At 73.4% G+C, this 57,533-nt stretch carries 50 protein-coding genes (2 of these 50 cut by a window edge); 24 read left to right on the top strand and 26 right to left on the bottom strand.

The annotated features are described in order from the left end of the window. Positions 1-711, top strand: the 3' portion of a protein-coding gene (locus OG286_RS35075) for an NAD-dependent epimerase/dehydratase family protein (RefSeq protein ID WP_396323667.1). 237 nt of this gene lie to the left of the window's left edge; only the last 711 of its 948 coding nucleotides appear in the window; its start codon lies beyond the left edge, outside the window; its stop codon occupies positions 709-711. Between the two features lie 253 nt (positions 712-964). Continuing rightward, a complete protein-coding gene (locus OG286_RS35070) occupies positions 965-1,996 on the top strand; it encodes an alpha/beta hydrolase (protein ID WP_396323668.1) in 1,032 nt (343 codons plus the stop codon). Positions 1,997-2,301: 305 nt separating this feature from the next. On the opposite strand, the gene OG286_RS35065 is transcribed toward OG286_RS35070, so the two are convergent. Further along, positions 2,302-3,087, bottom strand: a complete 786-nt coding sequence (locus OG286_RS35065) for a GNAT family N-acetyltransferase (RefSeq protein WP_405358784.1) — start codon at positions 3,085-3,087, stop codon at positions 2,302-2,304. A 741-nt stretch (positions 3,088-3,828) separates the two neighbouring features. Between OG286_RS35065 and OG286_RS35060 the strand changes: the two genes are divergently transcribed. Then, the gene (locus OG286_RS35060; RefSeq protein ID WP_396323670.1) at positions 3,829-4,581 is read left to right on the top strand and encodes a DUF3152 domain-containing protein; all 753 of its coding nucleotides are present in this window, start codon (positions 3,829-3,831) and stop codon (positions 4,579-4,581) included. A gap of 114 nt (positions 4,582-4,695) precedes the next feature. Here the strand turns inward: OG286_RS35060 and OG286_RS35055 are convergent, their stop codons facing one another. After that, positions 4,696-5,595, bottom strand: a complete 900-nt coding sequence (locus OG286_RS35055; RefSeq protein ID WP_396323718.1) for a Gfo/Idh/MocA family protein — start codon at positions 5,593-5,595, stop codon at positions 4,696-4,698. A gap of 150 nt (positions 5,596-5,745) precedes the next feature. Here OG286_RS35055 and OG286_RS35050 point away from each other — a divergent pair, with 150 nt between their 5' ends. Both OG286_RS35050 and OG286_RS35045 read left to right on the top strand, forming a co-directional pair. Then, complete coding sequence (locus tag OG286_RS35050) at positions 5,746-8,130, top strand: DUF2254 family protein (protein WP_405358785.1); 2,385 nt, start codon at positions 5,746-5,748, stop codon at positions 8,128-8,130. After that, positions 8,082-8,411, top strand: a complete 330-nt coding sequence (locus OG286_RS35045) for a hypothetical protein (RefSeq protein ID WP_396323672.1) — start codon at positions 8,082-8,084, stop codon at positions 8,409-8,411. Before OG286_RS35050 ends, OG286_RS35045 begins: the two co-directional genes overlap by 49 nt. Positions 8,412-8,508: 97 nt before the next feature. Here the strand turns inward: OG286_RS35045 and OG286_RS35040 are convergent, their stop codons facing one another. From OG286_RS35040 to OG286_RS35030, 3 genes are all read right to left on the bottom strand, one after another. Next, entirely contained in the window at positions 8,509-9,435 is a 927-nt protein-coding gene (locus tag OG286_RS35040) for an aldose 1-epimerase family protein (RefSeq protein ID WP_396323673.1), read from the bottom strand. A gap of 47 nt (positions 9,436-9,482) precedes the next feature. After that, complete coding sequence (locus OG286_RS35035; RefSeq protein WP_396323674.1) at positions 9,483-10,832, bottom strand: chloride channel protein; 1,350 nt, start codon at positions 10,830-10,832, stop codon at positions 9,483-9,485. A gap of 148 nt (positions 10,833-10,980) precedes the next feature. Further along, entirely contained in the window at positions 10,981-11,952 is a 972-nt protein-coding gene (locus OG286_RS35030) for a DUF389 domain-containing protein (RefSeq protein ID WP_396323675.1), read from the bottom strand. A 212-nt stretch (positions 11,953-12,164) separates the two neighbouring features. On the opposite strand from OG286_RS35030, the gene OG286_RS35025 reads away from it, so the two are divergent. Then, a complete protein-coding gene (locus OG286_RS35025) occupies positions 12,165-13,985 on the top strand; it encodes a glycoside hydrolase family 15 protein (protein WP_396323676.1) in 1,821 nt (606 codons plus the stop codon). A gap of 102 nt (positions 13,986-14,087) precedes the next feature. On the opposite strand, the gene OG286_RS35020 is transcribed toward OG286_RS35025, so the two are convergent. The 5 genes from OG286_RS35020 to OG286_RS35000 form a co-directional block, all read right to left on the bottom strand. Then, on the bottom strand, positions 14,088-15,854 hold the full coding sequence (locus OG286_RS35020) for a cation:proton antiporter (protein WP_396323677.1): 1,767 nt from the start codon (positions 15,852-15,854) through the stop codon (positions 14,088-14,090). 86 nt (positions 15,855-15,940) lie between these two features. Then, a complete protein-coding gene (locus OG286_RS35015; RefSeq protein ID WP_396323678.1) occupies positions 15,941-16,960 on the bottom strand; it encodes a cytochrome d ubiquinol oxidase subunit II in 1,020 nt (339 codons plus the stop codon). Next, positions 16,957-18,420 (bottom strand): cytochrome ubiquinol oxidase subunit I, encoded by a 1,464-nt coding sequence (locus OG286_RS35010; protein ID WP_405358787.1) that lies wholly within the window; start codon positions 18,418-18,420, stop codon positions 16,957-16,959. Before OG286_RS35010 ends, OG286_RS35015 begins: the two co-directional genes overlap by 4 nt. A gap of 184 nt (positions 18,421-18,604) precedes the next feature. Then, positions 18,605-19,429: an SDR family oxidoreductase gene (locus OG286_RS35005; RefSeq protein ID WP_396323719.1), complete on the bottom strand. Its 825-nt coding sequence runs from the start codon at positions 19,427-19,429 to the stop codon at positions 18,605-18,607. A 152-nt stretch (positions 19,430-19,581) separates the two neighbouring features. Then, the gene (locus OG286_RS35000; RefSeq protein WP_396323680.1) at positions 19,582-20,541 is read right to left on the bottom strand and encodes a 2-hydroxyacid dehydrogenase; all 960 of its coding nucleotides are present in this window, start codon (positions 20,539-20,541) and stop codon (positions 19,582-19,584) included. A gap of 229 nt (positions 20,542-20,770) precedes the next feature. On the opposite strand from OG286_RS35000, the gene OG286_RS34995 reads away from it, so the two are divergent. Then, positions 20,771-21,259: a gluconokinase gene (locus tag OG286_RS34995; RefSeq protein ID WP_396323720.1), complete on the top strand. Its 489-nt coding sequence runs from the start codon at positions 20,771-20,773 to the stop codon at positions 21,257-21,259. 74 nt (positions 21,260-21,333) lie between these two features. Here the strand turns inward: OG286_RS34995 and OG286_RS34990 are convergent, their stop codons facing one another. Next, positions 21,334-21,774 (bottom strand): hypothetical protein, encoded by a 441-nt coding sequence (locus tag OG286_RS34990; protein WP_396323681.1) that lies wholly within the window; start codon positions 21,772-21,774, stop codon positions 21,334-21,336. 465 nt (positions 21,775-22,239) lie between these two features. Between OG286_RS34990 and OG286_RS34985 the strand changes: the two genes are divergently transcribed. Further along, positions 22,240-22,617, top strand: a complete 378-nt coding sequence (locus OG286_RS34985) for a DUF6325 family protein (RefSeq protein WP_396323721.1) — start codon at positions 22,240-22,242, stop codon at positions 22,615-22,617. Positions 22,618-22,651: 34 nt separating this feature from the next. Then, positions 22,652-22,936: an SHOCT domain-containing protein gene (locus OG286_RS34980; protein WP_396323682.1), complete on the top strand. Its 285-nt coding sequence runs from the start codon at positions 22,652-22,654 to the stop codon at positions 22,934-22,936. 134 nt (positions 22,937-23,070) lie between these two features. Here OG286_RS34980 and OG286_RS34975 read toward each other — a convergent pair whose 3' ends face one another. The 9 genes from OG286_RS34975 to OG286_RS34935 form a co-directional block, all read right to left on the bottom strand. Beyond that, positions 23,071-24,651, bottom strand: coding sequence for a GMC oxidoreductase (locus OG286_RS34975; RefSeq protein ID WP_396323683.1), 1,581 nt, complete (start codon positions 24,649-24,651; stop codon positions 23,071-23,073). A gap of 90 nt (positions 24,652-24,741) precedes the next feature. Then, positions 24,742-25,632 carry a cyclase family protein gene (locus tag OG286_RS34970; RefSeq protein ID WP_396323722.1) on the bottom strand — a complete coding sequence of 297 codons (891 nt, stop codon included), beginning with the start codon at positions 25,630-25,632 and terminating at the stop codon, positions 24,742-24,744. A 112-nt stretch (positions 25,633-25,744) separates the two neighbouring features. Further along, positions 25,745-27,556 (bottom strand): glycoside hydrolase family 15 protein, encoded by a 1,812-nt coding sequence (locus tag OG286_RS34965; protein WP_396323684.1) that lies wholly within the window; start codon positions 27,554-27,556, stop codon positions 25,745-25,747. 407 nt (positions 27,557-27,963) lie between these two features. Next, the gene (locus OG286_RS34960) at positions 27,964-28,875 is read right to left on the bottom strand and encodes a LysR family transcriptional regulator (RefSeq protein WP_396323685.1); all 912 of its coding nucleotides are present in this window, start codon (positions 28,873-28,875) and stop codon (positions 27,964-27,966) included. Positions 28,876-28,978: 103 nt separating this feature from the next. Then, positions 28,979-30,919, bottom strand: a complete 1,941-nt coding sequence (locus OG286_RS34955) for a phosphatase PAP2 family protein (protein ID WP_396323686.1) — start codon at positions 30,917-30,919, stop codon at positions 28,979-28,981. Between the two features lie 619 nt (positions 30,920-31,538). Beyond that, positions 31,539-32,732 (bottom strand): glycine C-acetyltransferase, encoded by a 1,194-nt coding sequence (locus OG286_RS34950; protein WP_396323687.1) that lies wholly within the window; start codon positions 32,730-32,732, stop codon positions 31,539-31,541. A gap of 36 nt (positions 32,733-32,768) precedes the next feature. Beyond that, positions 32,769-33,797 (bottom strand): L-threonine 3-dehydrogenase, encoded by a 1,029-nt coding sequence (gene tdh, locus OG286_RS34945; RefSeq protein ID WP_396323688.1) that lies wholly within the window; start codon positions 33,795-33,797, stop codon positions 32,769-32,771. 298 nt (positions 33,798-34,095) lie between these two features. After that, complete coding sequence (locus tag OG286_RS34940) at positions 34,096-34,752, bottom strand: hypothetical protein (RefSeq protein ID WP_396323689.1); 657 nt, start codon at positions 34,750-34,752, stop codon at positions 34,096-34,098. Then, positions 34,749-35,624, bottom strand: a complete 876-nt coding sequence (locus OG286_RS34935; RefSeq protein WP_396323690.1) for an ATP-binding cassette domain-containing protein — start codon at positions 35,622-35,624, stop codon at positions 34,749-34,751. Before OG286_RS34935 ends, OG286_RS34940 begins: the two co-directional genes overlap by 4 nt. Before the next feature lie 295 nt (positions 35,625-35,919). Between OG286_RS34935 and OG286_RS34930 the strand changes: the two genes are divergently transcribed. Continuing rightward, positions 35,920-37,296, top strand: coding sequence for a serine hydrolase domain-containing protein (locus tag OG286_RS34930; protein ID WP_405358788.1), 1,377 nt, complete (start codon positions 35,920-35,922; stop codon positions 37,294-37,296). Between the two features lie 100 nt (positions 37,297-37,396). On the opposite strand, the gene OG286_RS34925 is transcribed toward OG286_RS34930, so the two are convergent. Beyond that, on the bottom strand, positions 37,397-38,458 hold the full coding sequence (locus tag OG286_RS34925) for an ATP-dependent DNA ligase (protein ID WP_396323692.1): 1,062 nt from the start codon (positions 38,456-38,458) through the stop codon (positions 37,397-37,399). Between the two features lie 66 nt (positions 38,459-38,524). Between OG286_RS34925 and ligD the strand changes: the two genes are divergently transcribed. From ligD to OG286_RS34910, 3 genes are all read left to right on the top strand, one after another. Further along, entirely contained in the window at positions 38,525-39,532 is a 1,008-nt protein-coding gene (gene ligD / locus OG286_RS34920) for a non-homologous end-joining DNA ligase (protein ID WP_405358789.1), read from the top strand. 70 nt (positions 39,533-39,602) lie between these two features. Continuing rightward, positions 39,603-40,253, top strand: coding sequence for a GNAT family N-acetyltransferase (locus OG286_RS34915; RefSeq protein ID WP_396323694.1), 651 nt, complete (start codon positions 39,603-39,605; stop codon positions 40,251-40,253). After that, on the top strand, positions 40,250-41,125 hold the full coding sequence (locus OG286_RS34910; protein ID WP_405358790.1) for an aminoglycoside phosphotransferase family protein: 876 nt from the start codon (positions 40,250-40,252) through the stop codon (positions 41,123-41,125). Before OG286_RS34915 ends, OG286_RS34910 begins: the two co-directional genes overlap by 4 nt. 31 nt (positions 41,126-41,156) lie before the next feature. Here OG286_RS34910 and OG286_RS34905 read toward each other — a convergent pair whose 3' ends face one another. Continuing rightward, positions 41,157-42,371 carry an 8-amino-7-oxononanoate synthase gene (locus OG286_RS34905; RefSeq protein ID WP_396323696.1) on the bottom strand — a complete coding sequence of 405 codons (1,215 nt, stop codon included), beginning with the start codon at positions 42,369-42,371 and terminating at the stop codon, positions 41,157-41,159. 226 nt (positions 42,372-42,597) lie between these two features. On the opposite strand from OG286_RS34905, the gene OG286_RS34900 reads away from it, so the two are divergent. From OG286_RS34900 to OG286_RS34880, 5 genes are all read left to right on the top strand, one after another. Then, on the top strand, positions 42,598-43,047 hold the full coding sequence (locus OG286_RS34900) for a WXG100 family type VII secretion target (RefSeq protein ID WP_396323697.1): 450 nt from the start codon (positions 42,598-42,600) through the stop codon (positions 43,045-43,047). A gap of 98 nt (positions 43,048-43,145) precedes the next feature. Next, on the top strand, positions 43,146-43,523 hold the full coding sequence (locus tag OG286_RS34895) for a hypothetical protein (protein ID WP_405358791.1): 378 nt from the start codon (positions 43,146-43,148) through the stop codon (positions 43,521-43,523). Between the two features lie 52 nt (positions 43,524-43,575). Beyond that, positions 43,576-43,896 carry a hypothetical protein gene (locus tag OG286_RS34890; RefSeq protein WP_405358792.1) on the top strand — a complete coding sequence of 107 codons (321 nt, stop codon included), beginning with the start codon at positions 43,576-43,578 and terminating at the stop codon, positions 43,894-43,896. Positions 43,897-44,146: 250 nt separating this feature from the next. Next, complete coding sequence (locus tag OG286_RS34885; RefSeq protein WP_396323700.1) at positions 44,147-44,563, top strand: hypothetical protein; 417 nt, start codon at positions 44,147-44,149, stop codon at positions 44,561-44,563. A gap of 256 nt (positions 44,564-44,819) precedes the next feature. Further along, positions 44,820-47,312, top strand: a complete 2,493-nt coding sequence (locus OG286_RS34880; RefSeq protein ID WP_396323723.1) for a DEAD/DEAH box helicase — start codon at positions 44,820-44,822, stop codon at positions 47,310-47,312. A 225-nt stretch (positions 47,313-47,537) separates the two neighbouring features. Here the strand turns inward: OG286_RS34880 and OG286_RS34875 are convergent, their stop codons facing one another. Beyond that, a complete protein-coding gene (locus tag OG286_RS34875; protein ID WP_396323701.1) occupies positions 47,538-48,371 on the bottom strand; it encodes a hypothetical protein in 834 nt (277 codons plus the stop codon). Between the two features lie 213 nt (positions 48,372-48,584). On the opposite strand from OG286_RS34875, the gene bioB reads away from it, so the two are divergent. The 4 genes from bioB (at position 48,585) to OG286_RS34855 (ending at position 52,571) form a co-directional block, all read left to right on the top strand. Then, positions 48,585-49,829 carry a biotin synthase BioB gene (bioB, locus tag OG286_RS34870; protein WP_396323702.1) on the top strand — a complete coding sequence of 415 codons (1,245 nt, stop codon included), beginning with the start codon at positions 48,585-48,587 and terminating at the stop codon, positions 49,827-49,829. A 23-nt stretch (positions 49,830-49,852) separates the two neighbouring features. Beyond that, complete coding sequence (locus tag OG286_RS34865; RefSeq protein WP_396323703.1) at positions 49,853-51,169, top strand: adenosylmethionine--8-amino-7-oxononanoate transaminase; 1,317 nt, start codon at positions 49,853-49,855, stop codon at positions 51,167-51,169. After that, positions 51,166-51,930, top strand: coding sequence for a dethiobiotin synthase (bioD, locus tag OG286_RS34860; RefSeq protein WP_396323704.1), 765 nt, complete (start codon positions 51,166-51,168; stop codon positions 51,928-51,930). The genes OG286_RS34865 and bioD overlap by 4 nt, the downstream gene beginning before the upstream one ends. A 194-nt stretch (positions 51,931-52,124) precedes the next feature. Continuing rightward, positions 52,125-52,571 carry a hypothetical protein gene (locus OG286_RS34855; protein WP_396323705.1) on the top strand — a complete coding sequence of 149 codons (447 nt, stop codon included), beginning with the start codon at positions 52,125-52,127 and terminating at the stop codon, positions 52,569-52,571. A gap of 109 nt (positions 52,572-52,680) precedes the next feature. Here OG286_RS34855 and OG286_RS34850 read toward each other — a convergent pair whose 3' ends face one another. Next, the gene (locus tag OG286_RS34850; protein ID WP_396323724.1) at positions 52,681-53,127 is read right to left on the bottom strand and encodes a GNAT family N-acetyltransferase; all 447 of its coding nucleotides are present in this window, start codon (positions 53,125-53,127) and stop codon (positions 52,681-52,683) included. A 213-nt stretch (positions 53,128-53,340) separates the two neighbouring features. Then, positions 53,341-53,940, bottom strand: coding sequence for a class I SAM-dependent methyltransferase (locus OG286_RS34845; protein ID WP_405358793.1), 600 nt, complete (start codon positions 53,938-53,940; stop codon positions 53,341-53,343). Between the two features lie 473 nt (positions 53,941-54,413). On the opposite strand from OG286_RS34845, the gene OG286_RS34840 reads away from it, so the two are divergent. Beyond that, positions 54,414-55,595: an ROK family protein gene (locus OG286_RS34840; protein ID WP_405358794.1), complete on the top strand. Its 1,182-nt coding sequence runs from the start codon at positions 54,414-54,416 to the stop codon at positions 55,593-55,595. A gap of 214 nt (positions 55,596-55,809) precedes the next feature. Here the strand turns inward: OG286_RS34840 and OG286_RS34835 are convergent, their stop codons facing one another. Further along, complete coding sequence (locus OG286_RS34835; RefSeq protein WP_396323708.1) at positions 55,810-56,595, bottom strand: GntR family transcriptional regulator; 786 nt, start codon at positions 56,593-56,595, stop codon at positions 55,810-55,812. Positions 56,596-56,903: 308 nt separating this feature from the next. On the opposite strand from OG286_RS34835, the gene OG286_RS34830 reads away from it, so the two are divergent. Continuing rightward, positions 56,904-57,533, top strand: partial view of an exodeoxyribonuclease III gene (locus OG286_RS34830; protein WP_396323709.1) — the 5' portion only. The gene runs 174 nt beyond the window's last position; 630 of the gene's 804 nt are visible here — the first part of the coding sequence; the start codon lies at positions 56,904-56,906; its stop codon lies off the right edge, out of view.

The raw sequence follows: 57,533 nt of genomic DNA, 5'->3' as shown, positions 1-57,533 counted from the left end.
CCGCCGCTGGCCTCGGCGCTCTGCGCGGCGGCCGAGGAGACCGGGGCCGTCCTGGTGGGCCTGGGCAACCTGTACGGCTACGGCCCGGTGGACGGCCCGCTCACCGAGGGCCTGCCGCTCGCGGCGACCGGCCCGAAGGGGCGGGTCCGGGCCGCGGTCTGGGAGCAGGCGCGGGCCCTGCACGAGGCGGGCCGCATCAGGGCGGTCGAGGTGCGTGCCTCGGACTTCTTCGGCCCCGGTGTGACCGACGGCGGCCACCTGGCCTCGCGGGTCGTGCCGCGCGTGCTGAACGGCAGGCCCGTCACCGTACTGGGCGACCCGGATGCTCCGCACAGCTGGAGCTACCTCCCCGACGTGGCCCGGGCGCTGGCCGAGGTCGCTGGTGAGGAGCGGGCCTGGGGCCGGGCCTGGCACGTGCCCACGGCCCCCGCGCTGTCGAGCCGGGAGATGGTCGGCGGGCTCGCCGCGGAGGCGGGGGCCGGCCCGGTGGCGGTGCGGAGGATGCCGGCGGCGGCCCTGGCCCTGGCCTCGCTCTTCTCGCCGCTGATCCGCGAACTGCGCGAGGTCCGCTATCAGTTCGACCGTCCGTTCGTGATGGACTCCTCCGCCTACGAGTCCGCCTTCGCCGTGCGCGCCACCCCGGTCGCGGAGCAGTTCGGGGCGACGGTGGCGTGGTGGCGCGAGCGGATCTCCGCGGTGAAGGGCGCCTGAGCCCGCCGACGCCCGGCCGTCCTCACGGACCCCTCACCGACCCCTCACGGGCTCGCCCGACTCCCGACCGCCCGTGCAACCGACGAGCCAGTGATCACGTCCTAAGATCACACAATGGCGCACCGCCCCGGCCGGGGCGGTGCGCCATCCGGGGGCGTGCAGGTCCGGCCGCCCCCGGTCGCGTGCCGGTCCCGCCCGGGGCCGCCGTCCGGCTCCGCGGACCGGACGCCACACTGGTCGGAGAGTTCTCACCGTGCAACCGCCGTCTCCTCGCTTCCGTGCCCTTCTGACGGGTACCACCGCGCTCGTCCTGGCCACATCGCTGGCCGCCTGCTCCGGCGGCGACGGCGGCAGAGGCGACGCGGCGAAGGACGCCGGCACCACCACCGGCCCGGCCGCCGCCGGCACCGCGTCCGCAGCACCCGCCGCCCCTGCGGCCGGCAGCAAGGTGGCCATGCCCACCGGTCCGACCACGACGTTCGGCAAGGCCAGGGACACCACCGCCGGGCCGATCACCGTGACCACCCTGACCGGTGCGAAGTCCGGCGTGTCGGGAAAGGTCTGGGTCTGGCTGCCGCCCGAGTACAACGACCCCAAGTACGCCAGGACCGGCTTCCCCGTCATCGTCCTCTTCTCCGGCGGCCAGAGCGCCGGCTACAACACCTACACGGACAACCAGTTGCCCATCCAGGCGGCCGACGTGGAGATGACGAAGGCCGGCACGGCCCACCCGTTCATCATGATCATGCCGGTGCAGAACCTGGACCCCGACGAGCACAAGGCGCTGGAGTGCAGCGACATCCCGGGCCAGCCGAAGATGGGCACCTGGCTGGCCGAGGACATACCCGCCTTCATCCGGGCCAACTTCCGCACCCTGAAGAGCCGGGACGGCTGGGGCGTGATGGGCGCCTCCACCGGCGCCTTCTGCAGCGCCAAGCTCGCCCTGCAGCACCCGGAGACGTTCGGGGTCGCGGTGCCGGTCGACGGCTACTGGGCCCCGGACTCGCCGCTCTGGAAGGGGCACGAGGCGGAGCGCCAGGCCAACAGCCCGAACGCCATGGTCTCGCAGGGCAAGGCGGACGTGCGGATGCTCGCCACCGCGGCCGGCGGTACCGCGCCCGAGGTCAAGCTGGTCAAGGACTGGGTCGCCAAGGCCGTCCCGCCGCTGAAGATCGACTACTACGAGCAGCCCGGCGGCCAGCACCTCACCTCGGACTTCAAGAAGATGATCCCGAACACCCTGGAGTGGCTCACCAAGAACATGGCCGGGCCGACCGCCGACTGACGGTTCGTCCACAATGTGCCCCCGCCGGAGAGTTGGCATGACTGAAACCCCGTCCGACCGGGCATACCGTGGATAGCCCGTCAACGGGCCCGGTTGGAACTCCCCACGAGCGCAACCGGGCCCCGACTGGCGGCCGGGCCTGGACGTGACTTCCCCCACGGAGTCGCTGCCAGGCCCGCATGCTGTTCAGCCAGCGACACGCAGCGTACATGCCACCTCCACGTAACGCTACCGTGCGGCCGTCGGACACTTCGTCTCCCGGCCCCCGGGGCCGAAACGGGTCCACAGGCGCCGTGGGGACGGGGTCACACGGCGCACTCCCCACCGGGGACCTTCAGGCCCAGGAACATGACCTGCCGGCGCGGCCGGAACCCCAGCGACTCGTAGAGCCGGATCGCCGTGGTGTTGTCGGCTGCGGTGTGCAGGAACGGCATGTCGCCGCGCTCGCGGATCCCGGCCGCGACCGCCCGCACGAGCCGGGGCGCCAGGCCCTGCCCGCGGTGGGACTCGGCCGTGCAGACCGCGCTGATCTCGGTCCAGCCCGGCGGGCGCAGGCGCTCCCCGGCCATCGCGACCAGCGCGCCGCCGCGCCGGATGCCCAGGTAACGGCCGAGTTCGACGGTGCGGGGCAGGAACGGGCCGGGCCGCGCCTGCTCCACCAGCGCCAGCATCTCCGGCACGTCGGCGGGGCCCAGCCGGACGGCCTCCTCGTCGGGCGCGGCGCGGACACCGTCGTCCACCAGCTGGACACCGGGGCCCTGCACGAGGATCTCCCAGTCGGCCGGCACCGCGGTCGGCGAGCCGGTGGCGACGAGGACGAAGCCGGGGCCGCACAGCGCCGCCACGTTCCGCCAGGCCTGTCGGTCCGGCCGGTCCGGAAGGGCCAGGAACGGCGACACGTCGGCCGGGTAGCACAGGACGTCGCCCCGCCGCCGGGCAAGGTGGGCGTGCGGGCCCAGCAGGGCGGCGCGGGCCGGGTTGTCCAGGATGTGGACCGGGCCGACCGGGGAGCCGGCCGGGTCGTCCAGGACGCGGCGGTACACGGCGCCGTCCGTGGCGCCGTCGGGGGTGAGCGCGGGGTACTGGGACATGCGAAGCCGTTCCTCGATCTCGATGCGTCTCGCTCCTTCGGCGGCGGCGTGGCCGGTCCCGGCCGGAGCCGGCTGCGACGGAGCGCAACCGCCGGGCGTACCGAGCGTGCGGGCCGCTTTGGGGCGGGCTCGCACGTCGGTGGAGTCACGTGACGGCGTGGGCGACGGACCGTTACGGGCGACAGAGTCCGGCCGGAAAGCCGACCCCGTTCCAGCGGCGCCGCACGAGCGCGGCGCCCCGGCCCCGGCCCCCGGCGACAGCACGGTGGGCGGCGGTCGGCGGTCGGAACGCCGCGCGCGGCGGGACCGGGAACCCGAGAGCCACCCGCTCGTCCTGCCGTTGGCCTGCGCGCATCGCCCGTCCGTTTCGCATCCGGCAACCGTGAACGTCCACGGTACCGCGCACCACGGCCGGTTCCGGAAGCGATCGCGCGGCCGCTCCGGAAGCGATCCCGCGACGCCGCCCGCGGACGCAGCTCCCCGGAGCCCGGTGCCACCCGGTCCCGCGGTCGCCTGAACCGGTGGTCCACCTCGACCCGTTATTACCTACATAACCGATTACCTACATAATCGTGCACCAGTACGATCCTCGTACAGGAGTTATCGCACCACCATGTCCATCCAGGCCCCAGCCCGCCCCCGCGCGGCCGCCACCGTCCCCCCGAGGCCCCACGTGCCCCAGCCCGCCCACCGGAAGCCCGCTCACCGGTCGTACGGCCGCCCCGCCACGGGGACCAACCAATGAGGGTCTTCGCCGGATCCCGGCGCGACGAAGCCTCCCCGCAGGATCCCGCGGGCGACCGGACCGGCCGGCGGAGAGCCTGGAAAGGCGCGCTCGCCATCGTGGTGGTCGCCGCCGTGACCGCCGGCCTGCTGTGGTGGCAACCGTGGAGCCCGGCCCCCGCCCGCCGGCAGAAGCCGATGGAGTTCACAACGGCCACCGGTGGCTCCCCCCGCTTCGGCACCGGCGAACAGCTCCTCCGCTACAAGGTGCGTGCCGAGAACGGAATCAAGGAGAGCCCCGAACAGTTCGCCGCCGAGGTCGACACCGTCCTCGGCAACGTCCAGCGCGGCTGGGCCGCGGACGGCACCCGGTCCTTCCAGCGCATGCCCGCCGACCCGGTGGACTTCACCGTCTACCTGGCCACCCCGGAGACCACCGACCGGATCTGCGGCCAGTACGGGCTGGACACCGGCGGCTGGGTGAACTGCGGCGTGGGCCACCAGGTGGTCATCAACCTCAAGCGCTGGACCGAGCTGACCGAGTACTACACCGGCCGACCCGACCTCTACCACGCACTCGCCGTCAACCACGAGGTCGGCCACGTACTCGGTCTCGGCCACGTCGACTGCCCCGGTCCGGGCCAGCCGGCACCGGTGATGATGCAGCAGATCAAGGGACTGCACGACTGCGTGCCGAACGGCTGGCCCTACTCCGAGACCGGCACCCTCCTCACCGGTCCCCCCGTCCAGGCCCCCACCCCCGCCCCCTAGAGACACCTCAGCCGAAGCACCTCAACCGCAGCAGCACGGCCGCCGGGCCCGTCGCACCTCCCTGCGCCGGGGTCCCGCGCACGCGAGGCACGGGGCACCCGGCAGGCCCGTGCCTCAGGCCGCCTCGATGCGCTCCACGATCAGTTCGCACAGTTCGTGGGTGCGCAGCGCGTCACGGGCGTCGAGGGTCTTTCCGGTGCGGACGGCGTCCAGGAACGTGAGCACGACCTGCTCGATGCCGCGCTGGCGGGCCACCGGCACCCAGTCACCGCGGCGGCGGATCGTCGGCTGGCCCCGGTGATCGATCACCTCGGCCAGATTGTGGACCTCGCGCTTGGAGTCCCCGCCCGAGACCTGGAGGATCTCCTCGGTGGAGCCGCTCACCCGGTTCATGATGCCCAGTGCCGTGAACCCCTCACCGGCGAGGGTGAGGACGAGGTGCTCCACCAGGCCGTCACGCACCCGGGAGCGGACGTCCACGTGCTCCACCTCACCGGGCACCAGGAATCGCAGGACATCCACGACATGGATGAAGTCGTCGAAAACCATCGGCCTCGCCGCCTCCGGCAGGCCCTCCCGGTTCTTCTGCAGCACGATCAGGTCGCGCGGCCGCTCCAGCGCCTGGACGTAACCGGGCGCATGACGGCGGTTGAAGCCCACCATCAGCGAGCGGCCCGCGCGGTCCGCGAGGTCGACCAGCCGGCGGGAACCGTCCAGCGTGTAGTCGAGCGGCTTGTCCACGTAGACGTCGACGCCGGCGGTGAGCAGCTGCTCCACGATCGGGACGTGCTGGTCCGTAGCCGCGTGGACGAACGCGGCCCGGATTCCGCCCGCGATCAGCTCGCCGAGGTCGGTGAACCGCTTGCCGGGATCGATGCGGTGGGCGTCGCCGATCCGGTCGAGCTTGGCCCGGTCCCGGGTCATCAGACGCAGGTCGAGACCCGGCAGCGCCGCCAGCACCGGCAGATACGCCTTCTGGGCGATGTCGCCGAGACCGATCACCCCGACCGGCAACGGGGCATCGAGGACGGGGATCGGACTCATCGGCTCTCCTGTGGGGACGGGGGGGGACGGGTGATCATCGACGGCCCCCACCCTATTCGCCACGCGCCGCACGCGGCACGACACCGCCTGCGCGGCCGCGCACGCCTCCCCGGCCCGCCCGTGCTCGTCCCCTCCCTGATCCTGATCGCGATCCTCGTCCTGGTCGTCCGGCCGCTCATCGCCTTCGCCGCCGCCCGGGGCTCCGACCTGACCACGGGCGAGTGGGGCTTCATCGGCTGGATGGCGCCCCGCGGCATCGTCGCCGCCTCGACCGCGTCCGCCTTCGCCGCCACCCTGGTGGAGAAGGGGCTGCCCGGCGCCGCGAAGATCCTCCCGATCACCTTCCTCGTGACCGTGGGGACGGTCGTCCTGTACGCGCTGACCGCCGCCCCCGTGGCGCGACGGCTCAAGGTCGTCCGGCCGAGCCGGACCCGCCCGCTCCTCGTCGGCGGCGAACCCTGGGTGATCGGCCTGGGGAAGGCCCTGCAGTCGGCCGGTCTCGACGTGCTGATGTGGGCGGGGCTCGACGAGGAACGCGACCGGATCACCATGGCCGGCATCGAACTCGCACACGGGGAGATGTTGGCGACCGCGACCAACCCCCGGGCCCGGCTGGAGGGCGTCACCGCGGTGTTCCTGCTCACCGACGACGACGACTTCAACGCGCTCGCCTCCGTCGTCGTCAAGGACAACGTCGAAGGCCCCGTCTACCGCGTGGGCCCGCCGCGGGACAGCCACGGCGTGGTCGCCCCCTACACCGGGGGCGACATCCTCTTCGGCCACGCCCTCGTCCGGCACCGCCTGGCGGCCCGCTACGAGCAGGGCGCCCGCTTCCACCTGCAGCCGGGATCCCCTGCCCGTCCCCCCGGACCACGACCTCCTCTTCGTCATCAGCACCGACGGCCTCCTCGCCCCGGTCACCGAGGCCCAGGCGATCACGCCGCGGCCGGACGAGACCGCCGTCCTGCTGGGCCCCGCATGATGTCCTGGGCCGCCCGATTCCGGCTGCGGCAGTACGCCAAGGCCAGCCTGTGGATCGTCCCGCTGGCCGGGCTCGTCCTCGGCGTCGCCCTGGCCGAGGCGGCGACCGCCGTGGACGGGGCGTCCTGGCTGCCGAAGACCTGGGACTACTCCGCGTCGACCGCGAGCAGTGTCCTCAGCTCCGTGGTCGGCTCGATGATCGCGCTGCTCGGGTTCGTCGTCACCATCGGCGTCCTCGTCATCCAGCAGGCCACCGGCACACTCTCCCCCCGCTACATGCGGCTCTGGTACCGCGACCGGCTGCAGAAGGCCGTCCTGGCCACCTTCACCGGCACCTTCGCGTTCGCCTACACCCTGCTGCGGAGCATCGAGACCGACTCCGTACCCAACCTCGGCGTGACCCTCGCCGGCATCGCCGTCTCGGCCAGCCTCCTCCTCCTGCTGATCTACCTCAACCGCTTCACGCACAACCTGCGCCCCGTGGCCATCGCCGACATCGTGGGACGCCTGGGCGAGCGAGTCCTCGACCGCGCCGCGGCGGGCATCCGGAGCTCCACCGCGCGCGACCCGGCGCCGCGGCCGGGCTCCCCGGCCGGCCGCATCCGGTCGGAACGCGGCGGCGTCATCCAGGCGATCAACGCGCCCGGCCTGGTCGCGCTCGCCGCCCGGCACGACTGCGTCCTCGTCCTGGCCGCCTCCGTCGGCGACTTCGTACCGCCCGGCGCCACCGTGGTCGAGATCCACGGCGGCGCACCCGCGCCGGATCCCCACCGGGTGACCGGCCTGCTCGCCCTCGGCGCCGAGCGGACCGTCGAGCAGGACCCGGCGTTCGCCCTGCGCATCCTGGTCGACATCGCCATCCGGGCCCTCTCCCCCGCCGTCAACGACCCCACCACCGCCGTCCAGGTGCTGAACCACATCGAGATGTTCCTCTACGCCGTCGGCCGCGTCGGGCTCCGCAGCAGCTACGTGCTCGCCGACGACCACGGCCGGCCGCGCCTCGTCCTGCCCGGCCGGCCGGCCGTGGGAGGACTACCTGGAACTCGCCGTCACCGAGATCCGCGACTACGGCGCGACCTCCGTCCGGGTGTGCCGACGGCTCAGGGCCCTCCTCGAAGGCCTCCTCGCGGCACTGCCGCAGGAGTGCCGGCCCGCCCTCCGCCTCGAACTCTCCCTTCTCGACCTCGCGGTCGACCAGGCGTTCGGCGAAGGGCCCCGCCGGGCCGACGCCCGGACCCCCGACCCCCAGGGCATCGGCGGAGGACGGCACCCCGGGGGCGCACCGCCCGACACCCCGGCACCCGGCGGGCCCGGCCGATAGGGACGCCTCCGGCCCGGCCGGGCCCGCCGATCCCGCCGGCCCCCGCGGCTCCCACCGGCCGGTCCTCGCCGGTAGCGACAGCCTCCGGATCTCGCGGCGGCGGCACGCCGGTGTCACGATGGACGCAGGAATTCCGCCGCGATCGGAGGCGGTCATGGGCCGCTACTACCACTTCCACCGTGAACACGCCGGCTACTCCGTGACCGTCGACGTGCACCTGGGCGGACCCCGGGAACTCGCGCTCCTGGTGGACGGCAAGGAGGTTGCGGCGGTGCGCATCCACGGCCACCACTCCGAGGTGCGGTCGCTGGCCACGACCCTGCCGACCGACCCGCCACGCCACATCGAGGCCCGGGTGACACTGCCCGGCCCGGTCCGGGGAGAGCCGACCAGCGTCCTGATCGAGGACGGCACCCGGCTCCCTATGCCGGAGAGGGAGATACCGCGCAGGGCGCGGCTGACGGAGGTTTCCTGGTACGCCTGAGCGGCGCTTCCCCCGCACTGCCCTGCAGGACCCACCGCGCACCGCGGGCGTGGACGGTACCGGCGCCCCGGCCGACCGGGGCCGGCCGGGGCGCCCGTCAGGCCGTTCCGTCCCAGGCGGTCAGGCCCCAGCGGAACGTGTGCAGGTCGCCGGCGCCGAGCTCCACCAGATCGGCCCGGCCACGGAACGCGTCCGGTGGGCAGGACATCGGCTCTACCGCGAGGCCCCGGCGCCGGGCCGCCTCGGAGAGCGTGGCGCCGGTGTACACCTGGAGGAAGTCGGCCCCTTCGCCCAGCCACAGATCACAGCCGTGCGAGCCGGAGGGATGCGCGAGCCGCACCACGGCCCGACCGGAGGAGCCCCGTTCCAGTTCGGTGAACGGGGTGTCCAGCCGCTGCGGGCCGATGGTGCGCGGCGTGCGGAAGTCCAACGGCGTGCCCGCCACGGGCCGGGCCGCAGCGGGAGTGCCCGGATCGGCGGACGGAAGCCATGCCCGGGCCGGGAGGGTCAGCAGCGCATCGTCCACCAGGTCCGTACCCACCGTCAGATAGGGGTGCTGGCCCACTCCGTAGGGCGCGGCCACCGCCCCCAGATTGCGCGCGGTCACGGTGACCGCCAGCCCTCGGGCCCCGAGCACGTACTCCGCGCGGACGCCGAGGTGGAACGGATAGCCGGGCTGCGGAAAGACGGTGGCCTCGAGCAGGACGCGGTCGTCGGCCTGTTCCAGTGGCTGCCACGAGGCCCAGCGCAGCAGCCCGTGAATGGCGTTGCCCGCCTCCGGCTCGGTCAACGGGAGCTGCAGGTCCTCGCCGTTCCATCGGTACCGTCCGCCGCCGATGCGGTTCGGCCAGGGCACCAGGAGCTGTCCGCGGCCGCCGGTGATCCGCTCGTCGGCGGCGAAGCCGTCCAGGACGGTGCGCCCGGCCACCGTGTAGCGGCCCAGGGCCGCGCCGAGCTCCACCACGATCGCGCTGTGCTCGCCGCTGCGCAGGAGGAACTGCCGCCCGGTCGGGCTGTGGGACATGGCCGGCCTCCAGGTCGGGGTGGAGCGGGCGGATTGCGGACCACGATTCAGGGGGACACCGCGGCCGGCGGCGGCGCGGGGGCCGGCGCAGGGGCGGGAGCGAGCTTGAACGTGAGGACGTAGGAGACCACGACCGCGACGATCACCAGCGGCATGACGGTGAGGCCTTCCGATCCGAGGAGCAGGGTGGCCAGCAGCACCGCGGTCATCGGCAGTTTCAGCATCGCCACGCACAGCGCCCCGACGCCCATCGCGAACCCGGATGTCGTGTCCAGTCCGGGGAGGTGCGCGAGGGCGAGCCCGCCCGCCGCTCCCACGAACATCGACGGAAAGACCGGGCCGCCGCGGAACCCACTGAGCGACAGGCTGTAGGCGAGCGCCTTGCAGACCACCAGGACGACCAGGGTCCCCGCCGTGTACCCGGCTTGACCGGCCAGCAGCGGCCCGAGCGCGCTCTGCCCCGAGTACAGGACGTCCGAAGCCGGCCTGCCCGTCCACTCGGCGTACACCAGCGCGAGGACTCCCACGAGCGCGCCGGCCACGGTGGTGAGCACCACCCGCCTCCGGTCGACCCGGCCTTGAAGGAACAGGCCCGAACGGTGGATCCCCGCCCCGAGGACGGCCGAGGCCACCCCGATCACGAGTGCCCAGCCGAACCCGGCGAGGTCGGGGCGGTGGGCCTGCGGCACCTGCGAAAGGGCCAACGAGTAGGTGCCCAGACCGGTCCAGGAGCCGAGGCCGGTGAAGATCAGTGCGCCGACGCCGGCCGCGAGGAGGCCCGGCACCAGAACGACACCCATCATGGCGCCGCCGAGGCCGGCCGCCTCCATCAGCAGGAATGCACCGAGCAGCGGCGATCCGAGCAGTGTGCTGACGGCCGCGAAACTCCCCGCGGCCCCCAGCACCGCGGCCGAACTGGGCTGGACGTCCCGTTTGACCGCCCGGACGGCGAACACCGCCAGGCCCCCGCCGAGCGCGATGAGCGGAGCCTCGGGACCGAGCACCACGCCCGCCCCGAGCGACGCCACCGCCGCGAGCGCGATACCGGGCAGTTCCGCCGCCGTCGGCGATCCCTTGGCGACCAGCCCCTCGGCCGGCTTGTGCCCGCCCTCCCCCGGCAGGCGGCTGATGGCGAGCGCCACCAGCAGTCCGGCCAGGGCGAGCAGCGGGATCGGCCACCACGAAGGCGTTCCGTCGAAGCCCAGCGCTTCGGGGAGATCGCTGTAGGTCAGCGACTGCAGTTCGGACACGAGCGCGAGGAATCCGAACGCCATCGCGGAGATCGGGACGCCGAGAACCGCGGTCATCACCAGCAGCACCGCGTACTTGCGGCTCCGGATCAGTACGAGGGGGTCCGGTGGCGGGGCGGCGGGCGGTCCGACGGCTGTGGTCGGCATGCTCATCGTCTCCTCGGCACCGGACGGCAGCTCTATCGCGTCGGTCGACAGGCCCAGGAGCCGTCCTACCACGGCTCGGGGGCACGCTCGGCACTTCCCGGTCCGTGACCGCCCGGCGATTCCCCGAACGTCATCCGGACGGCTCAGTTCACGCCCGGGGATGCCCCTGCGGCCGGGCGGCGCGTGCGCGCCGGACGGCGACCCGGCGCCAGATCCCGCGCTGCCCGCGCAGCGTCCAGGTGCCCACCACGATCAACACGACGATGTTGACCAGCAGTTGAACGAGCGAGCCCCCGGCCTCGCTCCAGCTGGAAAATGCGACGGACACCGCGATGTCCGCCGCCGCCGGGATGGTCGTGACCGAGATGAAGACGCCCAGCAGCGCGCTGGTCCTCGCCTCGCTGAGCGAGACGATGCCGACGACGCCGGCCAGCCCCGCCACCGCGAACGAGAAGAAGTTGGGGGTGTCGATCAGCTGGGAGACCGGCCGCAGGCCCAGGCTGAACGCCTTCGATTCGAAACCGAACCCGCGGATCACGAGGCTGAACAGGAAGGTGACGACGACGGCCAGGACGAAGCCCAGCAGCAGCGCCCGCAGCCCCTGGCGGACCCGCCGGCCGTCACGGCGGTCGATGCCCAGCGCGATGCTGACGATGGCCCCGTACTCGGGGCCGACGACCATGGCTGCGACGATCAGGATCTGCGAGTTGGTGACGATCCCGACCGCGCCGATGAGGCCGGCGACGACCAGGTAGAGGTAGAAACTCGGCGCGTACGTCCCCTCGGCCCGGATCCGAGCCTCGACCTCGTCCCAGACCGGCGCGTGGGTGAGTGCCCCGAGCTTTCGGGTGCCGGCCTCCGCAGCCCCGCCGACGAACGCCACGTCCACGGGCTCGATGACGATCGAGCCCCGGCTGTCCAGGTCCAGCGCGCGCAGGGCACGCAGGACGTCGTTCGCCGCGCCGGTCAGCACGTCGCAGGCGATGGCGTCACCGTCCGGGTTGCGCGCCGCACCGGACTGCACGATCAGGTTGAGGACCGAGGGGGAGCCCGCGAGGCAACCGACGACCCGGTCGGTGAGGTCCGGCGGGCTCACCGCACGGACATGGATCATGTCCAACCCCGAACCTCCACAGGCTTCGGCTTCCCGGCCGGGTGCCGGCCCCTGCAGAATCCCCCACCCGGCCCCGCCCGCCGCGGCATCGCCGCGCGCGGGCGCCCGAGGATTCCCGCCGCGGCCCCTCGACGGAGGGCGCCGGCCACCGCAACGGGCGCGTCCGCCCGTCCTGGCCGATAGTGAAATCAAAGGATCACTCTGACCTTGGGAAGCTCATGGACCGCTACCCGCCCATAGCCGAGCACGGCCTCATAGGCGACCTGCAGACCGCCGCGCTGGTGACCTCGCGCGGCGTCGTCGACTGGTTCGCCGCACCGCGCTTCGACTCCCCCAGCGTCTTCGCCGCCCTGCTCGACCACGACCGCGGCGGCTACCTCCGGCTCGCGGACGTGAATCCGCAGGCCACCTGCAAACAGCTGTACTACCCGGACACCGCCGTCCTGGTCACTCGCTTCATGTCACCCGACGGGGTGGGCGAAGTGATCGACTGGATGCCGCCGAACACCAGCCGCACCCCGACCGACCGGCACACCCTGATCCGGACGGTGCGCAGCGTCCGCGGCACCGTGCGCTTCGAGATGGAGTGCCGCCCGCGGTTCGACTACGGCCGCGCCACCCACGAACTGGACCTGCGGCCCGAGGCAGCCGTCTTCCGGGCGCCGGGCGTCTGCGCGTTCCTCCAGAGCACCTTCCCGGTGGAACGGGACGGCGACGACCTACGGGGCTCCGTCACGCTGAACGTCGGCGAAGGGGCAGCAGTCGTCCTGACCGTCTGCGACGCCGACGGCCAGGCGCCACCGACGGCCACCGTCGACGGGATCACCGAACAGCTCTGGGACGCAGCCGACTTCTGGCAGAAGTGGGTGCACGGATCCAACTACCGCGGCCGCTGGCCGGACATGGTGAACCGCTCCGCGATCACCCTCAAGCTGCTCACCTACGCCCCCAGCGGCGCACCGGTGGCCGCGGCCACCATGGGCCTGCCCGAACAGGTCGGCGGCGAGCGCAACTGGGACTACCGCTACACCTGGGTCCGCGACGGCTCGCTCTCCGTCCGCGCCCTGCTCGACCTCGGCTTCGTCGAGGAGGCGACGGACTTCACGCACTGGCTGGGCGACCGCCTGCACGAGACGTCCGGGAAGGGCGGCGAACCGCTCCAGATCATGTACCGGGTCGACGGCGAACCGCTGCTGACCGAGGAGGTCCTCGGCCATCTGGAGGGGTACCGCGGCTCCGCGCCGGTGCGGCTCGGCAACGCGGCTGCCGACCAGTTGCAACTGGACATCTACGGTGAGGCGCTCTACGCGCTCTCCGAGGGCCGGGAGATCGCCGCCCAGGCCGGCTACCGCGGCTGGAAGGTCCTCTCCCAGAGCCTGGACTGGCTGGCCGACTCCTGGGACCGCCCCGACGAGGGCATCTGGGAGACCCGCGGCGGGCGGAAGGACTTCACCTACAGCCGGGTGATGTGCTGGGCGGCCTTCGACCGCGGCCTGCGGCTGGCCGAGGAATTCCGCCGGCCGGCGGACACCGAGCGCTGGAAGAAGGCCCGCGACACCATCCTGCTGCAGGTCATGGAGCGCGGCTGGAGCGAGGAGCAGCAGGCGTACGTCCAGCACTACGGCGGGGACGACGTCCTGGACGCCTCGCTGCTGCTGATGCCCCGGGTCGGGTTCGTCGCCCCCCGGGACCCGACCTGGTTGTCCACCCTGGACGCGATGGACCGCACCCTGGTGTCCGACAGCCTCGTCTACCGCTACGATCCGGCCGCCTCCCCCGACGGCCTGCGCGGCTCGGAGGGCACGTTCAGCCTCTGCACCTTCCTCTACGTCGATGCACTGGCCCGGGCCGGGCGTCTGCGGCCCGCCCGTTACACCTTCGAGAAGATGCACACCTACGCCAACCACGTCGGCCTCTTCGCCGAGGAAGTCGGGCCCAGCGGCGAGCAACTCGGCAACTTCCCACAGGCGTTCACCCACCTGTCGCTCATCACCGCCGCCTGCACGCTGGACCAGGCCCTCGACCGCCAGCGCCCCTGACAGGGCAGGCAGCGGCGTGCACGGCGCCGTGCGACCGACCGTGCCGCCGGAGCCGGAGTGGTCCAAGGCCCTCCACTCCCACGACGGGCTGCGCGGGCCGGCCTACGGCGCGGACCCGGCGGCCGGGGTGAGGAGGACGGCGATGTCGCCGCCGGTCGGCGTCGGCACGGTGGTCTCCGTCGCGGCGACGAGCCGGCCGTCCGCGTTCACCAGGAACAGCACGTCGTGTCCGGCCGGGACGCCTCCGTCGACCCGGAAGGCGACGATCCGTGCTCCCCCCTCATACCGGCGGGCCAGTTCGGGCCGGTTGAGGGCGGGAGCGAACAGCGCCTCGCTCTCGATGTAGGGGGCGACGACGCCGTGGCTGGGGGTGGCCGGCGCCAGGCGGTGGACGGGCCCCTCCACCGTCTCCTTCAGCGTCATGAACGCGAGGGCGTTGAAGTCGTCCTCGTCGGTGAGCAGGAGCACCTCGGTGATGCCCTCCAGCTCGGCACGGGCTCCGGTGGCGGCGGCGAGCAGTTCGCCGGGGGCCAGTTCGAGGCCCGCGTCCTTGATGGTCCGGCGCTGCTGGTCGAGTCCTGCCCACATGAGCACGTCCAGGCCCGCCGACCGCAGGGCGCCACCCAGCTCCACCACCCAGGGATCGCCCCCGACCAGCAGCGGCCGCGACCGTGCCGACCGGCGGACGACGAGCCGCCGCGCCACCGGGAGCGCCGTCAGGCCGTAGACCATGACGGTGGCGACGATCACGACGAAGGTGGCCGGAAGGATCTTCTGGGCCCCGCCGACACCGGCCTGCACCAGGGCGGCGGAGAAGGTGGACGCGGTGGCCGCCGCGACGATGCCGCGCGGCGCCATCCATCCGATGAACCACCGCTCCCGGTAGGGGACGTCGGTGCGGGCGGTGGAGAGCAGCGCCACCATCGGCCTGACCACCAGGACGAGGGCCGCGACGAGGCCGAGGGCGGGCAGAACCACGTGGCGCAGCGACTGCGGGGTGACGGTGGCCGAGATCGAGATGAACAGCAGGCCGATGGTCAGCGAGACCAGCGTCTCGAAGAAGACCCGGCGGGCCGGGATGTCCAGCCCCGGCAGGTTGGCCAGCGCCATCCCCATCACCACGGCCGCGATGAGGCCGGTGTCGTCCCGGAAGGCGTCGCAGAGCCCCGCCACCGAGACAACCGCGGCGAGCTGCACCGTCGTGCCGAGCACCTCGCCGAGGGGCAGGTGGTGCAGCAGCAGCCAGAGCACGGCGGCTCCCACGGCGCCGCCGGCCAGACCGACCGCGGCACTGCCGCTGAACATGCCCACCTGGCTGCCGAGACCGTACTGTTCGGCGGCCAGGACGCCGTGGAAGACGAACGCCCCGAGGATGCCGCCCACCGGGTCGATCAGGGAGCCCTCCCAGACGAGGATGCGTTGCAGCCGTTCGGTCGGGCGGACGAAGCCCAGCAGGGGCCCGACCACGGTGGGTCCGCTGACCACGAGGATCGCGCCCAGCATCACGGCGGAGCCCAGCGACATGCTGATGATCGGGACGGCGAGCGGTGCCGCCGACATCCAGGTGACCAGGCCACCGAGCCAGATCAGCCTGACCACGACCCGGCGGGTGTGCCCCTTGAGCCGGCGCAGGTCCAGCCCGAGTCCGGCGTCGTAGAGGATCACCGCCACGGCGAGCGACACCAGCGGTGAGAAGGCGGCGCCCAGCAGCTTCTCGGGATTGACGTCGTCGGTCAGCGCGCCCGCGACGAATCCGGCGGGCAGCAGCAGGAGGATCGCCGGCACCCGCAGCAGGCTCGCCAGCAGCTGGGAGCCGACGGCAAGGGCGAAGATCAGTGCGATGCCGATCAGGATCTGACTGGATGTCACGACATCTCCTCCTTGGACGCGCCGCTCCTACCCGACGGGCTGCGAGATGCTCCGGCCGGCCAGGCGGGAGAGCCCCGCCGTGGCCGTCACCGCGCGACGTCCTCGTCGGCCAGCGGTTCCAGCACGCCGTGGGTGTCGAGGCGGTAGAGGACGACGAGGGCCGGGCCGATGAAGACCAGGGCGACGGCCACGACGATGAGCATCCACTGGAGCGGGGCGCTCGCCCCCGCCCCCTGCTGGACGGTCAGCGAGGTGGGCACCAGGTAGGGCTTCTGGGCGAAGCCCCAGGCGGCGACCAGCAGGGCCACGACCGCCACCGACGTGTAGCGCGCCCACCCGGCGGCAGAGCCGGCGACCAGCCAGGCCGTGACCGCCAGCGCCGCCGTGGCGAGCAGGAGGAGCAGCAGCCCGATCCCGTGGGTGAGCCCGTGGTGGACGTACGAGGCGTGCGGGTCGGTCACGGTCAGGCCGATCACGCCGAGGATCAGCAGGCCGGCGGCGGCGATCCAGGCGCGCAGCCGGAAGTAGCCGACCAGGTCGTGCGCCTCGAAGCGCCGGGCGTCCACCGTGAGGAACACCGCGCCGAGGAAGGCGGTGGCCGCCACGGCGATCAGGCCGCCCATGATCGAGGTGGTGCTGGCCCAGGCGTCGGCCGACGCGACGGTGCCGGGGGCGACCCGCCCGGAGGCCACGGCGCCGATGGCGGCGCCCAGGAAGAACGGGGTGAGCAGGGAGGAGACGGCGAACACGGCGCCGTAGACCCGGCGTTCGGCCAGTCGCCGGGTGGGCTTGCGCAGCGCGAACCCGGCGCCGCGCAGGACCAGGCCGACGGCGGCCAGTGCCAGCGGGAGCCAGAGTGCGGTGAACACCGTCTGGAAGAACACCGGGAACCCGGTCCACATCACGATGAGCACGAAGATCAGCCAGACGTTGTTGACCTCCCAGACCGGTGCCATGGCGTGGTCGATCAGCCAGCGGGGGCGTTTGCCGCGCTCGGCGCCGCCGGCCAGGAGGTCCCAGAACCCCGCGCCGTAGTCGACGCCGCCGCCGCCGGCATAGGCGGCGATCGCGAGCAGCAGGATCCAGGCGACGACGTTCGCTGTCACAGCTCACCCCCGGGGGACCGGCGGTTGCCCGGGGCGCCCGCGGCCGCCTCCGGACGCGGACCGTAGGGGGTGTCCGTCTCGGGGCCCTCGCCGAGCGCCGGGGCGGATCCGGAGTCGGCAAGCCGCCAACGACTGCGCATCTTCAGGACGACGGTGAGAAAGGCGCCGAAGACGAGGACGTAGACCGTGACGACGATCCCGAACATGGTCCACAGCGAGGCTGCGGCGGTGGGGGTCACGGCCTCGGAGACCCGCATGTTCTGGTAGACGATCCAGGGCTGGCGGCCCACCTCGGTGGTGATCCAGCCGCACTCCACCGTCAGCAGGCTGGCCACACCCGCCACCGCGGCGCACCGGAAGAACCATCGGGAGCGGGGCAGGTCGCGGCGGCGCAGCCAGCACCAGCCGTACCAGAGGGCGAGCAGGATGAGGACGCTGCCGATGGTCGCCATGATGTCGAACGCCCAGTGGACGATGGTGGCCTGGAGGGCGGTGGGGCGGTCGTCGGCGGCCACCGAGCTGAGCCCGGTGACCTCGGTGTCGGGGCTGAACCCGGCGAGGATGGAGTCGAGTTGGGGGATCTTGAGGCCGCCCTTGACGGTACCGTCCTCCTGCAGGCGGCCGAAGAGGTACTCGGGCACATGGGTGTCGGTGTCCCAGACGAGTTCGGCGGCGGCGAACTTGACCGGCTGCTTGTGGAAGATCTGCCGCGCGATGTTGTCGCCCAGCACGAACTGGACGGGGGTGAGGATCGCCGCGACCGTGAACGGCACGGTGAAGCCGAGGCGGTGGTAGCGGTCCCGGCGGCCGCGCAGCCAGCCGACCGCGTAGACGCCCGCCACCACGTAGCCGGCGGTGAGGAACATCGCGACGACGAAGTGCCAGTACTGCGGGCCGAACATGGGGGTGAAGAGCGCCTGTTGGACGCTGACGTCCACGGGATTGCCGCTCGCGTCGAGGGTGAAGCCCTGCGGGGTGTTCATCCACGAGTTGGCGGCGATGATGCCGAACGCGCCCAGCAGCGCCGTCAGCGGCAGTGGCACGCCGAGCCAGAAGTGCGTCCACGGCTTCAGCCTACGCCAGCCGTAGAGGTAGATCGCGATCAGGATCGCCTCCAGGAAGAACGCCCACGCCTCCACGCCGAAGCCGAGGCCGAAGACGTCCCCCCAGCGGCCCATCATGCCCGGCCACAGCAGTCCGAACTCGAACGAGAGCACGGTGCCGGTGACGATGCCGACGGCGAACTGGACGGCCATCACGGCGGACCACCGCCGCGCCAGCAGCAGGGCGGTCGGGTCGGCCTTCCGCAGCCCCCGGTGGTGCATCACCAGAGTGACGAACGGCAGCGCCACGCCCAGCGGCACCAGCAGGATGTGGGAGGCGAGGGTGAACGCCATCAACTCCCGGGCGGGGAGCAGCTGTGCGGGGGTGTCAGCCAGGAGGTGTGCTGCGGTGTTCATGCGGGCCTCGGTGGCTCGTGCCGGGTGACCGCTGGGTCACCCGGTGGACCGGACGGGGAGAAGGCGTGCGGACCGGCGGCGGGAGGCAGGCCTCGGACCACGCTGGGGACGGCCGGCCGGATCAGCCGGCCGGCGGTCCGCGGGCGTCGCACGGTGGTGGGCCCGGCGGCCTTCCACCGTGCGGTCAGCCTCCGGTGGCGAAGCCGGGGAAGAGGGTCATCCCGCCGTCGACGTAGAGCGTGGCACCGACGACGTAGTCCATCAGGTCGGAGGCCAGGACGGTCACCGCGTTGGCGATGTCCTCCGGGTCGCCGACCCGGTGGTAGGGGATCAGCCGCATGAGGTCGGCCTCGGCCTCGGGGGTGTCCCAGGCGGACTTGTTGATGGGGGTGCGGATCGCGCCGGGCGCGACGGCGTTCACCCGGATCCCCTGCGGGGCGAGTTCCTGCGCCAGGGTCTGCATCAGCATCAGGACACCGCCCTTGGACGCGGCGTAGTTCACGTGGCCCGCCCACGGGATGATCTGGTGCACCGAGCTCATGCAGACGATCTTCCCGGCCGAACGGGAGACCTCCGGCACGACGCCCCGGCGGACGAACTCCTTGGCGGCCTCCCGGGCGCACAGGAACTGGCCGGTGAGGTTGACGTCCAGCACCTTCTGCCACTGGGCGACGGTCATCTCGGTGAGGGCGGCGTCCCGCTGCAGTCCGGCGTTGGCCACCATGATGTCGATCGTGCCGAACTCCCCGACCATCCGGTCGACCATCGCGACGACCTGGTCCTCCTGGGAGACGTCCGCCTCGTGGGCGTAGGCCCGCACGCCGTAGGACTTGATCTCCTCGACCACCTCCTCGGCCGCCTCCGGGCCGAAGACGTAGTTCACGACCACATCGGCGCCGGCGCGGCCGAGACCGATCGCGGTCGCCTTGCCGATACCGGAGTTCGCACCGGTCACCAGGGCCTTCTGCCCCCGGAGAACAGGCGGAACCGGCCGCCGCCCCTTGTCCACAGCTGACGTCACTGATCTCTCCCGTCCTTGGCCGCGAGCCGGCACCGGGTGACCACACTGGTCGGCCCGGCCCGCGGCACGGGGAACGGCTCGCCCGGCGGCGCGCCACTGTCCCCCCGACGGCTCAGCGCGCAGCCGGCGGGGGGCGCCGGTCAGTCACCCGGCCGGGCCACCACGTTCTCCAGCGGGCCGCCCGCGAGGAACCGCTCCAGCTGGGTGCGGATCAGGCGCAGGCCCCGGGGCAGGAAGGCGGAGCTGTTGCCCCCCACGTGGGGTGTGATCAGGGTGTTCGGGGCCCGCCAGAGGGGGTGGCCGGCGGGCAGCGGTTCGGGGTCGGTCACGTCGAGTGCCGCGGCCAACCGGCCGCCCTGCAGCTCGGCGAGGAGGGCGCCGGTGTCCACGACGGCACCGCGGGCCACGTTGACCAGCAGGGCGCCGTCCTTCATCGCGGCGAGGAAAGCCGCGTCGACCAGCCCCCTGGTCCCGTCGGTGAGTGGGACGGTCAGCACCACGACATCCGCGCGCGGCAGCAGGTCCGGGAGGTCGGCGAGAGCGTGCACCGGCCCGCGAGCCGCCGTCCGGGCAGTGCGGGCCACCCGCAGAACCTCGCACTCGAAGGGCACGAGCCGCTCCTCGACGGCCGCACCGATCGACCCGTGGCCGACCACCAGCACGGTACGGCCGGCGAGCGACGCGAACGAGCCGCCCTCCCAGGCGTCGGCGTCCTGCGCCCGGACGAAGCCCGGGACTCCGCGCAACGAGGAGAGGACGAGGGTGACCGCCAGCTCGGCGGTGCTCGCGTCGTGGACACCCCTCGCGTTGCAGAGCACCACACCCGCCGGCAGGACGGGAAGCAGTTCCTCGACTCCCGCCGAGAGGCTCTGCACGACCCGCAACCGGGGCATCCGGGCCAGCAGCGGAACGGCGGCCGACGTGCAGGTGTAGGGGATGACGAAGAACTCCACCTCGTCGAGCACCCGCTGGGGCGGGCCGTCACCCCGGCCGTCCCACACCACTGACGCCACCTCCGGGCGCAGGCCCACCTGTGCGAGCGGGTAGGGAAGCAGGACCCTGGCCGGGGGGCCGCCGGGCACCGCGTTCGGGATGCTCATGAGGCGATCTCAACAGCGATCACCCACCGGGGCAAACCCCCGGCCCGCCGTTCGGTGCGGCCGGCCGCGCGCTGAGCTGCCGGAGCCGGGGTGGACCCGCACGGCCGCGCCGTCGCGCCGCCCCGGTGGAACTGCGCGCATGATCTCCTGCAAGGGCCGTCCGGCTCATGCGCAACCCGGGAGAGACGCCGTGGAGACATCCGGACCAGCACCGGCCATCGTCGTGATCATGGGCGTGTCCGGCTCGGGCAAGACCACCCTGGGGAGGCTGTTCGGGGAGCGGCGCGGCGTGCCCTTCGTGGAGGGCGACGACTTCCACCCGGCCGCGAACATCGCCAAGATGGCGGCGGGACACGCACTCGACGACGAGGACCGCGAGCCGTGGCTCCGGGCCCTCGCCGACTGGATCCGGGACGCGACCTGCCTCGGAACGGGCGGCGTCGTCACCTGCTCAGCCCTCAAGCGCGAGTACCGGGACGTTCTCCGCGCCGCCGGCCCGGGCGTCCGGTTCGTGTACCTGAGGCTGGACCGGGAGGTCGCGCGGGCCCGCATCGCCGGCCGCGCCGGGCACTTCATGCCGGCCGGCCTCCTGGAGTCGCAGTACGACACCCTTGAGCCGCTGGGCGCCGACGAACCCGGACTGACCGTCGACGCGGACGCCGACACCGCCGCCGTCCTCGGGCAGGTCCTCGCCGCCACCGCCCGCTTCGGGACGTGACGCCGTGCGGGCCGCGCACTCCGGGGCGGCGCGCCGTCGGCGGTGACGGGCCGGCGAGGACGGTTCGTCAGGGTTCAGGGCCTGCCGGCGTCCCGGAGCGATCCGGCACACAGGGCCCAGATGATGAAGATATTGACGGCGATCAGGACGATGGCCCAGAACGGGTAGTAGGGCAGCCACAGGAAGTTGGCGATCAGGATCAGGCCGGCGAGCACGACACCGACAGCACGCGCCCACACCGCCCCGGTGAACAGGGCGCAGCCGGCCAGGAGGATGACGATGCCCAGGATGAGATGGATCCAGCCCCAACTGGTCAGGCTGAACCGGAACGTGTAGTTGGCCGTCCTGACGAACAGGTCGTCCTTGGCGATGGCGGCGATCCCCTCGAAGATCGCCATGGCTCCGCCGAAGATCATCAGGACGGCGGCGAGAACGATCCAGCCTGACCGTAGGGCATGCCGCGAGGTATCGGCGGTGACCTGCCCGGGCTGCGGCTGGTTGACGTTGCCGGCCATGGGGCCTCCTTGGTTCGGGGAGCCGCCCGGCCTTTCGAACGACCGGCCGGCGGCTCCGCTTCCAGCGTTCCACGACGACGTCCATACCGCGCTCCGTACCACCTGGGGGCCGCCGGGGCGCGGGACGCGGGGCGCGGGACAGCGGAGGCGCAGGGCCGCGTCGTGTCAGGGCAGCGTCGTGTCAGGGCCGCCAGGCAGACCCGAGATGCGGCGGTGGCCACCCGCTGATGAAATGACCGTGCGTACCGAACCGACCGTCCGCACTGCTCCGGCAGCACTTCGGCCGCAGTCCGGCAGCACGCAACCCGCCCGGCGGCAGGTGCGGAACAGTTCCCGGCGCCGAGCCCGGATGTCCGGGCCCGGGTCGGACGGACCCGATGAGGAGTCGATGTGAGCACCGAAGCGACCGAACCCGACGAACCGGGACCCATCGACTACGTGGTGATCGAGTTCCCGGGGAGCCGGATGAACGGGGAAGGGCTGCCCCTGCTCGTCGACCTGGTCGATCGGGGCATCATCCGGATCCTGGATCTCATCTTCGTCCGGAAGGAACCGGACGGGTCGGTCGTCGGCGTCGAACTCGCCGACCTGACCGGCGACGGCCAACTCGACCTCGCCGTGTTCGAAGGCATCTCCTCCGGCCTGCTCGGCCAGGACGAGATCGACGACGTGAGCGGCGTCCTGGAGCCCGGCAGCTCCGCCGGCATCCTCGTCTACGAGAACGTCTGGGCCGCCCCGTTCGCCGCAGCCGTCCGCCGCGGCGGCGGACGGCTCGTCGCCAACGGCCGCATCCCGGTCCAGGAACTGCTGGCAGCCCTCGAGAGCGCCGAGACTCAGGCCTGACCCTTCCGGGTCGGTCCAGCAGAGGAGCAACACCATGCCAGGCCTACTCCGCGGCGTCGCCCGCACGGCCGTCATCGCCGGGACGGCAACCGCCGTGTCCAACCGGGTCTCCCGCCGCCAGGCCGGCCGCTGGGCCCAGCAGGAGACGCAGGCGGCACCCCCGCCCGCCGCCGAGGCCCCGCCGGCACCGGCACCGGCACCGGCCGCCGATATGAGCAGCAAGATCGCCCAGCTCAAGGACCTCGGTGAGCTCAGGGACCAGGGCGTGCTCACCGACGCCGAGTTCGAGACGCAGAAGGCCCGGATCCTCGCCTCCTGAGCACGCGCGGGGCCCGGCGGAACGAGGAGCTGTCGGGCCCACGGCGCCGGCCTTGCGCTCGGACCGTCCTGCGGGAACGGCGGCCATGACCGCCGTCCCCGTCGCGCAGCCGACAACACGGCGCCGTGGCGCGTTCAGCGGAGGCGATCCGCGATGCGGTCGCCGACCCGCAGGGCGTTGGCGATGGCCGTCAGCGACGGGTTCACCGCACCGATGCTCGGGAAGAAGCTGGTGTCGACGACGTAGAGGTTGTCCAGGTCGTGGGCCTTGCAGTCGGTGTCGAGGGCCGAGGCCTGCGGGTCGGTGCCGAAACGCACGGTGCCGGCCTGGTGGGCGGTGGCGCCGATCGGCATCCCCTTGTGCAGGTAGAGGCTGTGCGGCAGCAGGTGGTGGGGGTGCATGCCGAGGTGGCCCAGCATCTTCTGGAGCTTGTGCTGCAGGCGCTTCAGCCCTTCGATGTTGTTCTTCTCGTCCAGGGCGAGGTGGATGTCGCCGTCGCTGTCGAGGGTCACGCGGTTGTCGGGGTGCGGGAGGTCCTCGCCGCACAGCCAGAAGTCCACCGCGTGGTGGGCCAGCACCTCGAACGGCATGTCGGGTGAGGCGAGTCCGGCCCAGCGGGGGGCCTCGCCCTTGATCTGGTCGGAGTCGGACTTGCCGAGCATCTGGATGCCGCCGAGGGGGTAGTCCCAGTCGTCCGCGCCCAGGTACCAGTCGTTGAGCGCGAGGGTCTTCTGGAACTGCGTGTCGTTGGGCTCCTTCGACACCGCCATCAGCGCCAGGTTGTTGTGCCGCATGTAGTGGCGCCCCACCACGCCCGAGCTGTTGGCGAGACCGTCCGGGTGCCGGTCGTTCGCCGAACGAAGCAACAGAGCGGCCGAGTTGACGGCCCCACAGGCCACCACCACGATGTCGGCGGAGTACTCCGCGACCGTGCCGTCGGCGAGTTCGGCGACCACCTTGTCGACACTGCGGCCGGTCGGCCCGGTCTCGAGCCTGCGGACGTTCGCCCCGGTGACCATCGTGACGTTCTCGTGCTCCAGGGCCGGGTCGACACAGATGACCTGGGCGTCGGCCTTGGCCTGTACCAGGCACGGGAATCCGTCGACCCGGTTGCAGCGGATGCACACGCTGGTGTGGGTCGCCCGGCCGTCGCCGTCCTGGGTGAGGTTCACGCCGATCGGCAGGTGGAAGGGGTGCAGACCCTGCTTCTCCAGGTCGTCGCTGAGCTGCTGGATGCGCGGCTCGTGCTGCACCGGCGGGTACGCGTACTGGGCGCTCACCGGCCCCTCGCCGGGGTCCTCGCCGTGGTGGCCGTGCACCAGGTACAGGTGCTCGGCCTGGGTGTAGTACGGCTCCAGGTCCTCGTAACGGATCGGCCAGGCCGGGGAGATGCCGCCGTGGTGCCGCAACTCGCCGAAGTCCTCGGGGCGCAGGCGGAACAGCGCGGCGCCGTAGAACTTCGTGTTGCCGCCGACGTAGTAGTTGACCTCGGGTGGGAACCGGTCGCCGTGCTTGTCGTACCAGAACTCGGGGGCGCGGTACTTGCCCTTGACGAAGACCGCGGTGGACTCCCAGTTGTCCCGCTCGCGGGGCAGGTAGCCGCCGCGTTCCAGGATCAGGATGCGTTTTCCGGTCGGGGCGAGGCGGTGGGCGAGGGTGCCGCCGCCTGCTCCGGTGCCGATGACGATGACGTCGTAGTGCTCGGTGGCTGCCATGGGGTCGCCTCGGATCGTGGGTCGGTGCGGTGCGGTGCGGGTTGGTGCGGTGCGGTGCGGGTTGGTGCGGGCCGGCGGCCGGACCGTCGGTCAGAGGATGGCGATGGGGTTGACGGGCGAACCGGTGGCCGCGGGGAGCCGCAGAGGCGCGACCACGCAGAGGAACGACCAGCGGCCCTCCTCCTCGCAGAGCGGCACCAGGTCCTCGAACTGCAGGTAGTCCATGAAGTAGAGCCCGAGGGCGTGGATGCCCAGGACGTGCACGGGGAAGTCCACGCCCTCGGTGAGACTGGGGGCCGTGTCGTTGTTGCCGTCGCTGCCCAGCGCGGATACCCGGCGCTCGGCCAGGAACTCCACGGCGGCGGGATGCAGCCCGGCCCGGCTGCTCGCCGCGTCCCAGGGCCCCGTCTCGACGCGCCTGCGGCGGTGGCCGACCCGGACGAGGAGGATGTCCCCCGCGCCGACCCGCACGCGCTGCGCGGCCTCGGCGGCCCGGAGGTCGTCGGCGGTGACGTGGTCGCCCGGCTCCAGCCACGGCACGCCGCGCAGCCGCGGAATGTCGAGCAGGACACCGCGGCCGACGATGCCGTCCCGCACTAGCTCGACGGACAGGGCGGTGGCGCCCTCCCCGGTCACGGTGCGCGCGGGGACACCCCCGTACAGGGTGCCGTCGTAGACGACGTGGCACAGGGCGTCGAGGTGGCTGTCCGCGTCGCCGTGGACGTGCATCGAGAAGTGGTCGGTGGCGAAGTGGAGCCCGGTGGCCGGAGCCTCGGTCTCCGGGCGGCTGGTGAGCCGGTGGCCGGCCGGGTGCGGGTTGTCGGGGGCCGCGCGGGTCTCGACCGGTGCGGCGAGGGTGACGGTCCGGCCGGAGCGGACCTCCGCCGCCGCGGCACGGACCGTCGCGGGTGTGACGGCTGCCGGCGCTCCGCGCCCGTCGGACCGTGCACCGGCCGCCGACTCCCGCAGGCGTGCGTACAGTTCGTCGAACGCGGCCCTGCTCTGCGGGCGGCCACTGCCCCGCCCGTGCCCCGGCTTCCCGTGCTCCCGCTTCCCGTGCTCCGGCTGCCCCGGCCGCGGATCAGTCACGCTGTCACTGCCGGTCAATGGCCTCGTCCAGGGTCGATGCCGCCATGATGAGCGACAGGTGGGTGAACGCCTGTGGGAAGTTGCCGAGTTGCTCACCACTCGGGCCGATCTCCTCGGCGAAGAGCCCGACGTGGTTGGCGTAGGTGTGCATCTTCTCGAAGGTGTAGCGCGCCGGACGGACGCGCCCGGCCCGGGCCAGGGCGTCGACGTAGAGGTAGGTGCAGAGGCTGAACGTACCCTCCGAGCCGCGCAGGCCGTCCGGCGACGCGGCCGGGTCGTAGCGGTAGACGAGGCTGTCCGAGACGAGTTTGCGCTCCATGGCGTCCAGGGTGGACAGCCAGCCCGGGCTCTTCGCGGCGAGGAACCCCACGCGCGGGATGAGCAGGAGGGAGGCGTCCAGGACGTCGCCGCCGTAGTGCTGCACCAGGGCCTGCTCGGCCCTGCTCCAGCCCCTCTCCATCACCTGTTCGAGGATGCTGTCGCGGGCGGCGCGCCAGCGCAGGATGTCGGCGGGCCGGCTGAGTTCGGTCGCCAGGCGCATGCCCCGGTCGAACGCCACCCAGCACATCACCCGGCTGTAGGTGAAGTCCTTCCGCCCGCCGCGCGTCTCCCAGACGCCCTCGTCCGGGCGGTCCCAGTTGTCGGACAGCCAGTCCAGGGTCCGCGCGAGGCCCTTCCAGCCGTGGTAGCCCAGCTCCACTCCGACGTCCAGGCCCTCGGCCATCGCGTACAGGGACTCACCGTAGATGTCGAGCTGCAGCTGGTCGGCGGCGGCGTTGCCCGCCCGCACCGGGCGCGAACCCCGGTAGCCCTCCCAGTGGTCCAGGATCTCCTCGGTGAGATGCGGGTCGCCGTCGACCCGGTACATGATCTGCAGCCGCTCGCCGGGGAGGTCGGCCCGGTCGTGCATCCGGTCACCCAGCCACTTGGTGAAGGCCGACGCCTCCTCCACGAACCCGAGGTCGAGCAGTGCACGCACCGAGAGCGAACCGTCCCGCACCCACGAGTACCGGTAGTCCCAGTTGCGCTCGCCCCCGACCTGCTCGGGCAGGCCCATGGTGGCGGCGGCGACCGGTGCACCGGAGGGGTGGTAGGTGAGGAGCTTGAGGGTGATGGCCGAGCGGTTCACCATCTCGCCCCAGCGGCCCCGGTAGCGGGAGGTGTGCAGCCACTTCTGCCAGAAGTCGACCGCCGCCCACAGCCCCTCCGTGACGCCCTCCACGGTGAGCGGGGGCGGCGCCGCGCCGTCGGCGGCGGACGTCGTGAACACGGCGGCGGCGGACTCCCCGATGTTGAGGGTGACCGCTCCTCGGACGTCGTCCCCGTCCCGCTCCAGCGGGAAGCTGGCCTGCAGGTGCCCGGCGATCCCGGGGGCGCGGAACACGGCGTCCTTGCCGTGCAGTTCGAGCTCGTGGCCGGCCCGGCCGTAGTCGAACCGCGGCCGGCACTCCAGGACGAACCGCACGGTGCCGCGCACGGCGCGGACCACCCGGATCAGGCTGTGGCGGTCGGTCGGGGTGCGGCTGGTGTTGGCCGGCATCCAGTCGACGACCTCGCCGACGCCGTCCGGCGACATGAACCGTGTCACCAGCACGCCGGTGTCCGGGTAGTAGAGCTGCTTGCACGACATGTCCGAGTGCTCGGGCGCCAGCCGGAAGTACCCGCCGCGGTCGTGGTCGAGCAGCGCGGCGAAGACACTGGGCGAGTCGAACCTAGGCGAGCAGAACCAGTTGACCACGCCCTGTGAGGACACCAGGGCGGCGGTCTGGAGATCGCCCACCAGACCGTGGTCGGCGATCGGGGGGTAGCGGTCCATGAACATCCAATCCCCAAGGGTGACTACACAGCGTCCACTATCCGACGCGTTGTGCGACAGGAAGGGGCGCGACGCGCCGCGACCGTCGATGTGCCGTCATCGGCGTTGGCGCGGTCGCGGCCCTGGTCACCGGCCCTCCCGGCGGAGTCGCCGAGCTCGCCTGTCTGCCCACGCCCCTGCGACGGCGGGAAGGCGGAGTGCCCGGGGTGGGCCGGCCCCTTCAGGTCGGGTGGGGCCGTTCGGGCTCTTGAGGTGGTTCGCGGTGGTGCCGCTGTTGCCGAACCGCTGGAAGGCTGCTGCTGCGGTCGGCGGAGGAGGTTCGGCGGAGAGGGTGAGGCGCGCGCTCGACTCCGGGCCGGCTCGGCTCCGGGCTGGCTCGGCTGGCCGCTCTCAGGGGGCGTCCGCTCTCAGGTGGTGGCCGTGGCTGCCTCGGCGAGGGCGTCCAGGACCGGGCGGATCAGCGGGTGGCCGTCCGCGCCGGCCCGGACGGCCGCGAAGACCCGGCGGGTGGCGAGCGCGCTGTCCACCGGCCGGACGGCGACGTGTGCGAGGTCCACGCCCAGCAGCGCGGAGCGCGGCACCAGGGCGACACCCGCACCGGCCGAGGCGAGCGCGACGACGGCGCGGAAGTCGTCCGAGGAGTGCACCAGACGCGGCTGGAACCCGGCGTGCTCGCAAGCCAGCAGCACCACGTCGTGGCAGGGGTTGCCGGGGTACGGGCCGATCCACGGCTCGGCGGCGAGGTCGGCGACGGCGATCGGCCCCTCGGTGGCGGCGAGCGCGTGGTCGAGCGGGAGCACCGCCTCGAACGGTTCGGCGTACAGCGGCACCCGGGTGAGCCGGGCGTCGTCGGCACGCGGTGCGCCGCGGTACTCGACGGCCACCGCGAGGTCGGCGCGCCCGTCCAGGACCATCGGGAGGCTGGCGTCCCCCTCCGCGTCCAGCACCTTGAGGCGGACGCCGGGCGCGCGGGTGGCGAGGGTGCCGATGGCGGGGGCGAGGACGAGGGAGATACCGGTCGCGAAGGAGGCGACGGTGACCTCGCCGCAGACGCCCGCGGAGTAGGCGGCGAGGTCCGCCTCGGCCCGCTCCAGCTGGGCGAGGACGGCGTCGGCGTGGCCCAGCAGGATCTCGCCGGCCGCGGTGAGCCGCACGCCCCGGCCCTCGCGGGCGAGCAGGTGGTGGCCGGTCTCCTGTTCCAGCGCGGCCAGCTGTTGGGAGACTGCGGAAGGGGTGAGGTAGAGGGCGGCCGCCGCAGCGGTCACGGTGCGGTGGTCCGCCACGGCCCGCAGGGTCCGAAGCCGTCGTGCGTCGATCACACGCCAATTCTGCCAGCGCGGCGGGGAGCCCCGGGTCGGGGGAGGCATCGGGTGCCGGAGTGGGAAGTCGGACGGGCTGACTTCCCACTCCCGGGCGTGGCCCTCAGGGGTCCTTGCGGCTCGGGTGGGCGAGGTCGTCGTCCGGGGCCGGAGCGGAGGCGGATGCGGGCGCAGGGACGGGCAGGTCGGGGTCGGTGAGGAGGCGGGCGGTGAGGACGTACTGGACGAGGCAACCGGCGAGCAGGACGGCGACGCCGCCGACCGCGTCCAGGACCCAGTGGTTGGCGGTGGCCACCACCACGAGGAACGTGAGCGCCGGGTAGAGGGCCGCAAGAGGGCGCAGCCGGGGGTGGCGGGTGGCGGTGATCACGACCAGGGCGCACCAGCCGGCCCAGGCGATGTGCAGGGACGGCATCGCCGCGTACTGGTTGGAGAGCGCCGTCAGGGCTCCGAAGGGGGCGTCACCGGGGCTGTCGGACGGGTCCTCGCGCAGGCCGTACTCGGGGACCAGCCGGGGCGGCGCGAGCGGGAAACCCCAGAAGCCGACCAGGGCGAGGCCGGTGGCGGCGAACAGGATGGTGCGGGCGGTGCGGTAGCGGGACGGATGCCAGGCGTAGAGCCAGACCAGCACGCCGAGCGGCACCACGAAGTGGAGCACCTTGTAGTACCCCTGTGCCGCGTCCAGCAGCCAGTCGCCGGCATGCAGCGCCCAGCCGTTGAGGCCCGGTTCGATGTCGATGTGCAGCGCCCGTTCCAGGTCGTAGATGCTGCGGGCGTGCCCGGTGGCGATGGCGACGCGGTCGGGGGCGGCGTTGCGGATGAAGCTGTAGATACCGTAGCCGACCTGGATGAAGAGGAGTTCCAGTGCCAGGTTCGCGCGGGACACCGGCCGCAGCGGCGCGGGCAGTAACGGCAGGTACCGCAGGACGGGCCGGTGGCGCGGGGGCGGGCCGGGGGTGCGGCGCAGGTGCCAGAGCGGGTCGGTGCGGAAGCGGAACGGGAGGACGGCGGCCGCGGCGAGGGCGACCAGGGTGGGGGCCTTGCGCAGCAGCAGGCCGCTGACCGGTTCGATCCCCGGGTCGAGCATGGTGCTGGGCAGCAGGGCGACGGTGATGGCGATCACCGGCCACAGTGCGCGGTCCTCGGGCCGGCGGCCGAGCCGGCCGGTGGCCGCGAGGAGCAGCCAGCCGAGGTCGGCGGGTACGGCGACGGGGGCGATGACCAGGGTGGCACAGCCGAGCACGCCGGCCGCGAGCAGCGGCTGGCCGTCGCGGGCGAGGGTGCGGGCGCGGCGGAGGGCGAGCACCACGGCGGTGACCGCCACCGCCAGCCAGACGGCGAGCAGCGGCGGACCGTGCAGGCCCAGCCGGAGCAGGACGCCGAGGGCGGTCTGGTTGGCGGGGTCGCCGGTGGCGGCCGGATCGTCGAACCGGTGCCGGAAGCGGGCGGCGCGCGCCGGGTCGGCGAGGCGGACGACACCGTGCAGGAGGACGGCTACCGTGAAGGCGGTCAGGGCGGGACGGATACGGGTGGACGGCCGGGGGCCGGGGCGCGGGAGGGCGGCGGCGAAGAGGAGCAGGGCGGGGTGGAGCGCGATCGCCACGCCGAGCGCGAGACCGGAGGTGGGACCGGGGTGCCCCGCGCGGCGCGGCAGGACGTCGAGCAGGACGAGGGCGGTGGTGGCGAGTCCGAGGACGGCGTCCACCGGGTGGCCGCGCAGGTCGGCGCTGACCAGCACTGCGCCGGCCGCGAGCGGGCCCACGGCAGCCGGGGCGGGCACGCCCGGGGGTGGGTGGCGGGCGATCAGGGCGCCGATCGTGGCCGCGGCGGCGAGGGCGGTGAGCACCAGACCGGCCCGGGTGGCGGTGGACGGCCACGTACCGAGGAGGAGTGGAAGGGCCGGCCGGTCGTCGGCGGCGTCGCCGAGGGTGGTCCAGGTGACGGCGGCGGCCGCGGCGAGGGCGATCACCGGGCAGAGCACGGTGAGGACGGTGCGGGGGCTGGGCCCCCGGCGCGCTCCGGTGGCGGGCCTGGTCGGGACCATCCCGCTCCTCTCGCCGCACCGCACCGCTGCGCCCGGGCCGGTCGGCCGGGTCGCCCTCCTGCCGACTCTCGGACGGCGGCGGCCACCTCGCACCCCGAACGGCGCCGCGCGGGGGACGGGGTGGGACCGCGTGGGACCAGGCTGGGACCGGGGGCGGGAGCCGTGCGGGAAAGGAGCGGAAGCTGCGAGAGCGCGCCGGAACGGGCGGAAACGGCCCGCACACGATCCGCGGTCGGGAGTGGGAAGCCGGATGGGCCGACTTCCCACTCCCGGGCGGGAGGGTGGGGCAGATGGTCTCAAGTGGCACGGCCGGCGGCGGCGCCGCGGTCGGCCTCGGCGGTACGGCCGGCGTCGACGCCCGGTCGGCCTCGGGTGGCCCGGCCGGCCTGGCCCGGCGCGCCCCGGGCACACGGCCTGCCCCGGCACGGCAGCCGGCGGTCTCGCCGCGGGCCTTACCGCTCCGGGGATCCCGGAGGCTTTGGTGCCGTGCGGCGGAGGCGAGCCGGTCCGGCCTCCGCCGCACGGCGGCTCGGGGGCCCGTGACGCGTCCGGTTCCGGGCGGACGGGCCGCGGGCGGTCCAACGGGGTGCCGGGATCGATGGCACCCGTGCGCGGAGGGCTACTCCCCCATGGCCGCGCGGGCGTCGACGAAGGCGGCGACGGCGCGCTCGACATCCTCGGTGGAGTGCGCGGCGGAGAGCTGCACGCGGATCCGGGCCTGGCCGTGCGGCACCACCGGGAAGGAGAACCCGATCACGTACACACCGCGCTCCAGCAGCAGCTCGGCGAGCCGGCCGGCCTTGGCCGCGTCGCCGATCATCACCGGGGCGATCGGGTGGTCGCCGGGCAGGATCTCGAAGCCGGCCTGGGTCATCTTCGACCGGAACAGCGCCGTGTTGGCGGCCAGCCGCTCGCGCAGCTCGGTCGACTGCTCGACCAGGTCGAGCACCTTCAGCGAGGCCGCGGCGATCACCGGGGCGAGCGAGTTGGAGAACAGGTACGGCCGCGAGCGCTGGCGCAGCAGGGCGACGATCTCGCGGCGGGCCGCGACGTAGCCGCCGGAGGCGCCGCCGAGGGCCTTGCCGAGGGTGCCGGTGATGATGTCGACGCGGTCCATCACACCGTGCAGCTCGGGGGTGCCGCGTCCGTTCGGGCCGACGAAGCCGACAGCGTGCGAGTCGTCGACCATGACCATCGCGTCGTAGCGGTCGGCGAGGTCGCAGATCTCGCGCAGCGGGGCGACGTAGCCGTCCATGGAGAAGACGCCGTCGGTGACGATGAGGCGGCGCCGGGCGTCCTGCGTCTCCTTGAGCTGCTGCTCCAGGTCGGCGAGGTCGCGGTTGGCGTAGCGGTGGCGGCGGGCCTTGCAGAGGCGGATGCCGTCGATGATGCTCGCGTGGTTGAGGGCGTCGGAGATGACGGCGTCGCGCTCGTCGAGCAGGGTCTCGAAGACGCCGCCGTTGGCGTCGAAGCAGGAGGAGTAGAGGATCGTGTCCTCCTGGCCGAGGAACGCGGAGAGGCGGTCCTCCAGCTCCTTGTGGACGTCCTGGGTGCCGCAGATGAAGCGGACCGAGGCCATGCCGTAGCCCCAGCGGTCGAGGGCGTCCTTGGCGGCGGTGAGCACCTCGGGGTGGTCGGCGAGGCCGAGGTAGTTGTTGGCGCAGAAGTTGAGCACCTCTCCGGGGCGCCCGCCGGCGGTGACGGTGACGGCGGCGCTCTGCGGGCTGCCGATCACCCGCTCGGGCTTGAAGAGGCCGGCCTCGCGGATCTCGTCGAGGGTGGCGGCGAGGTCGTCGCGCACGTTGTCGAACACAGCAGACTCCTAGTCAGCGGGGAGGCTCGGGAGGGCTCAGGCGGTCCAGTCGAGAATGATCTTGCCGCAGCGGCCGCTGGCCGCCTCGTCGAAGGCGGCCTCGTAGTCGGAGGCGGCGTAGCGGCCGGTGATGACGGGGCTGAGGTCGAGGCCGCCCTCCAGCAGGACGGACATCGCGTACCAGGTCTCGAACATCTCACGGCCGTAGATGCCCTTGATGGTGAGCATCGAGGTGACGACGGAGGCCCAGTCGACCGGGAACTGCTCGGCGGGCAGGCCGAGCATGGCGATCTTCCCGCCGTGCGTCATGTTGGCGATCATCGACTGCATCGCCTCGGGGCGGCCGGACATCTCCAGGCCGACGTCGAAGCCCTCGCGCAGGCCCAGCTTCTGCTGGCCCTCCTCGATGGTGTGCTCGGCGACGTTCAGGGCCAGCGTCACGCCGACCTCGCGGGCCAGGTCGAGCCGGTACGGGGAGACGTCGGTGATCATCACGTTGCGCGCACCGGCGTGCTTGGCGACCGCCGCGGCCATGATGCCGATCGGGCCGGCGCCGGTGATCAGCACGTCCTCGCCGACCAGCGGGAAGGAGAGCGCGGTGTGCACGGCGTTGCCGAACGGGTCGAAGATCGCGGCGACGTCCAGGTCGACGGGGACGCGGTGCACCCAGACGTTGGAGGCCGGCAGGGCGACGTACTCGGCGAAGGCGCCGTCCCGGCCGACGCCGAGGCCGACGGTGTTGCGGCACAGGTGGCGGCGGCCTGCCAGGCAGTTGCGGCACTTGCCGCAGACCAGGTGGCCCTCGCCGCTGACCAGGTCGCCGATCGAGATGTCGGCCACGGCCGCACCGATCTCGGCGACCTCGCCGACGAACTCGTGGCCGAGCACGAGCGGGGTCCGGATGGTCTGCTGGGCCCAGCCGTCCCACTTGCGGATGTGCAGGTCGGTGCCGCAGATGCCGGTGCGCAGGACCTTGATCAGCACCTCGCCGGGGCCGATGACCGGCTTCGGGACGTCCACCAGCCAGAGTCCGGGCTCGGCCTTCTGCTTGACGAGTGCCTTCACTGCGGTGGCTCCTGACGCACGAGGGGGCAGCCTGGTGTGGGCAGGCCGACGGGGCCCGGCGGAGTGGCTGCTCCTGCCTCCCTCGCACCCGGCACGGAGCAATCTGCCTGGTGGGAGCGGGTGCGGTCCATCGAGGAATTCTTAAGGGCGGCCACAGCTGGGCTAAACGATCGTGCCCGAGCAGCGGCGGGCGACCGGTGCGGCGTGCCGGTGGCCACCCTTTCGGCGGAGCGTGCCAGGCGGGCGGGCCAGGCGGGCGTGCCAGGCGGGCGGGCCAGGCGGGCGGGGCCGGCCGGGTTCAGCTCCTGCGGTCGCTGATCGCCTGGGTGAGCGCCGCCGCGGCCGCCAGGCATCCGGTGGCGACGGCGAGCAGGCCGGCGGTGAAGGCCAGCAGGTCGGCCGCGCGGGGGGTGGTGGTGAGCCGGGTGAGCAGCGGGTTCACCGGGGGCAGGCCCTTGGCCGCCATCAGCGTCAGCAGCAGCACCAGGGCGAGCAGCAGTGCGGGGCCCGGCCGCCGGAAGACCAGGCGGGAGCAGACCAGGCCGACGGCGATGCCGGTGAGGGCGCAGGTGAGCTGGGCCTCGGCGCCGAGCAGCAGGTCGGCGCCGGTCGGCCGGTGGCTGCCGGTCAACAGGGGGATGCCGAGGCCGAGGGCGGTGAGCGGCAGGCACCAGAGGCAGGCGGCGCAGACCGAGCCGAGCAGGACGCGGCGTGAGTCTCCGGCGTTGACGACGACGACGGCGTGGTGGGACCGGTCCTCCAGTCCGATCTGGGCGATGGTGAGCCAGGTGGAGCTGAGCAGCATGATGCCGGCCGCCGAGCCGTAGGTGGCGGTCAGCGGGCCGTTGTCGCTGCTGGTGAGCACGGTGAGGAGGCCGAGGAAGAGCAGCACCGGCGCGAGGTAGCGCTGGGAGAGCAGCATCGTGGTGAACAGGTACCGGACCAGTGCGGTCACCGGGCCGCCCTCCTCGACGTGCCGCCCTGGGCGTCGGTGAGGCCGCCGGCCGGGGCGAGACCGTCGACGGACCAGTGGTGCCGGAGTGCGGTCAGCAGGAGGGCGTCCGAGTGCCGCCGTTGGACGCGGACCACCAGGGAGTCGCCGTGGCGGGCGGCGCCCAGCACGCCGGGGAGGGTGGACCAGTCCGGTCCGGCCGGGGTGGCGCCGGTGCCGGTGGCGCGGGCGCTGAGGACGATCTCGGCGACGGCGGTCTCGTCCGCGGTGTGCCGGTCGCCGCCGCGGGGTGTCACCCGGCCCTCGCTGATCGCGTAGGCGCCGGTGGCGTGACTCCTGGTGATCGCCTCGCGGTGGTCGGTGAAGACGACGGCCCCGCCCTCAACGGCCACCTCGTCGATGAGTTCGCCGAGCACGCCGTGGGCGGAGGCGTCCAGGCCGGACCAGGGTTCGTCGAGGACGAGGAGGCCGGGCCGGACGAGCAGGGCCTGGGCGAGGGCGACCTTCTGGGCGTTGCCCTTGGAGAGGGTGCGCAGCGGGGACCGTGGTCCGCCGACCAGGGCGAGGCGGTCGATCAGCAGGTCGGCCCGGTCGCGGGCGGCGGCGGTGGGCAGGCCGCGGATGCGGCCCATGTGGGTCAGGTAGGAGCGCACGGTGATGCGGTCGTCGGCGGTGAAGCGGTCCGGCACGTAGCCGGTCTCCCGGGGGCGGCCGGTGATGCGGCCGGAGGTGGGGCGGGAGAGTCCGGCCAGGAGCCTCAGCAGGGTGGACTTGCCGGAGCCGTTGCCGCCGAGGACGGCGAGGACGTCACCGGCGGTGATGTGCAGGTCGACGTCGTGGAGGATCCACCGCCCCGCACCGTAGCGCTTGCTCACTGCCTCGCATCGCAACAAGTCGGCTCCCGTTGGCGTCCGTTGACCCTCCGCACCCTACTGCGCCGTGCTGGGGGCGGGGTGTCGTGGTGCCGGGCGGGGCGGTGGCGGGGCTGCGTCCGTTCGGGCCGGCGATGCGGTGGCGGGCGGTGGGGTGGGGGCGGTGCGTCCGTTCGGGTCAGCGGGGCGGCGGCCCGGCGCGCGGGCCGGGCGGGGCGCACATACGGTGGCGATCGCTCCCCCACGGCCTCGTGGAGCGCTGCTCCGGGGCCGTCCGCCGCAGAGAGGCGTCTCGACCATGAGCTCGACCGTGACGAAGACCCGACGACGGACGTTACCCGCGGTGCGCCGCCGCTCCCCCGCGCGGACGGCCACGGCGGCGCTGGCCCTGGCCACTGTGCTGGCCGCCGCCGGCTGCTCGGGCGGGGAGGCGTCCGGGCCGTCGGCCGTCGGGGCGGTCACCGCCGTTCCGGCCGCGCTCAGCCCCTCGGCGAGTGGCCCGTCCTCGGCCGGCGGTTCGCCGAGTCCATCGGGCTCGGCGAGTGCGTCGGGCGGCGCCGTGGTGCGGCTCACGCCGGACGTCACCGCCCGGATGGACGCCGCGGTGCAGCGGGTGCTGAGCCAGACCTCCGTCCCCGGGGTCATGGTGGGCCTGACCACCCCCGACGGCAGCTATCTCAAGGCCTTCGGCGTCTCCGACAAGATCGCCGGTACTCCGATGGTGACCGGCCTGAACATGCGGATCGGCAGCGAGACCAAGACCTTCACGGTCACCGGACTGCTGCGGCTGGTCGACCAGGGCAGAGCCGGCCTGGACGACCCGGTCACCAAATACGTCCCGGACGTGCCCGGGGGCGACGCGATCACTCTGCGCCTGCTGGCCGACATGCGCAGCGGCCTGTTCTCGTACACCGCGGACCCGGATTTCGTGCAGGCCTTCCTCACCGACCCGGCCCGGGTCTTCACGCCGCAACAGCTGCTGGCGTACGCGTTCCAGCACCCCGCGGACTTCGCGCCGGGCACCCAGTTCGAGTACTCCAACACCAACACGGTGCTGCTCGGCCTGGTGATCGAGAAGATCAGCGGGCAGCCGCTGGCCAGCTTCCTGAAGCAGCAGGTGTTCGACCCGGCCGGGCTGGGGCGGACGGTCTTCCCGGCCGACGCGTCGTTCCCGCAGCCGCACGCCCGCGGGTACACCAACCAGACGCCCAGTGGCGCGGTCGAGGACGCCACCGACTGGAACCCGTCCTGGGCGTGGGCGGCGGGCGCGGCCATTTCGGACCTGGCCGACCTGCAGAAGTGGGCGAAGGTGCTGGCCACCGGCACGCTGCTCACCCCGGCGACCCAGGCCGAGCGGCTGATGACCCTGCCGACCGGGGCACCCGGCCTCGGCTACGGGCTGGGGTTGTTCGTCAACCACGGGTGGGTCGGGCACAACGGCTCGCTGCCGGGCTACCAGAGCGTGACGGTCTACCTGCCGTCGGCGCAGGCGACGCTGGTGGTGCTGCTGAACAGCGATGTGCCGTACCGGGGTTCGGAGCCGTCGACGCTCTTCGCGCAGGCGGTCACCGAGATCGTCTCGCCGGGGAACGTCTACTCCTTCCCGGCGGCTCCGGAGAGCGGCTCGACCGCGCCCGCGGCGCCTGAGCCTGCGCTGGAGCCTGCGGCGGCCTGAGCCTGCGGCGGCTTGAGCCCGCGCGCTGCGGGGCGGTGAGGCGGGCCGGCCACCGGCCGGGCGGCCGGGCCGGCTTCGTGCCAGCGGTTTTGACGGTGCGTCAGATCCCGAGCACCCGGGATAGGTCGTAGGAGACCGGCTCCTCCAGCTGCGCGTAGGTGCAGCTCTCCGGGGTGCGGTCCGGGCGCCAGCGGCGGAACTGTGCGGTGTGCCGGAAGCGCGTCCCCTCCATGTGGTCGTACGCCACCTCGACCACCCGCTCGGGGCGCAGCGCCACCCAGGAGAGATCCTTGCCGCCGGTCCAGCGGCTGACCGCGCCGGGCAGCCGGGCGTCGGCGTGTGCGGCCTCGTCGGCCCAGCCGCCCCACGGGTGGGCGGAGGTGTCGTCCATCCGCAACGGGGCCAGTTCCTCGGCGAGTTCGCGCCGGCGGGCCATCGGGAAGGCGGCGCAGACGCCGACGTGCTGGAGCCGGCCCTCGGCGTCGTTGATGCCGAGCAGCAGGGAGCCGACCACCGGGCCGCTCTTGTGCTCGCGGTAGCCGGCGACCACGCAGTCGGCGGTGCGCTCGTGCTTGATCTTGAACATGGTCCGCTCCCCCGGCCGGTAGGGCTGGTCCAGCGGTTTGGCCACCACGCCGTCGAGTCCGGCGCCCTCGTACTCGGCGAACCAGCTCTGGGCCAGGTCGCGGTCGGTGGAGGCGGGGGCGGTGAAGACGGGGTCGGCGGCGTCGGCGAGGGCCGCCTCCAGGGCGGGGCGGCGCACGGAGAGCGGTTCGTCCAGCAGCGAGGCGTCGCCGAGGGCGAGCAGGTCGAAGGCGACGAAGGAGGCGGGGGTGCGCGCGGCCAGCATGGTGACGCGGCTGGCGGCGGGGTGGATCCGTTCCAGCAGTTCCTCGAAGCGCAGCCGCCCGTCGCGGGCGATCACCACCTCGCCGTCCAGGACGCAGCGTGGTGGCAGCGCACGTTTCAGCGCCTCGACCACTTCGGGGAAGTACCTGGTCAGCGGCTTTCCGGTGCGGCTGCCGAGCTCGACCTCGTCGCCGTCGCGGAAGACGACGGTGCGGAAGCCGTCCCATTTGGCCTCGTACTGCATCCCGGGCGGGATCTTGGCGACGGACTTGGCGAGCATCGGTGCCAGCGGCGGCATCACGGGCAGGTCCATGGCTCCGATCCTCGCGCCAACCGTTCCGGGGCGCGCGCCGGGCGGGGCACGCTTAGCGTGAGAGGCATGGGCTCAGCCGTGGAACTGGATGTCGCCGGGCGCAGCGTCCGGCTGTCGAACCCGGACAAGGTGTACTACCCGGAGCGCGGGTTCACGAAGTTGGACGTCGCGCAGTACTACCTGGCGGTGGCGGACGGGGTGCTGCGCGGGTTGCGGGACCGGCCGACGACGCTGCAGCGATTCCCGGACGGGGTGGAGGGCGAGTTCTTCTACCAGAAGCGGGCGCCGAAGGGCCTGCCGGAGTGGCTGCCGACGGCGCGGATCAGCTTCCCGAGCGGGCGGTCGGCGGACGAGATCTGCCCGAGCGAGCCGGCGGCGGTGCTCTGGGCGGCCAATCTGGGCTGTCTGACCTTCCACCCGTGGCCGGTGCGGCGCGGCGACACCGACCACCTGGACGAGCTGCGGATCGATCTCGACCCGCAGCCGGGGACCGATTTCCACGACGCGGTGCGGGCGGCGCACGAGTTGCGGGCGCTGCTGGAGGAGTTCGGGCTGCGCGGCTGGCCGAAGACCTCGGGCGGGCGCGGGTTGCACGTGTACGTGCCGCTGGAGCCGGAGTGGACGTTCACCGACGGGCGGCATGCGGTGATCGCGCTGGGCCGGGTGCTGGAGCAGCGGCTGCCGGGCCGGGTGACCACGGCCTGGTGGAAGGAGGAGCGCGGCGAGCGGATCTTCGTGGACTACAACCAGATGGCGCGGGACCGGACCATCGCCTCCGCGTACTCGCTGCGCGCGCGACCGCGGGCGACGGCGTCGGCGCCGCTGCGCTGGGAGGAGCTGGACGACGCCGCGCCGGAGGACTTCGACCTGCGGACGCTGCCGCCGCGGTTCGCCGAAGTCGGGGACCTGCAGGCGGAGATGGACGACCGGGCGTACCGGCTGGACGGGCTGCTGGAGCTGTACGAGCGGCAGCTGCGGGACGAGGGCATGGGTGAGCTGCCGTACCCGCCGGACCATCCGAAGGCGGCGGGCGAGCCGACCAGGGTGCAGCCGAGCCGGGCGAAGAAGACATGATCACGAGCGGGGTGTGATCACGTAGGCTGGCGCTCTCGGGAGACAGTCGGGGCACGGGAGGGGTTTCGGGGTGGGCGAGCGCGGGGTGCGGGAGATCCTGGCGGACGCGGCGGGCGGGGTGTTCCCGCCGTCGGACGGGACGGTGACGGTGGTGCCGCAGCCGTCGCCGCGGGAGGCCGGGGTCTTGTCGTTCGCGGCACACGCGGTGGTGTTCACCGACGAGGACCCGGCCTGGGTGCACGCCGTGCTGGCCGCCGTGCCGAGCGACCCGCTGGCCGCGCCGCTGTGCCCGCCGTTCCTGACCGCGTTCGCCGAGCGGACGGGGCGGGTGGTCAACAACATCGACCTGCTGACGGTGGCCGGCCGGCTGTCCGGTGAGCCGCCGCTGGCGCTGGAGGAGGTCGCGGACCGGGAGCACCCCCGGGTGGTCCGGGCGCTGCGCTACCGGGAGGACGTGCGGGTGTTCACCGTGGACGGCGGGGTGCTGGTCCTGGGCCGCGGGGTTGCCGGGCGGTGGGAGTGCGCGGTCGAGGTGGATCCGCGGGCGCGCGGGCGCGGCCTGGGGCGGGCGCTGGCGCTCAGCGCCCGGCACCTGCTGCCGGAGGGCGGCTGGATCTGGGCGCAGCAGGCGCCGGGCAACGCGACGAGTGTGCGGGCGTTCCAGGCGGCCGGGTACCGGCCTGTCGGCGCGGAGACGCTGCTGGTGGTGGGGCGGCCGTGAGTGACCTGGCGGCGGTGCCCGCGGAGGTGCGGGCCCGGCTGGCGGTGCGGTTCGGGCCGGCCGCGCAGGAGTGGTGCGCTGGGCTGCCGTCGCTGGTGACGGAGCTGGCCGGGCGGTGGGGGCTGACCGTGCTGTCGGCGGGCGGGGGCGGGACGTCCCGGGTGTTCCGCTGCTCGCGGGCCGGCGGTGACGGAGCGGGCGGCGGGACCGTCTGGCTGAAGCTGACGCCCGACCCCGAGGTGGCCCGGCAGGAGGCGGTGGCGCTGCGGGCCTGGGGCGGGCTGGCGTCGGTGGTGGGGCTGCTGGACTACGAGCCGGCGGCGCATGCCCTGCTGTTGGCGGACGTGCGCCCGGGCGGGCCGCTGCGGCAGGAGGGTTGGCGGCCGGCCGAGGTGGCGCCGCTGCTCGGCGCGCTGCGGTCGGCGCCGGTGGACGGGCTCGCGCTCGGCCCGCTGGCGGACCGGGTGGAGTTCCTCTTCGGCCTCACCGAGCGGCGGGCGCCCGGCGCGGTGCCGCCGGCCGCGCGGGCGTTCGCGCGGGAGCTGGCCGCGGGCGGCCCGGTGGCGCTGGTCCACGGGGACCTGCACCCGGGCAATGTGCTGGCCGGCCCGGCCGGGCCGGTGGCGATCGACCCCCGGCCGTCCCTCGGGGATCCCGACTTCGACCTGGTGGACTGGGCGGTCGACGGTGTCACCGACCTGCCCGCGCTCAGGCGGCGGATCTCCGGGCTGGCGGCGCTCGTCCCGGGCTCGGATCCGGAGCGGGTGCTCGCCTGGTGCCGGGCGACCGCGGTGATCGTCGCCGCCCCGCGGGTGGCGGCCGGGCGTCGGGACGCGGAGACGGCGTTCCTGGCGGAGCTGGCCGGGATCTGAGGCCCGCCGGGCCGGCGGGCGCGGGTTATGGTCAGGCGGTGCGGGCGCCCTCCGGGGCGAGGGAGGCGATGATCCTTACCGCGTCGCAGATCTGAGCGTCCGTCAGGTCGCCGCGGGCGGTGAGCCGGAGGCGGGAGATGCCGTCCGGGACGGAGGGCGGGCGGAAGCAGCCGACGGCGAGGCCGGCCCGGCGGCAGTCGGCAGCCCAGGCGACGGCGGCCTCCGGGCCGGGCGCGCGCACCGAGACGACGGCCGCGTCCGGGGTGGAGGCGTGCAGGCCGGCCGCGGCGAGCCGGTCGGCGAGGGTGCGGGCGACCTCGCGGGACCGCTCGGCGCGGTGCGGCTCGGCGCGCAGCAGGCGCAGCGCGCCGAGGGCGGCGCCGGCGGCGGCGGGGGCGAGGCCGGTGTCGAAGATGAAGGTGCGGGCGGTCTCGGTGAGGTGGCGGATCACGCGGCGCGGGCCGAGGACGGCGCCGCCCTGCGAGCCGAGCGACTTGGAGAGGGTGACGGTGGCGACGGTGTCGGGCTCGCCGGCGAGGCCGGCGGCGGCCAGGGCGCCGCTGCCTCCGGGGCCGAGGACGCCGAGCCCGTGTGCGTCGTCCACCAGCAGGGCGGCGCCGAACGCGCGGGCAGCGAGGGAGAGTTCGGGCAGCGGCGCGGCGTTGCCGTCGACCGAGAAGACGGAGTCGGTGACCACCAGTGCCCGGCGGTGGGTGCGTTCGGCGAGCGCGGAGCGGACGGCGTCCGGGTCGCTGTGGGGGGCGCGGTGGACGTCGCCGCGGGCGAGCCGGCAGCCGTCGATCAGCGAGGCGTGGTTGTAGGCGTCGGAGACGATCAGGGTGTCCGGGTCGGTGAGCGCGGTCAGCGCGGCCAGGTTGGCGGTGTATCCGGAGGAGAACACCAGGGCCGCCTCCACGCCGCAGAACTCGGCCAGCTCGCCTTCGAGTTCGGTGTGCAGGGCGGTGGTGCCGGTGACCAGCCGGGAGCCGGTGGCGCCGCCGCCCCAGCGCAGGGCGGCGTCGGCGGCGGCCCGGGTGACGGCCGGGTGGCGGGTGAGGCCGAGGTAGTCGTTGCCGGCGAGGTCGAGGACCGGGTCCTCCGCGGGGCGGCTGCGCAGCGTCCGGGTGAGGCCGGCGCGGGAGCGCAGCTCGGCCGTCTCGTCGAGCCAGTCGAAGACGGCGCCCGGCGCGGGGGCGCCGTCCGGGGCAGCGAGGACGGGCGGTTCGGGCACTGTGCGATGGGCCATGGTCGGCACTCTGGCACGCCGGGCGCGGGGCGGGCAATGTGCGACGCGGCACACGGTCGCCACGCCATTCACGGCTGATTAACCTGGAATTCATCCTGGAATTGCTTCCGATTCACTTCCCTTGCCGGCTTTTCGCCAAGAACCTCAAGTCTTTGCCAAGGATTTTCAGCCATCTGTTCGATCGGTTACGCTCCCCCGGCGATCTGACACGGGGGGATTACTACAGATGGCAGACCTGGAATTCGACCGCATGAATCCCTGGCTGTTCGACAGCTCGGGAAACCTGACCGCGGACGCGAAGAAGCAGTTCCCGGACCTGGCCGCGGCGGCCGCCGGCACCACGGCCCCGGTCACCGTACCGGCGAGCGGCGGCGGCCAGACCGTCACGACCAACCCCGGCATGATCCGGCAGGCCGGGAACAACGCCGCCGCCCTCCAGGGCTCCGTCCGCACCGAATGCGGCCGGCCCTGGGAACACGTCAACAGTGCGGTCACCTCGCTGATGGGATTCGGCCTCTGTGCCGGGCTGAACAACGCGTGGAGCGTCTGGCAGGGCCAGACCCACACCCTGGAGCAGGCCATCGGCACGATCAGCCAGAACCTGCACACCACCGCGCAGAACTACGAGGCGACCGAGGCCTCGATCCAGAGCCAGTTCGCGCAGAAGCACGACTGAGGACCCGGGGGAAGACCAGACCACCATGGTGACGTTCAGCCAGCTCCAGCACCTCGACCTCGCCTCGCTCAACGCGGCGGCCGGCGACTTCGAGGGCCATGGTCCGCAAGTGGGACCTCTCGACCAAGATGCAGAACGAGGTCATCGGCCCCGTCCAGCAGTCCAACTGGCACGGCCCCAGCGCCGAGCCCGCGCTCGCCTCGCTCACCCGCACCCGTGACCAGATCCACGCCGCCTTCGAGGAAGCCTCCGCCATCGCGCGCACCCTGCGCGAGGCGCACGACGAGTTCGCGGCCGCCAAGAAGGACCTCCAGACCGCCGTCCAGCACGCCACCGACAAGGGCCTCACCGTCGACGCCAAGGGCAGCGTGCACTGGCCGCCGGCCACCGACCCGGCCGACAAGACCACGGCTCGCCGTTCCAGGAGTTCCAGTTCACCGGCGTCCCGGACGAGAAGGGCAACGTCCACGGGTTGAACCCGATGTCGTCCGTGCCACGAAGCCGGAGTGGGCGGGGACGATCTGGGAGATGACCGGCGGCAAGGCCCTGGAGGAACGCGCACCCGTCGCGGGCCCCATGGTCAACGAGGTCGTCAACCAGATCATGGACGGCGTCGCGGACAGCTACCACGTGGACTCCCACAACCAGGCGACCAACGAGGCCCTGGAGGCGTACAACAAGGCCGTCACCGGCGCCCAGGGCTCTGTGGAGCAGGCCATACGTGACGCGGCCGCCAGGGAGGGCATGGACCCGAAGTACATCAACGACCTCGCCCCCAGCGCGGCGGGCAAGATCAAGGACGGCTACGGCAGTGGCCGCGACACCTACGAGGTGATCCAGCATGCCTGACGCGTCGCAGGACTCCGCTCCCGCGGCCCGCCGACGGTTCCGCCGGTGGCAGGCGGGCACGGCGGCCGCCGTCGTCCTGGTGATGGCCTCCGCCGGGCTCTGACAGTGGAAACCCTGGCAGTCGGCGGACCTGCCGCAGAGCGCCTGCTGGGGGCTGCTCACCCGGGAGCAGGTCCGCCCCCTGGTCGGGGACGACGGAAAGGGCACCGAGTGGTCCACCGGCGGCGACCTGTCCGGGAAGACCCCCGACGTGACGTGCGCGGTCGCGTGGCAGCCCAAGGGCGGCGTGGCCGCCGTACAGGTCGAGGTCCGGCAGGAGGACGAGAGCGGGCACCGGTCCAGCCTGGAGGACCTGGCGGGGAAGGCCTCCGGCGGCGGGGCCGGGAAGCTCGACTTCGGCGACGGGACCGACGCCTGGCTGCGTCTCGGCTTCTTCCCCACCGTCCTGCTCCGCTGCGACGGCGCGGGGCAGAGCCGGCCCGGCGCCGTCTACCGCCGCATCGACATCAGCGGTGACCTCACCCTGTCCGGGCTGTCGGACCGCAGGCGGGCGCAGGCCTACGTCGACCTCGCGCACCGGACCGCCGGGGAGATCGTCCGCCGGGAGGGGTGCACCGGCGTGCACCTCGCCGACCGGGCGCCCGCGGTGCCGGCGCCGGCGAGCTGACCCGTTCCCGGTGACCGGCCACGCACCCACCACCTCCGCCACGGCCCGGCCACGGCCCCAGACCGGGCCGGGCCGGGCCGGCGGCGCAGGGGCGACGAGCCGGGCAGCACCGGCGGCGCAGCGGCGACGAGCCGGTGACCGGGGAGGGCCGCCCGGTGGGCGGCCCCGCCCGCCGTTCCCGGCCGGTGGGGGACGACGGGCTTTGCCCGGGGCGGACGCGAGCAGGCAAGATAGCCGGGTGACCCTCCTTGACCTGATGCCGAAGCCCGCCACTCCCGACGCCCTGTACGAGACGTTCGCCGCCTGGGCGGAGGAGCGCGGCATCACCCTGTACCCGGCGCAGGAGGAGGCGCTCATCGAGCTGGTGTCGGGGAACAACGTGATCCTGGCGACGCCGACCGGCTCCGGCAAGAGCCTGGTGGCGGCGGGCGCGCACTTCGCGGCGCTGGCGGAGGGCAAGCGGACGTTCTACACGGCCCCGATCAAGGCGCTGGTGTCGGAGAAGTTCTTCGACCTGTGCAAGATGTTCGGCACCGAGCAGGTCGGCATGATGACCGGCGACGCGAGCGTGAACCCGACCGCTCCCATCATCTGCTGCACCGCCGAGGTGCTGGCGCAGATCGCGCTGCGGGACGGGGCACGGGCCGACATCGGCCAGGTGGTGATGGACGAGTTCCACTTCTACGCGGAGCCGGACCGCGGCTGGGCCTGGCAGATCCCGCTGCTGGAGCTGCCGCAGGTGCAGTTCCTGCTGATGTCGGCGACGCTCGGCGACGTCCGCCGCTTCGAGGAGGACCTCACCCGGCGCACCGGCCGGCCGACCACCGTCGTCCGCTCCGCCACCCGGCCCGTGCCGCTGTTCTACGAGTACCGCCGCACCACCATGCACGACACGCTGGAGGAGCTGCTGAAGACGGGTCAGGCGCCCGTCTACGTCGTGCACTTCACGCAGAAGGAGGCGGTGGAGCGCGCGCAGTCGCTGATGAGCATCAACATGTGCTCGAAGGCGGAGAAGGACGCCATCGCCGACCTCATCGGCGGCTTCCGCTTCACCACCAAGTTCGGCCGCAGCCTGTCCCGGTTCGTGCGGCACGGCATCGGCGTGCACCACGCCGGCATGCTGCCCAAGTACCGCCGGCTGGTCGAACGTCTGGCCCAGGCGGGCCTGTTGAAGGTGATCTGCGGGACGGACACGCTCGGCGTGGGCGTCAACGTGCCGATCCGCACGGTGCTGTTCACCGCGCTGTCCAAGTACGACGGCGTGCGGGTGCGCGTCCTGCGGGCCCGGGAGTTCCACCAGATCGCGGGCCGCGCCGGCCGGGCCGGGTTCGACACCGTGGGGCAGGTCGTCGCGCAGGCGCCGGAGCACGTCATCGAGAACGACAAGGCCGTCGCCAAGGCGGGCGACGACCCGAAGAAGAAGCGCAAGATCGTCCGGAAGAAGGCGCCGGAGGGCTTCGTCGGCTGGTCCGAGGAGACCTTCGAGCGGCTGATCGCCGCCGACCCCGAGCCCCTGGTCTCGCGCTTCAAGGTGAGCCACGCGATGCTGCTGTCGGTCATCGGCCGGCCCGGCAACGCCTTCGAGGCGATGCGCAAGCTGCTCACCGACAACCACGAGGAGCGTGCCGCCCAGCGCCGGCACATCCGCACCACCATCGCCATCTACCGCTCGCTGCTGGAGGGCGGCGTGGTGGAGCGGCTGCCGGAGCCGGACGCCGAGGGCCGGATCGTCCGCCTCACCCTGGACCTCCAGGAGAACTTCGCGCTCAACCAGCCGCTCTCCACCTTCGCACTGGCCTCCTTCGAGCTGCTCGACCCGACCTCGCCCTCCTACGCGATGGACGTCGTCTCCGTGGTCGAGGCGACCCTCGACGACCCGCGCCAGATCCTCGCCTCGCAGCAGAACAAGGCACGCGGCGAGGCCATCGGCGAGATGAAGCGCGACGGCATCGAGTACGAGGAGCGGATGGAGCGGCTCCAGGAGATCACCTACCCGAAGCCGCTGGAGGAGCTGCTCACCCACGCCTACGAGGTGTACCGCCGGGCGCACCCGTGGATCGGCGACCACGAGCTGCGGCCGAAGTCCGTCGTCCGCGACCTGTACGAGCGGGCGATGACCTTCTCGGACTACGTCGGCCACTACGAACTGGCCCGCACCGAGGGCATCGTGCTGCGCTACCTGGCGGGCGCGTACAAGGCGCTGGAGCAGACCGTCCCCGAGGACGTCAAGACCGACGACCTCAAGGACGTCATCGCCTGGCTCGGCGAGCTGGTCCGCCAGGTCGACTCCAGCCTGCTGGACGAGTGGGAGCAGCTGGCCAACCCGACGGAGCCGCAGGCCGCCGAGGTCACCCTGGACGACAAGCCGGCGCCGGTGACGGCCAACGCGCGGGCGTTCCGGGTGCTGGTGCGCAACGAGATGTTCCGCCGGGTCGAGCTGGCGGCGCTGGAGCACTACGACGAGCTGGGCTCGCTGGACGGCGAGTACGGCTGGGACGCGGACCGCTGGGCGGACGCGCTGGACGGGTACTGGGAGGAGTACGACGACCTCGGTACCGGCCCGGACGCGCGCGGCCCGAAGATGCTGCTGATCGAGGAGGAGGACTCCTCCTGGAAGGTCCGGCAGATCTTCGACGACCCGGCGGGCGACCACGACTGGGGCATCAGCGCCGAGGTCGACCTGTACGGCTCGGACGAGGAGGGCCGGGCGGTGCTGCGGGTCACCGCCGTGGACCGGCTGGGCGGCTGAGGCCTCGTCGGCCGGCGAACGTGAGAAAGCCGGGGGCCCACCGTGCGGTGGGCCCCCGGCTTTCTCACGTCCGGGCCGGGCGGCTTGCGGCGGGGTGGCTTCTGGCGGGTCGCCTTCCGGCGGGACGGCTCCGGGTGGGGTGCCTTCCGGCGGGGTGGCTCCGGGCGCGGTGCGACGTCGGACCGCGCGTCTCCGGGCCGGACGTCTCCGGGCCGGCGCGCGGGCTCACATCCAGATGAAGGGCGCGCCCGCCGAGTACGAGAGGGCCCGGGTGGCCTCGTCCAGCACCTGCTCCGGGCCGGCCGACGCCGCGGTGGGCGGGACGGCGAGGGGGGTCGCGACGGTGGGGGCGCCCGGGGACGCCGACGGCGACCCGCCGTGGGCCTCGACCGGCCGCGAGCTGGTGACGGTCACGTGCCGGCCCACCACCTCGACGCGCGGCTCCGTGCCGGGCTTGGCGGCCCCGGCGGGCAGGGCGGGAGCGGTGGAGGCGTTCTCGAGGATGAAGGCGACCGCGCCCGGCTTGGCGCGCAGCGCCTCCGCGGCCCGGGCGGCGGCGGCCTGGTCGGCGAACCGCAGCAGGGTGACGCTGCTGAGCACCGGCTTGTCCTGGCCGGCGAAACTGACCGTCAGATAGCCCTGGCAGCCGCTCTCGCGGAACAGGTCCTGGGTACGGTCCTGGAGGGCCTCGGTGCAGTTCTCGCCCTGGCGGACGCCGGAGCGCCTGCCCTTGTAGCCGCCGACCTCGACGAGCCGCTGGGCGGGGAAGAGCGTGTCGACGTTGAGGCCCTCGGGGTCGGCACCGCTGCGCGGCGGCGGGCTGCCGACCACGGGCGGTGACTTGGTCGCGTCCTTGCTGGAGGGGCCGAGGCCGGGTATGAAGTCGCCGGGCGTCGGGCGGGTGATGATCCAGCCGCCGGCCGCCACCACACCGGCCACCACGACCCAGCCGACGGCGCGGCGGGCGCCGATTCTGCCGGCCGGCCTCCGGTACGCGCCGCTCGGCTGGTCGGTCCCGTGGTCTCCCGGTGACGGGGTGCGCTCCCCCTGCGTGGTCATGGCGCAGATTCTAAGCAGTGCGCGGGTGGTGCAGGTCACGGGGGAGGGCCGTCGACGATCACCGCACGACCGGCCCGCAACCGCCGTGGGCGGGGACGTGACGTGGGCCACTACCGTGAGCTTCGGCACTGTGACAACTCGCACATCCTCCCGGAGATCTTCTGGTGGGTTTCCTCTGGCGTCGCCCGTCGGCCACCAGGCAGGATCAGGCCCATGGATCTGCTCGATACCCTCACTGCCAAGGGCCTGCGCGGGGAAGCCCCGACCCGCGAGGAGGCGCTCGCCGTCCTCGCCACCACGGACGACGAGCTGCTGGACGTCGTCGCGGCCGCCGGGCGGGTGCGCCGGCAGTGGTTCGGCCGCCGGGTCAAGCTCAACTACCTGGTGAACCTCAAGAGCGGGCTCTGCCCGGAGGACTGCTCGTACTGCTCGCAGCGGCTGGGCTCCAAGGCCGAGATCCTCAAGTACACGTGGCTGAAGCCGGACCAGGCCGCCGAGGCCGCCAAGGCGGGCGTCGCCGGCGGCGCCAAGCGGGTCTGCCTGGTGGCCAGCGGCCGCGGCCCGACGGACCGTGACATCGACCGGGTCGCCGACACCATCTCCGCCATCAAGGACGCCGACCCGGCCGTCGAGATCTGCGCCTGCCTGGGCCTGCTCTCCGACAACCAGGCCGAGCGGCTGAAGGCGGCCGGCGCCGACGCGTACAACCACAACCTGAACACCTCCGAGGGCACCTACGGCGACATCGCCACCACCCACACCTACGCGGACCGGGTGGACACCGTGCAGAAGGCGCACGGCGCCGGCCTGTCCGCCTGCTCCGGCCTCATCGCGGGCATGGGCGAGAGCGACGAGGACCTGGTGGACGTGGTCTTCGCGCTGCGCGAGCTGGGCTCGGACTCGGTGCCGGTCAACTTCCTCATCCCGTTCGAGGGCACCCCGCTGGCCAAGGAGTGGAACCTCACCCCGCAGCGCTGCCTGCGCATCCTGGCGATGGTGCGCTTCGTCAACCCGGACACCGAGGTGCGGATCGCGGGCGGCCGCGAGGTCCACCTGCGCACGCTCCAGCCGCTGGGCCTGCACATCGCCAACTCCATCTTCCTGGGCGACTACCTGACCAGCGAGGGCCAGGCCGGCCAGGCCGACCTCGACATGATCAAGGACGCGGGCTTCGAGGTCGAGGGTGCCGGCGAGGCGACCCTGCCCCGGCACCGGGCCGACGTCGCCGCCGCGGTGGCCGCTGGCGGTGCCTGCGGGACCGGCGGCGGCTGCGGGCCGTGCGGCGGGCACGGTGACACGGACGGCGAGGCCGACGCGCACGGGTGCGGCCCCTGCGGCGGGCACGCCGCGGCGGCTCCCGGGGAGGCATCGGCCGAGAACCCCGCCGACGAGCTGCGCGGCGACCTGGTCCGCGTCCGGCGCCGCGGCGCCGGCACCGAACTGGCGCCCAACGCCTGACCTCCGCAAGGGAATCCACCATCATGGCTCAGCTCCCCGGCACCCCCATGCCCACCGACACCCTGCTCGCCCTCGACCGGGCGCACGTCTGGCACCCGTACGGGCCGATGCCCGGCACCGCCACCCCGTACGTGGTGGAGTCCGCGTCCGGCGTGCGGCTGCGGCTCGCCCGACCCGTCGCGGGGAGAGACGAGTTGGTCGACGGGATGTCGTCCTGGTGGGCGGCGATCCACGGCTACGGGCACCCGGTGCTGGACGGGGCGGTGCGCGAGCAGCTGGGCCGGATGAGCCACGTCATGTTCGGCGGGCTCACCCACGAGCCCGCCGTCCGGCTGGCCGCCCGGCTGGTCGAGATCACCCCGGAGCCGCTGCAGCACGTCTTCCTGGGCGACTCGGGCTCGGTGGCCGTCGAGGTCGCGATGAAGATGTGCCTGCAGTACTGGCAGTCCACCGGCCGGCCGGAGAAGCGCCGGCTGCTCACCTGGCGCGGCGGCTACCACGGGGACACCTTCCACCCGATGTCGGTGTGCGACCCGCAGGGCGGCATGCACCACCTGTGGGGCGGGGTGCTGCCCGACCAGCTCTTCGCACCGCAGCCGCCGGCCGGCTTCGACGCGCCGCTGGACGCCGAATACGCCGCACAATTCGACGAGTTGATGGAGCGTCACGCCGGCGAGCTGGCCGCCGTCATCGTCGAGCCGGTGGTGCAGGGCGCCGGCGGGATGCAGTTCCACTCCCCCGCCTACCTGCGGATGCTGCGCGAACTCTGCGACCGGCACAACGTGTTGCTGGTCTTCGACGAGATCGCCACCGGCTTCGGCCGCAGCGGCGCACTGTTCGCGGCCGACCACGCGGGCGTCTCTCCGGACGTGATGTGCCTGGGCAAGTCGATGACGGGCGGCTACCTCACCATGGCCGCCACCCTCTGCAGCAGCGAGGTCGCGGACGGGATCAGCCGCGGCGAGATGCCGGTGCTGGCGCACGGCCCGACGTTCATGGGCAACCCGCTGGCCGCCGCCGTCGCCAACGCCTCGATCGACCTGCTGCTCGGACAGGACTGGCAGGTCGAGGTGAAGCGCATCGAGACCGGTCTGCGGGACGGCCTGGCCGCCGCGGCCGACGTGCCCGGCGTGCGCGACGTCCGGGTCCAGGGCGCCATCGGCGTCGTCCAGTTGGACCACCCGGTCGACATGGCCTCCGCCACGGCGGCGGCCGCGCGGGAGGGCGTCTGGCTGCGCCCCTTCCGGGACCTCATCTACACCATGCCGCCCTACGTGACGGGGGACGAGGACGTGGCCCGGATCGCGGCCGCGGTGACCGCAGCGGCGGTGGCCGGATGATCACCCCTCCCGTTCTCTTCGTGACCGGCACCAACACCGAGGTCGGCAAGACCGTGACGACCGCCGCCATCGCGTCGGCGGCCCTCCAGGCCGGCCTGCGGGTCGCGGTGCTGAAGCCCGGGCAGACCGGGGTCACCCCGGGCGAGCCGGGGGACGCCGAGGAGGTCGCCCGCCTGGTCGGCGCCCCGCTCGACACCAGGCTCGACGCCCGGCTCACGCTGCGCGAACTCGCCCGCTACCCCGAGCCGCTGGCGCCGGACACGGCCGCCCGCCGGTCCGGCCGGCCCTGCCTCACACCCGCCGAGACGGCCGCCGCTGCCGCCGGACTCGCCCGCGACCACGACCTGGTGCTGGTCGAGGGCGCCGGCGGCCTGCTGGTCCGCTACGACGAGGAGGGCCGCACGCTCGCCGACCAGGCGCTCGCCACCCGCGACCTCGGCCTGCCGGCCCAGCTGCTGCTGGTCGCTTCGGCCGGCCTCGGCACGCTCAACATCGCCGCCCTCAGCGCGGAGGCGCTGGCCGCGCGCGGCCTGCCGCTGTTCGGCGTGGTCATCGGCGCCTGGCCCGACTCCCCCGGCCTGGCCGACCGCTGCAACCTCGCCGACCTGCCCCGCTCGGCCGGCGCCCCGCTGCTCGGCGCCCTGCCCGAACGGGCCGCCGGCGCCGCGGACTTCGCCGCCCTGGCGCGCGCCGCGCTCGCCCCGGCGCTGCACGGCCACTGGGACGCGGCGGAGTTCACGGCGGCCAACGCGCCCGCGTAGGACGGCACACTGCCGACCTCGCGGCGGTGCGGCCGACCTTGCGCGCGGTGCGGCCGGAGTGCGGCGGCGCGACGGTGCGGCCGAAGGGCCACCGGCGCACTCCGGCGGCCGGGTTCCGGTCGGTTTCGCTCGAAGGAGTGAGAAATTCCGACGGGTGCGGCGCGGGCCCGGTAGGGCTCAATACCGTTCTCGGCATGACAGATGGCCTGACGGTAGACGAGTCCCTCCGGGCCCTCGCCGCACTCGAGGCGGCGTGGAAGGACGACGAGGAGGCGCTGGGCGCGCTGGCCGCCGGCGGCCCGGACGAACAGCCGCTCCCGGCCCTGGTCGCGGCGTACGGCGAACACGCCATCGACACCCTGATGGCACTCGCCTTCGGCCTGCGCTCCAGCATGACCGACGAGGAGCTGGAGGCGCTGACCGACGCCGTCAGCTCCAACATCGGCGCCCGGATGGCCGCCCTGCTCGCCCGGACCCTCCGCGCCTGGGCCGCGACGACGGCCGCCGGCGACCTCGCGGCCACCAAGGCGATCGCCCGCACCGTCATCGACGCGATGCGGGCGGTCACCGAGGAGCCGGGCAAGACGGACGTGCTGCCGCTGCTCGCCACCTTCCGCACCTACGCGCTCAGCAACCCGTGAGCGGACCGGTCGGAGCGCGGTTTCGTCACGGAGCCGTCGCGGCGCCTGAGGCTTGAGAGTCGAGGCGTGCGGTTCGCGGGGTCCGAGGGGTGGGGGTCGGGGCCTGCGGTCAGGCGTCCAAAGGCTTGGCCCAGCGGGTCCACTGCGGCTGGGGGCCGTAGCCGGCCGCCCGCCAGGTGCGCTGCCCGAGCCCGTTGTCGTCGAGCACCATCGCGTCGGCGCGGCGGCCGCCGAGGGCGGTGAAGCGGGCCTCGGCGGCGGCCAGCAGCGCGGCGCCGATGCCCCGGCGGCGGTGCCCGGGGTCGACGGCGAGGCGGTAGAGGTGGCAGCGCCAGCCGTCCCAGCCGGCGATCACGGTGCCGACGATGGTCCCGGTGTCCGCCGCCGTCGTGGCGACGATCAGGCACTCCCGGTCCCTCCGCAGCAGCGCGGCCACGCCGTCGGCGTCGTCCGTGATGCTGGCCCCCTTGGCCGCGCGGGCCCAGAGGGCGAGCACGGCGGGGATCTCGTCGGGGGTGGCGGTGCGCAGCGCGATGTCGGCGGTCGTCCCGGCCATGACGTCAACGGTCACGTCATCGGTCACGTCGTCGGTCAGGCCAGAGGTCAGGTCATCGGTCATGCCGGGTTGTCTACCAGGGGGTCGGATCCGCCCGCGGGGAATTCCGGATCGCGGACGGTCCGGGCCCTTCGGACGGTCCGGGCCCTGCGGACAGTCCCGGCGCTGCGGACGGTCCCGGCCTTGCGAGCGGTCTCCCTCCGGGCGGGTGTCTCAGCCCTTCGGCGGGTCGAGCCGCCAGACCATGGTGGTCTTGAGCGCGGCGTCCTCCAGGTCGGCGACCACCGGGACGTCGTACGCGGCCAGTGCGCTGAACCGTTCGCGCGGCAGGTAGGCCCGGCCCGGGTCCCCGACGATCACCACCGCGCCGCGGGCCCGCGCCCGTTCCAGGAAGGGGAGGAAGCGGGCGGCCATCGCCCGCTCGTAGAAGACGTCGCCGGCGAGCACCACCTCGGCCGGCGCACCGTCCCCGTCCAGCAGGTCCTCCACCGCCGCGTCGACGCGGACGCCGTTCGTCTCCGCGTTGACGTCGATGGCGGCCACCGCGTAGGCGTCGATCTCCGCGGCCCGCACCGACCGCGCGCCGCGCAGTGCCGCCGCGATGCCCACCAGCCCGGATCCGGCCGCCAGGTCGAGCACCGTCCGCCCCGCGACCAGCTCCGGGTGGTCGAGCACGTACCGCGCGACGCCGACCCCGCCGGCCCACGCGAACGCCCAGAACGGCGGCGCCAGGCCCTCCTCGCCGCGCGCCGCCTCCGTGGTCTCCCACAGCGCGATGGCGTCCTGCGCCATGTGCAGGGTGACCTCCGGCACGAACGGCACGGGAGTCGGCCGGGTCTCCCTCCGCACAAAGCTCCGGTCCGACGGCACAGTTGCGCCGGGATGAACGTCGCACGTCTCGTTCAGCATGTCCGCAGCATAGAGGCTCGGCGGGGGCGTCCCGACCAGGCGGCGCGGCTCCGGCGGCCGAGGCGGGAGGGAGCCCGGGGGCGTCCGGTGGCGCCGTGGAAGGGCTGCGTACGCACGGCGACCCGGTGCGTACCATTTCGATACCGAAGCCTGGGTGAGCTGCGGAGATGCTCGCCCGCCGGGCCCGGGCCCGGGTAGCATCCGGCACATGCCCTCCGGGCCTGGCGCAGGCGGCCCAGCGCTGTCGTGCCCGCGGTCCGGTCGGCGGACTCTCGCGGGACACCCGGCGGTCGGCCTTCGGTGGTCGGCACTCGGTGGTCGCCGCGCACTCGGCACCGCGCGCCAGAGCTGTCGCGCGAACGGCGAAGGGCAGCGTTTTGGCGGATCGGCTCACCGGAGGAGACTCCTCGCTGCTGCGGCGGATCAACGCGGCGGTCACGCTTCGGGCGCTGCGGGCCGGCCACTCGGTGACCCTCACTCAACTGGTCGGGGACACCGGACTCTCCCGGCCGACGGTGGAGGGTGTGATCGAGGGGCTGGTCGAGACCGGCCTGGTCGCCGAGGTGGACCAGCCGCAGAACGGCGGTCAGCCCGGTGGTGCGGGCCGCCGTGGGCGTCCGGCCCGCTGGTTCCGGTTCCGCGCCGAGGCCGGGCACATCCTCGGCGTCGAAATCGGTGTGCACGACATCCGGGTCATCCTCGCCGACCTCACCGGCGAGGTGGTGGGCAGTCACTTCCGGACCGTCGAGGAGACCCTGGACGCCGAGGAACGGCTGAGCGCCGTGCGCACCGCGGTCGCCGAGGTGCTGCGCAAGGCCGGCGTCTCCCGTGACAACCTCTGGGCGGTCGGCGTCGGCACCCCCGGCATCGTCGACCGGGACGGCACCGTGCAGCTCGGCACCGCCATGGCCGGCTGGACCGGCCTCGACCTGGGCGCCCGGCTGCGCCGCTCGTTCCGCTGCCCGGTGATGATCGAGAACGACGCCAACTTGGCCGCCATCGCCGAGCACTGGCAGGGCGCGGCGGTCGGCGCGGACGACGTGGTCTTCGTGATGGCCGGCCTCAGCCCCGGCGCCGGCTCACTGATCAACGGCAAGCTGCACCGCGGCTTCGGCGGTGCGGCCGGCGAGATCGGCGCCCTCCACCTGCTCGGTCAGGAGGTCACCCCCGAGCGCCTGCTCTCCACCACCGGCAAGCCGCTCAACCCGCTGGACGAGGCAGCCGTCGCCCGGGTGCTGAAGCTGGCCCGCGAGGGCGACGAGGTGGCGAAGGTCGCGATGGACCGCTTCCTGACCCGCCTGGTGCAAAGCGTCGCCGCCCTGGTGCTGGCCATCGACCCGCAGTTGGTCGTGGTCGGTGGCTGGGCCGCCGGCCTCGACGGCGTCCTGGAGCCGCTGCGCGAGCGCCTCGCCCAGTTCACCCTGCGCGCCCCCGAGGTGGCGCTGGCCGCCCTCGGCTCGGAGGTCGTGGCGATGGGTGCGCTGCGGGTGGCGCTGGACCAGGTGGAGGAGCAGCTCTTCGCCGTCGACCCGCCGACGGGCGCCGGCGCCCGGGGGTGACCTCGGGTGACCGGCTCGGCCATGGGGCGCGGACCGGCGCCCCGTGGCCGAGCGCGCCTGCGCCCCGTGGCTGAGCCCGGCGCCCCGGCTGCTCGCCCGTCACCAAGGCCGAGGCCCGGGCGCCTGTGGGCGTCCGGGCCTCGGCCTGAGGGCGTTTCGGGGTGGTTCGGGAGGCGGGTCGTTCGGGAGACGGGTCGTTCAGGAGGCGGGTCGTTCAGGAGGCGGTGCGCACCTCGGTGGTGGCACCGGCCGTGGCGGCGACCGGGGTGACCTCGACCAGGCCGGTCTCGCCGAAGGTGAGCTTGCAGGTGTCCGCGCGGTAGGTGGAGACGGCAAGGGCGACCAGGCGGCCGGCGGCTGCGTACTGGGTGGTCATCACCAGGACGGGCGAGCCGGGCGGGCGCTCCAGCAGGGCGGCCTCCTCGGCCTCGGCGACGCCCAGCTCGACGGCGCGGGACTCGCCGTCGACCTCCAGGCGCTCCAGCTGGCGCAGCACCGAACGGGCACGGTCGCTCTCGGCGCGGAAGCCGGGCAGGTGCGGCAGCGCGGAGGCGGGAACGTGCAGCGACTCGGTGGCCATGTTCTGGCCCTGGACCATCCGCACCCGGCGGACGGTGTGCACGGTGGCGCCCTCGGCGACGCCCAGGGCCTTGGCGAGCCGGTCGGAGGCCGGGGCGGTGGTGCAGTCGACGGTGCGCCAGGCCTGGCTGCGGGCGGTGCCGGGCCAGCCCTCCTCGTGCCGGCTGACCGGAACGCCGACCCGGGGGGCCGCGATCAGGGTGCCGATACCGCGGCGGCGTACCAGCCGGCCCTCCAGCTCCAGCTGGTCGAGCGCCTGGCGCAGGGTGGCCCGGGCCACGCCGAAGCGGGCGGAGAGCTCGCGCTCGTTGGGCAGGACCTGGCCGGTGGAGAACTCCGTGTCGATCGCGCGGAGCAGCACCGTGCGCAGGTGCCAGTACTTCGGCTCCGGTACCGCCGTGAGCTGTCCAGTCGTTCCCACCGTGGCCTCCACCCTGCTTTGTCCGCCCTGCCGAAAGGAGGGCGGACGCGGCCCGCTGTCCGCTGTTGCGGCAGGTGGGAGAGCGGGCTTTATCCGTCCTTCTTTATTAAAGGTCCTTGCAGTAAGTGACCCTAGGGGCTGCCTCCGGAGATGGTCAAGACCAATGGCGGCGGTTGGTGCGGTTGTCGCGCGGATTCATGCCGCGTTCACGACATCCTGACATCCGGCCCCGGAGAGACCCCTCCCGGACGTGCCGTTCCCGGACGTGCCGCCGCCGGGCCGGCCGGGGCGCTCGGTAGGCTTCCCGGGTGATTGTGGTGACGAGTGTCAACGTGAACGGGATCCGGGCGGCCGCCAAGAAGGGCTTCATCGAGTGGCTGGCGGCCACCGAGGCGGACGTGATCTGCCTGCAGGAGGTCCGCTCCGAGCCCGGGCAGCTCCCGGTGGAGCTGCGCGACCTTGAGGGCTGGCACGCGGTCTGGGCACCGTCGGTCGCCAAGGGCCGCGCGGGCGTCGCGGTGCTGTCCCGGCAGAAGCCGGAGCGCACCGTGGTCGGATTCGCGTCCGAGGAATTCGACAATTCGGGCAGGTATGTCGAAATCGACCTTCCGGGGCTGACGGTGGCCAGCCTCTACCTCCCTTCCGGAGAAGCCGGCACCGAACGCCAGGAGGAGAAGGAACGCTTCATGGCGGAATTCCTCGTCCACCTCGGCAGGCTCCGCACCCGGGCCGCCGCCGACGGCCGCGAGGTCGTGGTCTGCGGCGACTGGAACATCGCCCACCGCCCGGAGGACCTCAAGAACTGGAAGGCCAACCAGAAGGCGGCCGGCTTCCTCCCCGAGGAACGCGCCTGGCTCACCCGCGTCTACGAGGAGGCCGGCTACGTCGACGTCGTCCGCCGCCTCCACCCCGACCGCACCGGCCCCTACAGCTGGTGG

The sequence above is a fragment of the Kitasatospora sp. NBC_00039 genome (assembly GCF_045160625.1).
Lineage (GTDB): Bacteria > Actinomycetota > Actinomycetes > Streptomycetales > Streptomycetaceae > Kitasatospora.
The sequence above is the reverse complement of the archived record's forward strand: the minus strand, read 5'-3'. Positions and strand labels throughout refer to the sequence as shown.

Excerpts from the sequence above, each read along its gene's own strand:
- OG286_RS35065 (WP_405358784.1), bottom strand. The coding sequence starts at position 3,087 with ATGTCCCAGTACCCCGCGCTCACCCCCGACGGCGCCACGGACGGCGCC.
- OG286_RS35060 (WP_396323670.1), top strand. The coding sequence starts at position 3,829 with ATGAGGGTCTTCGCCGGATCCCGGCGCGACGAAGCCTCCCCGCAGGAT.
- OG286_RS35045 (WP_396323672.1), top strand. The coding sequence starts at position 8,082 with ATGGGCCGCTACTACCACTTCCACCGTGAACACGCCGGCTACTCCGTG.
- OG286_RS35040 (WP_396323673.1), bottom strand. The coding sequence starts at position 9,435 with ATGTCCCACAGCCCGACCGGGCGGCAGTTCCTCCTGCGCAGCGGCGAG.
- OG286_RS35035 (WP_396323674.1), bottom strand. The coding sequence starts at position 10,832 with ATGCCGACCACAGCCGTCGGACCGCCCGCCGCCCCGCCACCGGACCCC.
- OG286_RS35025 (WP_396323676.1), top strand. The coding sequence starts at position 12,165 with ATGGACCGCTACCCGCCCATAGCCGAGCACGGCCTCATAGGCGACCTG.
- OG286_RS35010 (WP_405358787.1), bottom strand. The coding sequence starts at position 18,420 with ATGAACACCGCAGCACACCTCCTGGCTGACACCCCCGCACAGCTGCTC.
- OG286_RS35000 (WP_396323680.1), bottom strand. The coding sequence starts at position 20,541 with ATGAGCATCCCGAACGCGGTGCCCGGCGGCCCCCCGGCCAGGGTCCTG.
- OG286_RS34995 (WP_396323720.1), top strand. The coding sequence starts at position 20,771 with ATGGGCGTGTCCGGCTCGGGCAAGACCACCCTGGGGAGGCTGTTCGGG.
- OG286_RS34990 (WP_396323681.1), bottom strand. The coding sequence starts at position 21,774 with ATGGCCGGCAACGTCAACCAGCCGCAGCCCGGGCAGGTCACCGCCGAT.
- OG286_RS34985 (WP_396323721.1), top strand. The coding sequence starts at position 22,240 with ATGAACGGGGAAGGGCTGCCCCTGCTCGTCGACCTGGTCGATCGGGGC.
- OG286_RS34980 (WP_396323682.1), top strand. The coding sequence starts at position 22,652 with ATGCCAGGCCTACTCCGCGGCGTCGCCCGCACGGCCGTCATCGCCGGG.
- OG286_RS34975 (WP_396323683.1), bottom strand. The coding sequence starts at position 24,651 with ATGGCAGCCACCGAGCACTACGACGTCATCGTCATCGGCACCGGAGCA.
- OG286_RS34965 (WP_396323684.1), bottom strand. The coding sequence starts at position 27,556 with ATGGACCGCTACCCCCCGATCGCCGACCACGGTCTGGTGGGCGATCTC.
- OG286_RS34955 (WP_396323686.1), bottom strand. The coding sequence starts at position 30,919 with ATGGTCCCGACCAGGCCCGCCACCGGAGCGCGCCGGGGGCCCAGCCCC.
- OG286_RS34930 (WP_405358788.1), top strand. The coding sequence starts at position 35,920 with ATGAGCTCGACCGTGACGAAGACCCGACGACGGACGTTACCCGCGGTG.
- OG286_RS34925 (WP_396323692.1), bottom strand. The coding sequence starts at position 38,458 with ATGGACCTGCCCGTGATGCCGCCGCTGGCACCGATGCTCGCCAAGTCC.
- ligD (WP_405358789.1), top strand. The coding sequence starts at position 38,525 with ATGGGCTCAGCCGTGGAACTGGATGTCGCCGGGCGCAGCGTCCGGCTG.
- OG286_RS34905 (WP_396323696.1), bottom strand. The coding sequence starts at position 42,371 with ATGGCCCATCGCACAGTGCCCGAACCGCCCGTCCTCGCTGCCCCGGAC.
- OG286_RS34900 (WP_396323697.1), top strand. The coding sequence starts at position 42,598 with ATGGCAGACCTGGAATTCGACCGCATGAATCCCTGGCTGTTCGACAGC.
- OG286_RS34895 (WP_405358791.1), top strand. The coding sequence starts at position 43,146 with ATGGTCCGCAAGTGGGACCTCTCGACCAAGATGCAGAACGAGGTCATC.
- OG286_RS34890 (WP_405358792.1), top strand. The coding sequence starts at position 43,576 with ATGACCGGCGGCAAGGCCCTGGAGGAACGCGCACCCGTCGCGGGCCCC.
- OG286_RS34880 (WP_396323723.1), top strand. The coding sequence starts at position 44,820 with ATGCCGAAGCCCGCCACTCCCGACGCCCTGTACGAGACGTTCGCCGCC.
- OG286_RS34875 (WP_396323701.1), bottom strand. The coding sequence starts at position 48,371 with ATGACCACGCAGGGGGAGCGCACCCCGTCACCGGGAGACCACGGGACC.
- bioB (WP_396323702.1), top strand. The coding sequence starts at position 48,585 with ATGGATCTGCTCGATACCCTCACTGCCAAGGGCCTGCGCGGGGAAGCC.
- OG286_RS34865 (WP_396323703.1), top strand. The coding sequence starts at position 49,853 with ATGGCTCAGCTCCCCGGCACCCCCATGCCCACCGACACCCTGCTCGCC.
- bioD (WP_396323704.1), top strand. The coding sequence starts at position 51,166 with ATGATCACCCCTCCCGTTCTCTTCGTGACCGGCACCAACACCGAGGTC.
- OG286_RS34855 (WP_396323705.1), top strand. The coding sequence starts at position 52,125 with ATGACAGATGGCCTGACGGTAGACGAGTCCCTCCGGGCCCTCGCCGCA.
- OG286_RS34850 (WP_396323724.1), bottom strand. The coding sequence starts at position 53,127 with ATGGCCGGGACGACCGCCGACATCGCGCTGCGCACCGCCACCCCCGAC.